We start from the raw sequence: 57671 nt of genomic DNA, 5'->3' as shown, positions 1-57671 counted from the left end.
TCTTCGCGTCGGTCGCGGCAGCCCACCTCGACCAGGCCCGCACTCTCGCAGCCACCGCCGGCATCGAGGTGCCCGCGACCGAGTCCTTCACCACCGTGATGCCCTCGGCGCTCCCGAAGAACCTCGCAGCGGCCGACCTCTCCACGCTCGTCCAGGCTGAGGACTCGGCGGGCTTCGCCTACGAGGCGATGGCCGCGCGGCTGACCGCGGACGACCGGGCGACCGCGCGCAGCCGTGCCGCTGTGCACCGTGCCCGGGCGCAGACCTGGGCCGAGCTCGCATCCCTCGACGCCACGGCCACAGACCCACGTGCTGTCGCCTACGACCTCCCCGATGCGGCCGACGGCAGCCCTGCCCTGACGAGCCGGGAGACCATGGCCGCGCTCGCCGCGACCATGGAGTCCTCGCTCGCCGACTCCTACGGGACCTTCGTGGGGCAGGTGGACGCCGAGGCACGGGCGTCGATGCTCGACCTCCTGGTGGACTCCCACACTGCCGCGAGGGCCTGGGGAGCACCTGCGGTCGCGTTCCCCGGGATGCCCGAGCTCGCAGGCTGAAGCGGCCGCAGGTCACCGGAGGGCACTCCGGTGCCACGCACGACAGGGAACGCGCTGCAAGGCCACGCACGAGAGCGAACGCACCTCAGTCCCGAGAGCGAAGGCACTTCGATCCACCCGCGAGAGCGGACGCACCGCGAGGACCACGCGCGAGAGGCCGGCCATGTCGTCACGACATGACCGGCCTCTCGTGTGCTCAGGCGTGTGGGAGCGGAGCCCTCCGACTGGTCAGAGCGCCTCGACCATCGCGATGATGCGCTCGGGCGCCTCGGCGACCGGCACGGAGACGGCCTCGCCGCCGACGCGCGGACGGACCTCGACGACACCGTCGGCCAGCCCGCGGCCCACGACCACGACGAGCGGGACACCCAAGAGCTCGGCGTCGGCGAACTTCACACCGGGCGACACCTTGGGACGATCGTCGTAGAGCACCTCGACACGCTGCGCGGACAGGGCCTGGGCGATGGTCTCGGCGGCCTCGAAGACCGCCGGGTCCTTGCCTGTCGCGACGACGTGCACGTGCGCCGGAGCCACGTGAGCGGGCCAGGCGAGGCCCTTCTCGTCGTGGTTCGCCTCGGCCAGCGCGGCGAGGGCGCGCGTGACGCCGATGCCGTAGGAGCCCATCGTCACGGTGACCTGCTTGCCGTTGACGTCGAGGACCTTGAGTCCGAGCGCGTCGGCGTACTTGCGGCCGAGCTGGAAGATGTGACCGATCTCGATGCCGCGGGCGAGCTCGAGCGGGCCCGAGCCGTCCGGTGCGGGGTCGCCAGCCTTGACCTCGGCGCACTCGATGGTGCCGTCGGCGACGAAGTCGCGCCCGGCGACGAGGTCGAAGACGTGCTTGCCCGGCTCGTTCGCCCCGGTGATCCAGCTCGAGCCCGTGACGACCCGCGGGTCGACGAGATAGCGGATCGCGGTGTCGTCGCCCGTGTGCGCGCGACCGAGGACCTGCGGGCCGATGTAGCCCTTGACGAGCACAGGGTTCTTGGCGAAGTCGCCGTCACCGGCGGGCTCGGCCTCGGCCGGGGCGAGCGCTGCCTCGAGACGCTTGAGGTCGACCTCGCGGTCGCCGGGGAGCCCGACGACGAGGAGCTCACGCGTCCCGTCCGGGTGGACGACAGAGAGCACCACGTTCTTCAGGGTGTCCGCGGCGGTCCACTCGCGACCGTCAGCACGCGGGTGCTCGGCGTTGGCGAGCGCGACGAGAGACTCGATGGTCGGGGTGTCAGGGGTCGCCTCGACGTGGGCCGCCGGGGCTCCGGTGGCGTCGATCTCGGCGGGGGCTGTCGTCGTGACGGCCTCGACGTTGGCTGCGTAGCCTCCGGGCGAGCGGACGAAGGTGTCTTCACCGATCGCTGTCGGGTGCAGGAACTCTTCGCTGCGCGAGCCGCCCATGGCGCCCGACGTGGCGGCGACGATGACGTACTCGAGACCCAGACGCGTGAAGATGCGCTCGTAGGCACCGCGCTGGGCGAGGTAGGACGCCTCGAGGCCCGCGTCGTCGATGTCGAAGGAGTACGCGTCCTTCATGACGAACTCGCGACCACGGATCAGACCCGCGCGGGGGCGAGCCTCGTCGCGGTACTTGGTCTGGACCTGGAACAGCGTGACCGGGAGGTCCTTGTACGAGGAGTACAGGTCCTTGACGAGGAGCGTGAACATCTCCTCGTGGGTGGGGGCCAGCAGGTAGTCGTTGTCGCGACGATCCTTGAGACGGAAGAGGTTGGGTCCGTACTCGGTCCAGCGGTTCGTCGCCTCGTAGGGCTCGCGCGGCAGCAGCGCCGGGAAGTGCACCTCCTGGGCGCCGACGGCCTGCATCTCCTCACGGACCACGGCCTCGACCTTCGCCAGGACGCGCAGCCCGAGCGGCAGCCAGGTGTAGATGCCTGGCGCGGCACGGCGGATGTAGCCAGCGCGCACGAGCAGGCGGTGGCTGGCGACCTCGGCGTCAGCCGGGTCCTCACGGAGGGTACGGACGAACAGGTTCGACAGGCGGAGCAGCATGCCACGAGCCTAGTGCGTGCACGCGACAGGTCTGAACATCTTTCTCGGCCCTGTGGACGGTGCCCAGTCCAGCCCGGCTGGTGACGGGCTAGAACAGCACGGTCGCGTAGGTGCCGACCTGCTCGAAGCCGACGCGGCGGTACGTGGCGAGGGCGCGCTCGTTGAAGCTGTTGACGTAGAGCGACACCAGCCGCGCAGAGTCGGCGAGCGTCGACTGGACCACGGCAGCCATCCCGGGCGCCGCCCGGCCGGTACCACGGTCGAGAGGGTCGACCCACACGCCCTGGATCTGCGCGACGTCACGGGTCAGCGCACCGATCTCGGCCTTGAAGACGATCCGGCCGTCAGGCTCTGCGGTCCGCGAGAGGAACGAGCGGCGCTCGGCGACGAGCATCGAGACGCGCTCTTCGTAGGCGCGTCCGGAATAGGTCATGGGCGAGTAGCCGACCTCTTCCTCGAACATCCGCACGCAGGCCGGCAGGAGGTCGGGGAGGTCTGCGGCGACGGACCTGCGGACGTCGGGGTCGGGCTCGACGAGCGGAGGGCCCTGGATCACCATGGACGGCTGCTCGGTGCGCACCGACCGGGCGGGACCCCAGTAGTCCTCGAGACGCCGCCACAGGCCGAGAGCCGCGACGGCTGGCCCGACGATCGAGGAGCATCGGCGGCCCTGGGCGCGGGCCTGCGCGGCGAAGGCGTCCAGCACCTCGGCGCTCGGTTCGGGGACCACCGGGACGAGGTTCGCCCCGGACCAGCAGGCCGCCGTGATCGGGCCCTCGGCCGGGAACCCCCACGCCTTGCCCCCTGTCCGGGCGAGCCCGCTGACCAGCGCGGTCTCGACCCGGGTCGCCGCCAGGACGGAGGCGACAGGGTCGACGGCGCAGAGCGCCGCGAGCTCGGGGAGGTCGACGTCGCCGAGCTCACGGACGAGCGGGAGACCCGGAGCAGGTCGGTGAGTCCTCACAGCTGTCAACGCGACCTCCTCCGGGCCGGGCCGCGCGCGGCGCGCGTCCCCGGGCTTCGTGCTGGGTGTCAGCCGACCGAGACCACCGGGGCGCCGCCCTCGGCGGGACGCTCCATGGTCTCGGCGATCCGCATGGCCTCTTCGATGAGGGTCTCGACGATCAGCGCCTCGGGGACGGTCTTGACGACCTCTCCCTTGACGAAGATCTGGCCCTTGCCGTTGCCCGAGGCGACACCGAGGTCGGCCTCGCGGGCCTCGCCGGGTCCGTTGACGACGCAGCCCATGACCGCGACGCGGAGCGGGACCTCCATGCCCTCGAGGCCGGCGGTCACCTTCTCGGCCAGCGTGTAGACGTCGACCTGCGCGCGACCGCACGACGGGCACGAGACGATCTCGAGCTTGCGGGGGCGCAGGTTGAGGGACTGGAGGATCTGGATCCCGACCTTGACCTCTTCGACAGGCGGTGCGGAGAGAGAGACACGGATCGTGTCGCCGATCCCCTGCGAGAGCAGCGCGCCGAAGGCCGTCGCGGACTTGATGGTGCCTTGGAACGCCGGGCCGGCCTCGGTGACGCCGAGGTGCAGCGGCCAGTCGCCAGCCTGCGAGAGCAGCTCGTAGGCACGCACCATCACGACGGGGTCGTTGTGCTTGACCGAGATCTTGAAGTCGTGGAAGTCGTGCTCCTCGAAGAGCGACGCCTCCCACATGGCCGACTCGACGAGCGCCTCGGGCGTCGCCTTGCCGTACTTGGCCATGATGCGGGGGTCGAGCGACCCGGCGTTGACGCCGATGCGGATCGAGACGCCCGCGTCGCGCGCCGCGTTCGCGATCTGCTTGACCTGGTCGTCGAACTTGCGGATGTTGCCCGGGTTCACGCGGACAGCCGCGCACCCGGCGTCGATGGCCGCGTAGACGTACTTCGGCTGGAAGTGGATGTCGGCGATCACGGGGATCTGCGACTTCTTCGCGATCGCCGGGAGGGCGAGCGCATCGTCCTGGCTCGGCACGGCGACACGGACGATGTCGCAGCCCGACGCTGTCAGCTCGGCGATCTGCTGGAGGGTCGCGTTGATGTCTGTCGTCGGCGTGGTGCACATGGACTGGACGCTCACCGGGGCGTCGCCCCCTACGTCAACCTTGCCCACCTTGATCTTGCGGGTGGGTCGTCGCGGAGCGAGGACGGGCGGAGGCGCTTCTGGCATACCAAGGCTGATCGGGAGGCTCACCTCCCCAGTATCCCCCGTCGCGCCCGTCCAGGACACCCGGGCGACGGATGTTCGTCCGATATCACACGGTCGTACGAACACCTCACATGAGCTGGACGGGCCTGACGATGTCGACGTACGCGATGATCGCGCCCATCGCCGCCATGACGACGAAGACGCCGTAGGCGAGGGGCATCATGCGGGCGGTGTCTGCAGGCGCGGGACGAGGCCTCCCGCGCACCTTGGCCACCTGTCGTCGGGCGCCCTCGTAGAGCGCGCCGACGACGTGACCGCCGTCGAGGGGCAGCAGCGGGACGAGGTTGAAGGCGAAGAGCGCGATGTTGAGCCCGGCGACCATCATCAGCAGGTCGGCCGTGCGCAGCGCCGTGTCGTAGCCGTCGATCTGGGCCGAGGCGATCTCGCCCGCAAAACGCCCCACGCCGACAGGGCCGACGACCGAGGTCGGGTCGCGTTCCTCGAGACCGAGAGCCACCTGGGCGATGTCGACCATCCGCGCCGGCAGCGTGACGATCACCTGGGCGGTCTGCACGAGCCTGTCGGCCAGCATCCCCGGGACCACGGTGACCGACTCGGGCTGCAGGCCCTGCGTCGGGCCGATCCCCAGGAACCCGACGCTGCGCGTCTGCGGCTCGCCGTCGCTGCCGAGCACCGGGGCTCCCGACTCGTCGAGCACGGGACGGTCCGCGACCACGGGGGTCACGACGGACTCGACACGCTGGCCGTCACGCTCGACCACGACGTCGGTCGGGGTGCCTCCTGCGGCGCTGATGAGCGCGGCGAGCTCGTCCCAGTCTGTCGTGGCCTGCCCGCCGAACTCGACGATCGTGTCGCCCGGGAGCAGGCCTGCTGCGGCAGCGGGGGCGAGCTCGGAGCCTTCTGTGCACTCTGCGTCGCTCGGGGCACCGACGGGCAGCACGCACTGCGAGACCGAGGCGAGGGTGGTGGTCGGCCCGAAGGTGCCGAAGCCGACGACCACGGCTGTGAAGAGCACGGCGGCGATCACGAGGTTCATGAAGGGACCGCCGAGCATGACGACCAGCTTCTTGGGAGCCGAGAGGTTGTAGAAGGCGCGGTGCTCCTCCCCCGGCACGATCTCCTCGGTGCTCGCGTCGCGGGCGGACTGGATCAGCTCGGCGATGCGTCCGGTCTTGCGCTCGGCCCGCGGGTCTCCCGGCGGGTACATGCCGACGAGCCTGACGTAGCCGCCCAGCGGGATGGCCTTGAGGCCGTACTCGGTCTCACCCCGGGTCCGTGACCACAGCGTCGGACCGAAGCCGACCATGTACTGGCTGACCCTGACGCCGAACTTCTTGGCCGGGACCATGTGACCGACCTCGTGCAGGGCGATCGAGACGAGCAGCCCGCCGAGGATGACGAGCACGCCCACGAGGTAGGACATCTGGACTCCTGACGGATCGGCTCTGTGCTGTACGTGCGGCGCGGTCACGCAGTGCTGCGTGCGTGCGGCGCTCGTGGAAGGGTACCGCGCGCACCGTCGCGGTCTCGGTGCGGCATGCGTGGTCCGGCCGCCATGATCACCCGGTCACCTGGGAGCGGCCTGCACGTCGAGAGCCAGGCCGAGACCCGGTGCCGCCCGGGCGTGCGCGCAGGCCACCGGTTCCCGTCCACTCAAGGACAGGGGCTCAGTACCCAGACATCTGCGACCACCTGCCGGCGGGCCCGCACGGAGCTCTCGGTCGCTCAGCGTTCCGCGAGGACCTCGCGTGCGCGGCCGCGTGCCCACGCCTCGGCCGACAGGACGTCGTCGAGGGAGAGCTCACCCCCGTCGGCCTGGTGCTCGCCGACGACACGCTCGACGGTCTCGACGATCTCGAGGAAGCCGATGCGACCGCCGAGGAAGGCCGCGACGCACTCCTCGTTCGCAGCGTTGAACACCGCGGGGTGCGTCGCTCCAGCGGCAGCCACCTGGCGGGCGAGCCGGACAGCACCGAAGAGCGTCTCGTCGAGCGGCTCGAAGGTCCACGCGACAGGGCTCGACCAGTCGCAGGGTGTCGCGACGTCGTCGAGGCGTTCGGGCCAGCTGAGGCCCAGGGCGATCGGGAGACGCATGTCGGGCGGGGAGGCCTGCGCGATGGTCGATCCGTCGCGGAACTCGACCATCGAGTGCACGACAGACTGCGGGTGGACGACCACGGTGATGTCCTCGACGGCGACGTCGAAGAGCAGGTGGGCCTCGATGAGCTCGAGCCCCTTGTTCATGAGTGTCGCCGAGTTAATCGTGACGACGGGTCCCATCGACCACGTCGGGTGCGCGAGCGCCTGGTCGACCGAGACCGCCTTGACGTCGTCCCGGTGCCACCCGCGGAAGGGTCCGCCGGAGGCCGTGAGGATCAGCCTGCGGACCTCGTGGTGGGAGCCGGAGCGCAGGCTCTGGGCCATCGCCGAGTGCTCGGAGTCCACAGGGACGATCTGGTCGGGACGCACCCGTGCGGCACGGACCAGCGGACCACCCACGACGAGGGACTCCTTGTTCGCCAGCGCCAGGGTCGAGCCGGAGCTCAGCGCGGCGAGCGTCGGACCGAGGCCCACCGAGCCGGTGATGCCGTTGAGCACGACGTCGGCTCCCGAGCCGGCCACGGTCGAGGCCGCGTCGGGGCCGGAGAGGATCTCGACCTGCGAGGCACCGCCGGGCCGACCGGCGGACAGCCGGTCCAGGTGCTCGCGGAGCGCAGGCACCGCTCCCTCGTCGGAGACGGCGACGACCTCGACACCGAGGTCGAGAGCCTGCTGGGCGAGCAGCTCCGGCTGTCCTCCCCCAGCTGTCAGCGCCGTGACGCGGTACCTGTCGCGGTGCCGTGAGATGACGTCGACGGCCTGCGTGCCGATCGAGCCTGTCGACCCGAGGAGGGCGACTGTGCGCACGTCACTCGACACCGAGCAGCACCTCGACAGCGCGAGAGAAGAAGGCGTCGACGGGGGCCTCGGCGTAACCGCGCTTGCCGGTGCGGCGGCGGAACCTGGCGCGGCGGATCTCGTCGGCCGTGATCGGCTCCGTCTTGTCGAAGTACTCGACGAGGCGGTCGCAGAGCTCGTCGACGTCGTCGCGGTCGTAGGCGGGCTCGCCCCGGCGGGCAGGATCGAAGCGCTCGCCGTCCGGGCGCCCGAGACGGCCGTAGAGCGACCTGGCGCTCTCGGCGAGGTCCTCCATCCAGCCGGCTGACCCGCGGGTCACCAGGACCTCCTGGCGCGCCCGGGCGACGAAGGCGCTCTCGAGCCTGTCGAGGGCGGCGTCGACCTCGTCGGTGTCGTAGCCGCCGCGTGCCAGGTCAAAACCAGCCGACCGGATCTCGCGGCTGGTGAGGTCCTCGTCGCTCTCGCCCTCGTAGACGGCACGGGCGTGGTCGAAGAACTCGTCGACGTCCTCCTGCTCGTAGCCGAGCTTGAACCGAGAGACCGTCGAGAACATCTTCGTCATGCTGACTCCTCCGCTGCGAGCTGCCCACAGGCGCCGTCGATGTCACTTCCCCGGGTGTCACGGATGGTGGTCGGGATGCCGTGACCGCGCAGGCGCGCGACGAACTCGTCCTCGACGTGCTGCTCGCTCGCGGTCCAGATCGAGCCCGGGGTCGGGTTGAGCGGGATCGGGTTGACGTGCACCCAGCCCTGGCCGCGGGCCGTGAGCTTCTCGCCGAGCAGGTCGGCGCGCCAGGCGTGGTCGTTCATGTCCTTGATGAGCGCGTACTCGATGCTCACGCGGCGACCTGTCGCGTCGAAGTAGCCGCGTGCGGCGTCGAGGACCTCGTCGACGGACCAGCGGGTGTTGATCGGGACGAGGTCGCTGCGGAGCTCGTCGTCCGGGGCGTGCAGCGACAGCGCGAGCGTGACCGGGATGCCCTCCTTGGCGAGCTTGTTCATCGCCGGGACCAGGCCCACAGTCGAGACGGTGATGTTGCGCGCGGACATGCCGAGACCGTCAGGGGCAGGAGCCACAGCCTGGCGGACTGTGCCGATGACAGCCTTGTAGTTCGCGAGCGGCTCACCCATCCCCATGAACACGAGGTTGTTCAGGCGGGTCGGGCCACCGGGGATCTCGCCGTCGGCGAGCGACTTGGCGGCCTGGCGGATCTGCTCGACGATCTCGGCTGTCGAGAGGTTGCGGGTCAGTCCGAGCTGGCCTGTCGCGCAGAACGGGCAGGCCATGCCGCAGCCCGCCTGGCTCGATACGCACAGCGTGGTGCGGCTCGTGTACCGCATGAGTACCGACTCGACCTTGACCTGGTCGTAGAGGTGCCACAGGGTCTTGACGGTCGTGCCGCCGTCGGCCTCCATCGTGCGGACCTTGGTGAGCAGCGGCGGGAACAGCGCGTCGGTGAGGACGTCACGGCTCCCGGCCGGCAGGTCGGTCATGTCCTGGGGGTCGGCCGTGAGGTGCGAGAAGTAGTGCGTCGCGAGCTGCTTGGCGCGGAACGGCTTCTCGCCGAGCTCGGTCACGGCGGCGACGCGCTCCTCGGGCGAGAGGTCGGCGAAGTGGCGCGGGGGCTTCCCGCGGCGGGGCGGGGCGGCCATCTGGAGCGTCAGCGGGGTCTTGAGGCCAGCCTGCTGGGCTGCGCTCAGTCCGGTCGGGCGCTCGGTGGTTGAGCGTTGAACAGCCATGGTCACAGATCCAGTCGGTTGGTGATGAGTGGTGCGGTCGCGCAGGTGGTGCTGCAGTGCAGGTCGTGCGTGTGCGGGTCGTGCGGTCGTGCGGGTGCTGCTGCCGTGCCGGTGGTGCGGAGCCACGGCGCGAGCGCCACGTCCAGTCTGCCGTGGTTCCGGCAGGCCGTCACCTGTCGTCAGGCGGCGAGCTCAGGCCCTACGGAGAGCAGCAGGTAGACGAAGGGTGCCGTGAGGAGCATCGAGTCGAGCCTGTCGAGCACTCCCCCGTGCCCTGGGAGCAGCGAACCCATGTCCTTCAATTCTAGGTCGCGCTTGATCATCGACTCGGCGAGGTCTCCGAGCGTCGCGGTCAGAGGTGTCAGCAGACCGAGCGCCAGACCGATGACGGGGTTGTGGTCGAGCAGCAGCACCGCACCCACGAGACCGACCGCCATCGCGAGGACGAAGGACCCCGCGAGCCCTTCCCAGCTCTTCTTGGGACTGACCGACGGCGCCAACGGGTGCTTGCCGAAGAGCACACCCGCCACGAAGCCGCCCACGTCGTTCGCGACCGCGAGCAAGATGAACACGAGCACCTGCCAGTGCCCGTCGTCCGCTGCGAGCATGAGCATGACGAAGCCGCCCATGAGCGGGAGGTAGGTCGCTGCGAAGATCCCCGCAGCCGCGTCCCGCACGGCTCCGGTCCCCCCGCCGTCGACCACGCGCCACACGACCAGGCCCGCCGCCGTGAGGACGAACGAGACCATGAGGGCCTCGGACCCCGCCCTGTAGGTCGAGACGAGCATCCCCGCAGACCCGACCCACAGCGGGAGCAGCGGGATGTGGATCCCGCGTCGTCCGAAGGCGTGGGAGAGCTCCCAGAGCGCTGCGCCGATCGCGACCAGCGCGAAGACGATGAAGACCTCTTTGCGGATGAACAGCGACCCGAAGACGACGAGGAGCAGGCCGACGCCGACTCCGATCGCGACCGGGAGGTTGCGACCTGTGCGCGGTGCGCGCACGACGGCGTCGGAGAGTGGAGAGTCGACCATCAGACTTCGAGCAGCTCAGCTTCCTTGGAGGCGAGGAGCGCGTCGACGATGTCGACGTGACGCTTGGTGATCGCCTCGAGCTCCTTCTCCGCGCGCACGCCCTCGTCCTCGCCCGCGTCGCCGTCCTTGACGAGCTTGTCGAGCGTGTCCTTGGCCTTGCGACGGACAGCGCGCACCGAGACGCGGGCATCTTCTGCCTGGGTCTTGGCAAGCTTGACGTACTCCTTGCGACGCTCGGCCGTCAGGACCGGGAGGACGATCCGGATGACGTTGCCGTCGTTGCTCGGGTTGACGCCGAGGTCGGAGTCGCGGAGCGCGCGCTCGATGGCCGGCAGCGCCGTCTTGTCGAAGGGCACCACGAGGATGGTGCGCGCCTCAGGGGTGTTGAACGAGGCGAGCTGCTGGAGCGGAGTCTGGGCGCCGTAGTACTCGACGGTGATCCGCGAGAACATCGCGGAGTTCGCGCGCCCCGTCCGGATGCTCGCGAAGCCGTTCTTGGCGACCTCGATCGCCTTGTCCATCTTGTCCTCAGCCTCGAGGAGGGTGTCGTCGATCACCGGTACTCCTTCATCACGATCTCGGCGCCACGCTCACCGCATGGCAGGGCTCTGTGCACAGGTCGGCAGGCTCTCAGCCTGCGGTGACCAGCGTGCCGATCTTCTCACCCAGCAGCGCGCGGGTGACGTTTCCGGGCTCGTCCATGCCGAACACCCGCATGTGCACGTCGTTGTCGCGGCACAGGCTCAGGGCCGTGGCGTCCATGACGGCGAGGTCGTTGACGAGCGCGTCGGTGTAGGTCAGGGAGTCGAGCTTGACCGCGTCGGGGTCCTTGCGCGGGTCGGCGGAGTAGACGCCGTCGACGCCGTTCTTGCCCATGAGGACCTCGTGGCAGTGCGTCTCGAGGGCCCGCTGGGCTGCGACGGTGTCGGTCGAGAAGTAGGGCATGCCTGCGCCGGCGCCGAAAATCACGACGCGGCCCTTCTCGAGGTGGCGGATGGCGCGCAGCGGGATGTACGGCTCGGCGACCTGACCCATCGCGATGGCGGTCTGCACGCGCGTGCTCACCCCAGCCTGCTCGAGGAAGTCCTGGAGGGCGAGGCAGTTCATGACGGTGCCGAGCATGCCCATGTAGTCGGCCCGCGAGCGGTCGAGACCCTGCTGCGAGAGCTCGGCGCCGCGGAAGAAGTTCCCGCCGCCGACCACGATCGCGACCTGGACGCCCTCGGCGACAGCGTCGGCGATCTCTGCGGCGACCCTGCGGACGACCGCGGACGCGAGCCCGATCTGGCCACCGCCGAAGGCTTCGCCCGAGAGCTTGAGGAGGACCCTGCGAGCTCCGCCGGTGCCCGTCCTGGGGTCGTGGCTGCCGTGGTAGTCCGTCGAGGCGTTCGTCACTTCTGTTCCCATCGTCAGGTCACTTCTCCCACCGTGTGCGCGATGCCCGGCCCGCGAGGTCGCGGGCCGGGCATCGGCGTCGTTCAGTCGATCAGGAGCCGACGCGGAAGCGCACGAACGCCGTCGCGGTGCCGCCGACCTCTTCGAGGGTCTTCGCGACCGACTTCTTCGGGTCCTTGGCAAGGGGCTGGTCCAGGAGGACGACGTCCTTGAAGAACCCGCCGAGGCGGCCTTCGATGATCTTCGGCAGGGCAGCCTCGGGCTTGCCCTCGTTGCGCGAGGTCTCCTCGGCGATACGACGCTCGTTGGCGACGGTCTCGGCGGGGACGTCCTCACGGCTGAGGAAGCTCGGGGCGATCGCGGCGATGTGCTGCGCGATGTCCTTGCCCACGACAGCCCCGGCCTCGTCGGTGCCGACGAGGACACCGATCGACGGGGGGAGGTCCTTGCTCGTGCGGTGCAGGTAGCTGGTCACCTTGGGAGCAGAGACGCGAGCGACGCGGCGCAGCACGATCTTCTCTCCGAGGGTCGCAGCGGTCGACGCGACGAGCTCGGCGACGGTCTCGCCGTCGACGTCGGCGGCCAGGGCGGCCTCGACGTCGGTGGCACCCGACGCGGCGACGGCCGCGAGGACGCGGTCGGCCAGCGCGATGAACGCGTCGGACTTCGCGACGAAGTCGGTCTCGGAGTTGAGCTCGACGACGGTGCCGACCTCTCCACCGTCGGTGGGCTCGACGACCAGGGCGACGAGGCCCTCGGACGTGGCGTTGCCCTCACGCTTCGAGACGCCCTTGAGCCCCTTGATGCGGATGATCTCGAGAGCCTTCTCGGCGTTGCCGTCAGCCTCGTCGAGCGCCTTCTTGACGTCGAGCATGCCTGCACCTGTGCGCTCACGGAGCGCCTTGATGTCAGCGGCGGTGTAGTTCGCCATAAGTTGTGTCCTTCGGGTCTAGGAGCTGGATCAGGGTGCGGGAGGACGGCCGGGACGAGCCCGGCCGTCCACCCGGGACGCTGTCTACTACTTGGACTCTGCCTCGGCGGCCGGGGCCTCGACCTCGGCAGCAGCCTCGGCGGCGGGCGCCTCAGCAGCAGGTGCCTCGGCGGCGGGCGCCTCAGCAGCGGGAGCCTCGGCGGCCGGGGTCTCGGCTGAAGCGTCGGCCGCGGGGGCCTCGGCGGCCGGAGCCTCGGTCGCGGCAGCGTCCTTGGACGCACCCTCGAGGAGCTCGCGCTCCCAGGCGGCGAGAGGCTCGGCCTCGGTCGCCTCGGCGCCACCGGACTTGCCGGCGTGACGGGCGATGAGGCCCTCGGCGACGGCGTCAGCGATGACTCGCGTCAGCAGCGCGACGGCGCGGATGGCGTCGTCGTTGCCCGGGATCTTGTAGTCCACGACGTCGGGGTCGCAGTTGGTGTCGAGGATCGCGACGATCGGGATGTGCAGCTTGCGCGCCTCGTCGACAGCGAGGTGCTCCTTGTTGGTGTCCACGATCCACACGGCGGAGGGGATCTTCGCCATGTCGCGGATGCCGCCGAGGGTGCGGGCGAGCTTGTCGCGCTCGCGGCGCATGATGAGCAGCTCCTTCTTGGTGAAGGCGCTCCCTGCGACGTCGTCGAAGTCGACCTGCTCGAGCTCCTTGAGACGCTGCAGACGCTTGTTGACGGTCTGGAAGTTGGTGAGCATGCCACCGAGCCAGCGGTGGTTCACGTAGGGCATGCCGACACGAGCAGCCTGCTCGGCGACGGGCTCCTGCGCCTGCTTCTTGGTGCCGACGAAGAGGATCGACCCACCGTGGGCGACCGTCTCCTTGACGAACTCGTAGGCGCGGTCGATGTACGACAGCGACTGCTGGAGGTCGACGATGTAGATGCCGTTGCGCTCCGTGAAGATGAAACGCTTCATCTTCGGGTTCCAACGACGGGTCTGGTGTCCGAAGTGGACACCGCTCTCGAGGAGCTGGCGCATGGTCACGACGGCCATGGCACTTCCTTTCGGCACGACCGGGATCATCCCAGCATCGTGCACAGTCTTCTGCGGCACGAGGCCGCGTTCCGGTTGTCGGCGAGCACCCCGGTGGGTGACGCCCCTAGCACCTCAGACCTGGGCACCGGGTTCTCCCCGGACCGCGCCCACGTCTGGCGACCGGCGGGGCCGGTCGGTCAGGTGCGTGAAGTCGATCTCCGGCTCGTCCGGCTCTGCGCGGTCCGTCGTACCTCGGTGCGAGTCCTCTCAGACCAGCGTCCCGGGCCACGACGGCTACCTGCAGGCAGCACGAACACGGCGGTCGCACCGTGAAGTCTACCGGACATCCACCCTGTGGAGGGCCACGGTCGTCCACCGCTCCCCCGGCAGGCACAGCCCGCCGGCCGGCGGGTCGGGCACCCTCGACGCATGACACGAACCCGGACCACCGCACCGGGACGCTCGAGACGGGCACGGATCGCCAGGACCGTCGCGCTCGTCCTGGTCCTCGTCTGCGCCAGCGCCAGCGTCCAGACCCCGTCGACGCCCGCAGCGGCCGTAGCGGCCTCAGCAACGTCAGGCACGTCAGGCACGTCAGGCACGTCAGGCACGTCAGGCACGTCATCGTCTGGCACGACCCCGGCTGACAGCGAGCCCACGTCGTCCGGCATAGTCCTGCCGGTCGGGACCATGCCCCCAGGCCCGGTCGACCGGGCCGCTCTCGTGTCGTCAGGTCTCCTCGTCTCCGACGTCGAACTGCCCGACGCACCGTGGGAGGCCGGGCACCGCGGCGTCGACCTCGCTGCCGCCTCTGGGGCGACTGTCGTGGCCCCAGCCGCCGGTGTGGTCACCTTCGCGGGGGTCGTGGTCAGCAGGCCTCTGGTGGTCGTGACACACCCAGACGGTCTGCGCTCCACGCTCGAGCCGGTCGACCCGAGCCTCGCTGTCGGCACCTCGGTCGCCACGGGAGAGCCCGTGGGGACCGTCGGCGAGGGGGCGTCATCGCACTGCGCACCTGCGTCGTGCCTGCACTGGGGCGTGCGACGCGGAGACGTCTACCTCGACCCGCTGGTCCTGCTGGGGATCGTCGAGCCGGTGGTCCTGCTCCCTGTCAGGGGCTCAGGCCCCTTCGCTGCGGGACAGCTTCTCCCGCAGCCTGCCCATCGCGGCGGTGTGCATCTGCGAGATGCGCGACTCGGTCACACCGAGGACCTTGCCGATCTCGGCGAGGGTCATGCCCTCGTAGTAGTAGAGGACGAGCATGATCTTCTCGCGCTCGCCGAGCTGGTCCATCGCCTGGGAGAGCAGGAACTTCGTCTCCTTGGACTCGAAGGACCGGGCCGGGTCTGTGGCGCGCGAACCCTGGGCGACGTCCAGGTGCCCGACGGGCTCGAGCTGCTCGCTGGCCCCGAACACCTCGTCGAGCGCGACGAGGTTCACCGTCGAGACGAGGTGGCGGATCGACCGGAGCTCGCTCGCCGGGATCTGCATGTGCTCGGCGATCTCGGTGTCGGTCGGCGCCCTGTGCAGCGTCCCCTCGAGCTCCGCGTGGGCGCGGTCGACAGCGCGCGCCTTGGAGCGGACAGAACGCGGGACCCAGTCGGAGGCACGGAGCTCGTCGAGGATCGCGCCCCGGATGCGAGACGTGGCGTAGGTCTCGAACTTGATCTCGCGGTCGAGCTCGAACTTCTCGATCGCGTCGATCAGCCCGAACATCCCGTAGGAGACGAGATCTGCGTGCTCCACGGTGCTCGGGAGCTTCATCCCGACGCGGGACGCGACCGAGGTCACGAGCGGGGCGTAGTGGAGGATCAGCTGCTCACGGAGCATCGCGTCGGCGCAGCCCTTGTACCGCTGCCAGACCCCGGCGATCTCGCGAGCGGCTGCCGACGCGGCAGCGGTCGCGGCATCGACGGCGACGCTGGACGCGACGACCACCGTCCGGCGGGCATCCCTGTCGAGACGCTCGTGGAGCATGCCGGACCGCGCGGGTCGTGAGGACGTGTCATGGCTGGGTTCAGCAGCACGAGCGAGGACGGACACCTGAGCGGCGGTGTCGACGGCGTCGGAGACGGCCGTGGTGGAGCTGTCGCGCGAGGTCGGCTCCGCGAGCAGCGTCGCCCCCTGGGGCGAGACGTGCTCGTCGAGCGTGACAGGGCTCGGTGCGGTCATGAGGTTCTCTGCTTCGATCATGCGCGAGGGTGCGCCAGCTGGTAGGACGACCTGAGACGTTCGGCCGAGACGTGCGTGTAGCGCTGCGTGGTCGAGAGGGTCGAGTGACCGAGGACCTCTTGGACGGTCCTGAGGTCAGAACCACCGTGCAGCAGATGAGTGGCGGCGCTGTGGCGCAGGTCGTGAGGCGCGACGTCGTCGACGGCCGCAAGAGCCGCGAGCCTGTGGACAGCCTCACGGATCTGCCGCTGGCCCCAGCGCTGGCCCCGCTGACCGAGGAAGACCGCCGTGGCACCGCTCCCACCAGCGAGGGTGGGGCGCCCGTCCTCCAGCCACGACCGCAGAGCATCTGCTGCAGGGACACCGAAGGGTACGACGCGCTCGCGGTCGCCCTTTCCGATCACCCGGAGCGAGCGCGCATCGAGGTCGACGTCCTGGAGGTCGAGAGAGACGAGCTCTCCGACACGGGCCCCGGTGGCGTAGAGCAGCTCGACGCAGGCCCAGGCCCGAAGATCGGCAGGGCTGCCGTCGACGGCGAGCTCACGGGCGGTCTCCATGAGCGTGGCGGCTCCGGTGACTGCGAGGACGGTCGGCAACGACCGGGCGACCTTCGGGCTGCCCAGACGCACGGAGGGGTCTGTACCGACGCGGCCGGTGCGCTCGGCCCAGGCGTAGAACGACCTGACGGCAGCACCACGACGAGCCACCGTCGACCGTGACAGGCTCCGCCCAGCCATCTGCGCCAGCCAGCCACGCAGCGTCGCGAGGTCGACGCCTGCGAGGCCTTCGGCCCCTGACTCCTGCGCGAAGGTCGAGAGCTGTGCGACGTCCGAGAGATAGGCCCGGACCGTGTGGTCGGACAGGCCCCGCTGAGACGTCAGGTGTGCGGCGAAGTCCTCGAGGACGCTGTCGTCGTCGAGGCTCGGTGCTCCGCCGGCGCTCTGCTGCATGGGCAATACGGTGGACTGTCCGGGCGTCGCGTTCAAGGACCCACACGGATGGAGTTTGAGACGGCTGTCACCATTCCTTGGAAAACCGAGGAAATCAGACGCCGGTCGTGGTGCGGCCGGAGGAACTTCACCCTGCCCGCATCCCTTACCATGCGGTCGGTCCACTCGCGCCGGTCGACACCTCAGGCTCTGAGGGCGTCGCTGCACTCCCCTGACCAGGGCGAGGACCGCGCCGGGCCAGGCACCGAAGAGTCAGCTCGCCTCACACCCCCTGACCAGTTCGAGGACCACCCTCGGGCCGAGCGCCAGGGCGGCGGCGCTCCTCCTCGTCGGGGCGCCTCCGAGCCGTGATCCGACTGGCGGGATGCTGCGTCCGCGTCGTCACGGCGACCAGGCGACCAGGCATCCAGACGCCCAGGCGTCCAGGCGTCCACGTCTACGCCCACGCCCACGGCGGTCACAGCAGACCGCCCGGTCGCTCCTGGTCGCCGCGCAGTCACCGGCCACGGCCCGCGCGCCTCCAGCCGGCCTCGCTCCGGGCAGCCTGCCCTCTGAGCTCGAGGACCCCCAGGGCGGACATGACCTCGTGGGGTGCCAGCCCCGAGGACCGCGCCAGCGCCTCGACCGTCGCGGGCCTGCGGACAGGGAGGGCGTCGAGCGTCGCGATGGCACCGTCGTCGAGACCGTCGTCGGGACGAGCACCGCTCTCGTCCCGGCGTGCCTCCTGCTCCGCGAGCTCGGCCACCCCGTCACCCGCCGCACCTGTGAGCTCGAGGACCTCTGCGACGTCCGTCACGCACACGGCGACACCCTCCCGCATCAGGCGGTGGGACCCAGCCGAGGCAGCGGAGGTGACGGGTCCGGGGACGGCTCCGACGGGTCGACCGAGCCCGGCGGCGAGCCGAGCCGTCACCAGCGACCCTGACCGCCACGCCGCCTCGACGACGACGGTCGAGCGCCCGGCCGCTGCGATCAGCCGGTTACGCCTGAGGAACCTCACCCGGCTCGGGACCGCGCCGGGCGGCACCTCGCTCAGCAGCAGACCGCCTCTGTCGACGACTGCGCGCAGGAGGGCTGTGTTCCCCGCTGGGTAGAGGCGGTCGACACCGCCTGCCAGGACGGCGACGGTCACCCCGCCCACGGCGAGCGTCGCCCTGTGCACGGCTGCGTCGATCCCGTACGCACCTCCGGAGACCGTGCCGCGGCGAGCGTCGACAAGACCCGCAGCCATCTCTGCCGCGATCCGCTCGCCGTAGTCGGTGCTGGCCCGCGCGCCGACGATCGAGACCGCCCCCGCGAGCGCCTCGTCGACCCTGACCGTTCCCCGTACCCAGAGGCAGAAGGGCGTCTCGTCACCCAGGTCGTCGATCTGCGTGGGCCACTCGCGGTCGCCCGGGACGACCAGACGTCCACCGAGCCGTCCGAGGTTCGTGAGGTCGATCTCCGGGTCGACCCGACCCGCGCGCAGCGCCCACCGCCCGGCTGCCGACATCAGCCGTCGCTGCACGGTCGGGTCGTCGACGCCGAGGACCTCGCACAGACCGACGACCGCGCGTCGCACCGATGCTGGGGACCCGGTCACGTCGTCCCGCGACGGCTGACCAGTCGCTCCACCCTGCTGATGACGAGTGCCGGTCGGAGCTGGTGCTGCTGACCCTGCCGGTCCCGCGAGGGCGGCACCCACTCTCACGGTCGGGCCGACCTCGCCCCGTCCGGCCGGCGTCACCGGGGCCGCGGACGGGGGTGGCTGGCCCTGGGCCACAGTCGCCCTGGTCAGCGAGGCCCGAGTGGTCGAGACCTCTCCAGCGGGCGACCAGGTCGACCCGCCGACTGCCACGCTCTCCACCCACCGGAGGGCGTCGACGGGCCCCACCGCACGCACCAGCGCCCCGGCGGTGCTGTCCGCCGGCTCGGCGATCCGGCTCCAGGCCGCCCGCGCCAGCCGCTCCTCGTCGTCGGCAGTCCCCACGCCCGCGCTGCTCCCCGCGCTCACAGCCCGTGCCCCCGCGTCCGGAGCATCAGGGCACGTCCGATGTCGTCAGGCTCGGGGCTCAGACGGCCGGCGAGGTCAGCCAGCGTCCACGCGACCCGCAGCACCCTGTCGGCGCCCCGCAGGCTCAGCGTCCCCCTGTCGAGCGCCGCGTCGAGATCCCGGAGGAGCACGCGCCCGTTCCCGATCTTGTCTCGCAACCAGGTCCCCGGCACCTCGCTGTTCGTGGTCCACCCCGCGGGGCGCAGCCGCTCACGAGCAGCCTCACGCGCCTGGAGCACCCGCCGCGCCACGACGTCCGTCCCCTCGCGGACCGTCTCGTCCATGGCATCGAGCCGGGTCACGGGGTGCACCTCCACCTGCAGGTCGACCCTGTCGAGCAAGGGGCCGGACAGCCTCGCGAAGTACCGCCGCCGGGCCATCGGCGTGCAGGAGCACTCGAGCCCCTTCCCGATGGACAGCCCGCACGGGCAGGGGTTCGCGGCGAGGACGAGCTGGAACCTGGCGGGATACCGTGCGCTCCCAGCCGCCCGCTGGATCACGAGCTCACCGTGCTCGAGAGGCTGCCGGAGCGTCTGCAGGACCCGTGGGGAGAACTCAGGTGCCTCGTCCATGAACAAGATGCCGCGGTGCGCCCTCGAGGCTGCACCTGGTCTGGGTGTGCCGCTGCCACCGCCCACCACGGCTGCCGGCGTCGCGGTGTGGTGGGGGTCTTCGAAGGGCGGCCTGTCCAGCAGGCCTCGGGACGCGTCGAAGGTCCCCGCCACAGAGTGCACAGAGGTCACCTCGATCGCCTCCGACTCCGTGAGCGCCGGGAGCAGGCCCGGCAGCCGCTGAGCCAGCATCGTCTTGCCGGTGCCCGGCGGTCCGACCATGAGGAGGTGGTGCCCACCGGCGGCGGCGACCTCGAGCGCGGCACGGGCGGACGTCTGCCCCACCACGTCGCTCAGGTCGCCGAGGTCGGTCCTGACCTGAGCCGTGACGAGACCTCCCGGCCGGACCCCGACGTCGGGCGGGACGACGACGTCCGCCCCGTAGCGTGCGACGACCTCTGCGAGCCTGTGCGCACCGTAGACCTCCATGCCCGGCACCAGACCTGCCTCGGCGGCGTTCGCCGCTGGGACGACCACCCGGGTGACACCCGCCGCCGCTGCCGCCGCGACTGCGGGCAGGACCCCACGGACCGGGTGGACCCGTCCGTCGAGCCCGAGCTCACCGAGGTGGACGGTCCGGGCCAGGCCCTCGTGGCGGACGAGACCCGCCCCCGCGAGCATCGCCACGGCGATCGCGAGGTCGTAGCCCGACCCGGACTTCGGCAGCGAGGCAGGTGACAGGTTGACCGTCACCTTCCGCTGGGGCAGCACAAGACCCGTCGAGGCGACGGCGGCGCGCACGCGGTCACGCGACTCGGCCAAGGAGGTGTCGGGCAGGCCGACGAGCGTGAAGCCTGGCACCGACGCTGCGAGATGGGCCTCGACCTCGACGAGATGCCCCGTCATCCCGACGAGGCAGACTGCGAGCGTCACCCCGAGCCCCATCAGACGACCCCGACCAGGTGCTCGAGCCGTGCGGGCTCGTCACGCACCAGCAGGACCGCGACGACGTCGATCCGCACCGAGAGCGGCCGCTCGGCGAGGGTCTCGACGACCCGTCCGGCCAGCCACTCCCCCGCCAGACGCCGCAGCCGGGCGAGCTTGACTGGCGTCACCGCCTCGGCTGGATGGCCATACCCGAGACCTGTCCGGGTCTTCACCTCGACGACCACCAGCTCACGCCCCTCGAGGGCCACGATGTCGATCTCGCCACGGGTGCCTCGCCAGTTGCGCTCGACGACCACCCATCCCGCAGCGACGAGCATCTGCGCCGCGAGATCTTCGCCGTACCGGCCCACTGCAGCCCGGTCTGTCCTGTCCACGTCCATGTCGTACCTCCGAGACAGACCATGCGCCGGAGACCGTCACCTACGCGACGAGACACTGTCGACCTGTGGACGACGGGTCACGATCACCATCTGTGGACGGGCGGCGGAGGAGGACGCAGAAGTGGAGCACTGTCATAAGCCTACAGAAAGCCCTATAGTCACTTTTGACTCAAAGATGAGATGGCTGGCACTCGCGCTGGGCCCAGAGCCCTGGCTCGAGCTGGCCGCGCGCAGTGGCTCTGAGGCTCTAGACGCGCGCGCCGAGACACGGAGGGCACGATGACCACCCGAGAGACACTCCTCCTCACCCCACCTGCAGCACCAGGGTCAGGCCGTGACCGCTCGCTCGGCAGACGTCTGGAGATCCTGAGCCGCATGCCGTGGCTCGCGAAGGCAGCACCTGGAGACGTCCGGGCCGTCGAACCGTTCGTCCGATCGCGCCGATACCGGCCCGGAGAGCTCGTCTACAGTGTCGGCATCCCGGCAGACCACCTCTTCTGCGTGGTCTCGGGTGCCGTGAGATTGGTCCGCACCTCGGCCCACGGGCGGGACGTGGTCACAGACATCCTCGGCCCCGGAGACAGCTTCGGAGGACCGGGTCTGCTGGGTCACCTCCTGTACCCAGACAGTGCCCAGGCGATGGCCAGGACACAGGTCTTGACTATCCCTGCCGACAGGCTCGTCGAGATGATGGACCGGCGGCCCGGGCTCGCACGGGCCGCCCTCGAGGAAGCCCTCCACCGCGTGGAGCAGACGCGTCAGACGATCCGCCGGCTGTCCGCAGACAACCCCCAGCAGCGCGTCGCCGCGGTCCTGATGCTGCTGGCCGACAAGTTCGGGACCGAGCAGGACGGTGCGCTCGTCCTCGCCCCCTCCCTCACCCGGGTCGAGATGGCGGCATCGACAGGGCTGAGCGCGGAGACCGTGAGCCGGGTGATGAGCCTGCTCCGCGACGACGGGATCATCGGCACGGGCCGCCACTGGACGTCCGTCCTCGACAGGGGCCGGCTCGCTGGGATCGCGGAGGGGTGAGAGCCGGTCACGCGGCACCGCAGGACGAAGCCCAGCACTCGACGCAGGAACACCGACGACAGGAGACGACAGACATGCGCATCGTGATCGGAGCCCCAGCCAACGGGGCAGCACTGCGAGACACCCTGAAGGCCTACCTCGGAGCAGACCACCGGGTCGGCGAGGTCGTCGACGTGTCCCGGGCGGACTCCACCTATCCAGCCGTGTCCTTCTCCGCAGGGAAGGCGATCGCCGAGGGGCGCGCCGACCGCGGGATCCTGGTCTGCGGGACCGGGATAGGGACCGCGATCGCCGCGAGCAAGGTACCGGGTGTCCGCGCAGCGACAGCTCACGAACTGACGACGGTACGCGGATCCGTCGAGAACTACGACGCCCAGGTGCTGTGCATGGGGCAGGACGTCATCGCCGCAGCCGCAGCCGTCTCGCTCGTCGACCTCTGGCTCGACCTGAGGCACGACCCAGCGAGCAGCTACGCCACGAGACTCGTCGAGATCACGGACTTCGAGGCGTCGACGACGCAGTCCTGACCAGCGCAGCAGGGACGACCAGGATCTCCGGCCTCGCGAACCTGGTCGTCCCCGCCTCCTCCGACCACCATCGAGCAGTACGTGATCTGGATCATGTACCGCAGGCAGACGCCTCGATACGTTCATCTGGTTGACGAGCATTCTTGGCCGGTCTGCCTCGAGGACGAGACAGACGGGGCAGCGGGACGATCCCCGGCTGAGGGGTCCGTGACGGCACAGGCGCCGGACGGCATCCTCGGCCACCTCAGAGCACGCAGCGCCACGACGCGGTCGACATCCTGAAGATCACCGGCTCCATCGCGAGCGCGGGGGTCTCACGAGCATCGCTGGACGTCGGCCCAGGCGCATCATCTGCCGAGTCGCCGAGCAGCCCTGAGCAACGGAGAGAGCAATGGACGACCCGAACTTTCCCCTGTGGCTGCAAGCCACTCACCTGATCAACTTCGTGCTGATCGGCATCCTGCTGCGCAGCGGGTGGGAGATGCTCACCTCGCTGCCCAGGCTGTGGTGGCGCAACGACAGCAAGCCCGGCACCGAGTGGCTGAAGTTCACCCGCCGTGAGCTGCCTCAAGAAGAAGGCGTGTACACCTCGCTGATGGACGAGCGGAGCGCGAGCCCGGTCTTCACGCTCCCCGGTCGCAAGAACATCGGACTGGCACGCCACTTCCACGGGCTCGGCGTGATGCTGTGGATGCTCAACGGGATCGTCTACGTCGCCCTGCTCTTCGGCACAGGCCTCTGGCGACGGATCGTCCCGACCGAATGGTCGGTCTTCCCCGAGGCCTGGGCCTCCCTGAAGATCTACGCGGGGCTCGGCACGCCGGACATCGAGCACTTCCAGCCCTACGACGCGCTCCAGATGCTCGCGTACACGGGCGTCCTCTTCGTGCTGGCTCCTCTGCTCATCGTCACGGGGCTGGCGATGGCACCAGCGGTCAGGTCGAGGTTCCCGCGGTTCGTGAAGCTCCTCGGCGGGCACCAGGGCGCACGGTCGCTGCACTTCATCGCGATGGTCCTCATGACGCTGTTCATCGTCATGCACGTCGGCCTGGTCTTCCTCGTCCACGCCGAGTACAACCTGCCGCACATGATCTTCGGGGTCACAGACACCGCCAGGTACGCCCAGGCCTTCACGATCGCGATCCTCACGATCGTGGTGGTCTTCGCCTTCTGGATCGGGCTGAGCTACGCATCGCTCCTCGATCGCCCGCGCACCCAGAAGATCCTCGTCGCACTGACCGAGCCGGCACGCAGGTTCGGGCTCGGATGGATGCGGCCACGGATGCAGGACCAGACCGTGTACACCGAGAAGGACCTGTCCGAGTTCCACTGGACGAACGGACTGCCACCCACGCAGGACGAGTCGCCCGAGTGGTTGGCGCTCCGGGACGGCGGATGGTCGGACTGGCGCCTCGAGATCGGCAGCACCCTCGACGGCAGCTCCGTCACGGTGTCGCTCGACGACCTCAAGGCACTGCCGAAGACGGAGTACATCGCGGTCCACACGTGCATGCAGGGCTGGTCGGCGACCTCCCGATGGACGGGGGTGCGACTGGCGGAGGTCCTCGACCTCCTCGGCCCACGCCCTGAGGGTGCGAGGTACGTGATGATCACCTCGCACGGGCTCGCCCAGGAGATGTGGGACCACCGACCGCGGGAGCCGTTCTACACGGTCCTCGACCTCAAGATGGTCGCGGAGGCCGACACGATCCTCGCCTACGAGCGCAACGACCGTCCCCTGGACATCCACCTCGGCGCACCGCTTCGACTGCGGGTCGAGTCGAACCACGGCTACAAGATGGTCAAGTGGGTCAGGTCCGTCGAGTGGATCCGCGACTACGCCGACTACGGTGACGGCCGCGGAGGCACTCGTGAAGATGGCGCCATGCAGGCCTTCAACGGCGTGATCTGAACCAGGAGGCGACGAGGTGATGAGCACGATCTTCCCCGTCGCGGGGATGACGACCCACCGCGACGTGCTCAGGGTCCGTGCCGCGATGTACGCGGTCGCCGGCGTCGGGGGCTTCTCCGCTGAGCTCACAGGCACCGGGGCTCGCATCATCCTCAAGCACACGGACGACGTCGTGCTCGACGCTGACGTCGTCGACCGAGCGCTGCGCACGGCGGGCAAGTACTCGGTCGCCGGTCCGGCATGACCTGTGGACCGAGACGGTCTCGCCCCCGCCGAGCGGGTGCGAGACCGTCTGGGCGCTGCGCGCCTGGAGGGACGTCAGAGGTCAGGCCGCACCCCAGCCGTCGCCCCACCCCTGCTCGCACTGGGACTCGGGGAGCGCCTCAGCACGAGACGTCCTCGACGCACTGCCGCGCACACGTCACGCGGACTCTCCTGCGCCTGGTGGGACGCGAGCGGGGAAGCTCGCGACGAGCTCGGTGTCCGCACCGACCACACCGAGGGCGGCCGCGCCGCCCGGGTTCCCCAACGGTCCGCTCCTCCCGTCGAGGGTGACAGCGAAGAAGTCCGCGTTGTCAGCCAGGAAGGGCTCCAGGTCCGGCGGCAGGTCGTCTTCGTAGAAGATCGCCTCGACCGGGCAGACGGGCTCGCAGGCCCCGCAGTCGATGCACTCTGACGGGTTGATGTAGAGGGACCGTTCACCCTCGTAGATGCAGTCGACGGGACATTCTTCGACACACGCCCTGTCCAGGACATCGATGCAGGGTTCGCCGATCACATACGTCATCTGTCTCAGCTCTCTCGTCGTCTCTCGATGGACCTCGATCACGGTGATCGAGGGTGGGCCGCTCCCGGTGCCGCCGCCGCAGACCTCGCGGGTAGGCGTTCTTGGCACTCGAGGCACGGACCTCGGAAATACGCTCAGATCTGCGCTCTGCTCTCCTCTCTGGTTCAGTCCGGGTCCTCTTTCTCCTGCCGTGCCCGGCAGGACGTGGACCGGCAGGACGGTCGTCTCGTCACCCGGCGACCTCGAGGATCCCGTGCGCTCCGCGCTCGGCGTCGACCATGCGGTGCGAGACGAAGGGGTAGTGCCCAGCCACGGCTGGGACCAGCTCGACGAACCCGCCCTGCGCGGGTCGCAGTCCTAGGGTCTGCGCTCTGCCGGTCGCCCCGCCGGAGCTGTCAGCCCCCAGGGCGCGCACGTCGAAGACCATGCCCATCTGCCGGTGACCGGCGACGGAGCACCATCCCGACAGGTCGTCTCCGACGACCCCGACCTCGATGCGCGCGGACTCCTGCGGCGCGAGCCGCCCCGAGCTCGCCCCCGTCTCGAGGACGAGGTCGTGGACGCTGTCGTCGGTGTTGGTCACGACGAGGACCAGCTCGTCACCGGCCCGGACGTCGACCGCCGACGGCTCGAACCGCATGTCGCGGAGCTCGACCGCGACCTCGACCACAGCGCCGGTGGGTGGCACACCAGCGCCAGCCGCTCCGGTGCCGAGCCGCTCAGGGTCTGCCGCGATCCCCACCACGACGACGAGCGTCAGGACGGCACCAGCTGCGAGGACCTGCCCGCGCTGCCCCCGGAGCCTCGAGGGGACACGCACAGCACCGCCCAGGCCGGGAAGACTGCTCGTCGTCACGACCGAGGCGGTCGGCTGCGGCCGCGCCCGTCGGGCGAGCACCGCGACACGGACGAGGAGGACAGGTGTCCAGACCAGCGCGGCCACGACGACTGCCGATGCTGAGAACACGAGCAGACGCGGACCGGGGAGCAGGCTCAGGGCGAGGCCGCCGTTGACCAGGACGAGCCTCATGGTCCCCCAGCTGTCGGCGACGGCGTTGGTGACCCTGACCACAGCGGGACCTCCACCCAAGATCATGGGGACGAGATAGCTCGACGCGCCGAGGAGCACCTGGACCGCGAAACCCACGACGACGGGGGCGAGCAGTTCCCCCACCCGCACCTCGACCTCGGGCCATCCTGCTGCGAAGACCAGCACGACCAGCCACGCGAGGACAGAACCGCACCACCACAGCGACGCTGCGGCCACCGACCGGGTCGCGAAGGAGCCGGGCCTGCGCCGCCTGGCCTCGTCGACCAGCGGCACGGCGCTGCGGACGAGCCCCGCGAGATAGGCACCGAGACCGACCGCTGCGAGCCACCGCAGACCGAGCACGGCGCCTGTCACCACCAGGACGAGACCGAGCACCAGGGCGACGAACCCCTGGCGGGCCGGGCGCGCGCCGCCGGGCTGCATCCGCACCCTGAGCATCGTCGGCCAGAGGGTCACGAGGGTCCCCACGACCGTCAGGCCGACCCATCCGAGCAGCATCGACCCCACGTGGGCGATGTAGAGGAGGGAGTGGGCCTCCCCTGACGCCCGGCCCAGCAGGACACCGAGGGCGATCCCGACCGGCAGGCTCGCGACGGCGACGACGAAGAACGAGGTCGTCCACCCCAGCATCGATGTCAGCGCGCGACGGCTCTGGTCCCACAGGACGACGCCGTGCCAGACGGCGACGAGCCCCACGAGCACAGCGCCTGCCACGACCACGGCCAGGCTGCCCACGACCGTACCGACGACCGTCGTCGTCGCACCGACGGTGTGCGTGACGAGACGGATCGCCTGGTCGCGGTGCCCACCGCGCAGCGCCCGTCGCCTCACCGCCTCGGCGAAGTGCGCGCTCCAGATGAGGATGGCTGTGCTGACGGCCCCCAGGAGCAGCGCGTGCACGACGAGCCACCGAGCCTCCGGGACACCGCTGTGCTCGACGGCGACCAGCGCAGCGGCGACCAGCCATCCGAGGACGAGGGCATTCACCCGGAGGTGCCAGCGAGATCTCACAGAGGCGTCCGCGGGTCAGCCGTGACCGGAGGGACGAGGCTCAGGTGCCAGGCCGAGAGGCCAGGCTCGAGGTGGCTCGAGACGGACCCGGCGGGCCAGCAGACCTCGGCCGGCCGGAGCGTCCGAGAGGGGTCGCGCTCGGCCTCGTCCACGGCGATCAGGACCTCGTCCACGGGACACCTCCAGCTGGGGGCCGCGACTGCCCGTCCGAGATCCCCCGGTGACTGGCGGCGTCAGGCATATATTCTTACACTGATCTCCGTGGATATTCATAGGACCGCGAAGACTCTTCCTCACGACGGGCTGGGCCCAGCACCCGTGCCTGAGGCACCGATGTCGACATCAGGGATGTCGACGTCTCGACGAGCACTGCTGGCCGCGCTCAGGTCGCAGCCGCAGCCCGCCACCCTCGTCGCCCTGGGAGCTGCCACAGGCCTGCACGTCAACACGGTCCGGGAGCACCTCGCGGCCCTCGTCGACGCCGGTCTGGCCGTCCGCGGCAGCGGCGTGCCGGACGGCCGTGGGAGACCAGCCGCGACCTACGCCGCGACGGGCGCGGAGCATGCTCTGGTGCGCTCGGAGTACACAGGTCTCGCTGCAGCGCTGGCCTCGACGATCCGGCGCACGAGCAGCACACCGGACCGCGATGCCGCGGTCGCGGGCGCCGAGTGGGGTCGCGACCTCGTGAGCAGCTCGCCGCCCGCACCCGAGCACTACGCGGACCCGCGCAAGCACGTGGTCACGCTGCTCGCACAGCTCGGCTTCGCGCCGCAACCCGGCGGGCAGCCGTCGACCACCCTGCTCACCCGCTGCCCGCTGCTGACCACAGCCCAGGCCTACCCCGACGTGGTCTGCGCCGTGCACCTCGGCATCGTGCAGGGGGTGCTCGACGCTGACAGAGCCGACGACGTGAGCGCCGAGCTCTTCCCGTTCTCCGACCCCGGGGCGTGCAGGCTCGAGCTCAGCAGGGGCGACGGAGCCCACGGGTGACGTCGGACGCTCCGACCACCGCAGGCCCACCCCCGCCACCAGAGCAGGCCTGCGGGCCGAGGCACCACCCCCGCCGCGACCCGCCCGGCGACGCAGCCGCGTCATCGCGCGCGGCGAGGCAGCAGCGTCATCGCGCCCGGCGACGCCGCAGCGTCATCGCGCGCGGCGAGGCAGCAGCGTCATCGCGCCCGAAGAGGCCGCAAGATCATCGCGCCCGGAGAGGCTGATCAGACGGTTCGACACCCGTGACTGTCGTCAGCAGGAAGACGGAGTCTTCTTCGGCCAGCACTGCGTGCCGCAGGTGGGTCAGCACCGCGATCTCCCCAGCCGCCATGGCCTCAGTCTGCCCGCCCGTGACGCGCACGCGACCGAGGAGCACCTGCAGGCTCGCAGCGTTCGGCGAGTTGTGCTCCGCGAGCTCGGTCCCCGCCGCGAGGGCGATGAGCGTCTGCCGCAACGGCCCGTCGTGCAGCAAGAGCTCGGCACTGCGGCCATGGTCGGCAGCACGTGCCGCCTCGAGGTGGGACTGGGCAAGACGTCCGAGATGAGCCATGGTTCCCTCTGGGTGCAGATCGCAGGCGAACCTGCCCGGCACAGTCGCCGCCGCAGGGTGCGCTGGCGAGCTCCAGGCCGACGGTCCGCGCCCCGCGTCAGGACGGGCGGCACGACCGGCGTGAGCATCACGCACGAAAGAAGCATACCGGACACCTCGCCCTTCACGGACGTGATCGCGCACGGATGTCGCAGGGTTCCGACGACATCGCCAGTCCAGACGACTCCGTCGGTCCCGAGGCCGCCGCCGGACCCGACGACGCCCCGGCATCCGTCCGCTACAGGTCGAGCTCTGCCTGGGCCAGCTCTTCGACGTTGACGTCCTTGAACGTCACCACGCGCACAGACTTCACGAACCGCTTCGAGCGGTACACGTCCCACACCCAGGCGTCGTTGAGCCTCAGCTCGAAGTACACCTCTCCGGCAGCGGACCGCACCTGCAGGTCGACGCTGTTGGCGAGGTAGAACCGCCGTTCGGTCTCCACGACGTAGGCGAAGAGCCGCACCACGTCGCGGTACTCGCGGTACAGCGCGAGCTCCATGTCGGTCTCGTAGTTCTCCAGGTCCTCAGCACTCACTGGACCATCATGGACCATCCGGGGCGGCGCCCGCCGCCGCAGCCACCCCTGGGAGACGCCAGCTGACCCTGTGGAACGGGCTCGGGCCGTGCTCCGACAGTGCTGCGACGTGCTGGGCGGAGCCGTAGCCCTTGTTCCCGATCCAGCCGTAGTGCGGGTGCTCCTTCGCCAGCCGGACCATCGCCGCGTCGCGCTCGCACTTGGCGACGACGCTCGCCGCGGCGACCGACGCGCACGAGAGGTCGGCCTTGACCCGCGTGTGGACTGTCGGAGGCAGATACCCCGCAGGTGCGGCGACCTCCTCCCCCTCGAGCATCGTCAAGAGGTCCGGCTCGGGCTCGGTCAACCAGTCGTGCGAGCCGTCGAGCAGCACGACGTCGACGGGACCCGAGATCTCGGAGACCGCGACGAGGGCACGCTGACCGGCGAGGCGCAGCGCACGGATGATGCCCATCGTGTCGATCTCCGCGGCGCTCGCGGAACCGACAGCCGTGGCGACGGCCCACTCGTCGATGAGCGGCAGGTACTCGGTACGAGCCCGGGCTGTCAGCACCTTGGAGTCGGTGAGGCCGACAGGGCAGGGCCCTGTCACCCGGTCCACCACGCACACACCCACGCTCACAGGACCAGCGAGAGCTCCGCGGCCGACCTCGTCCATCCCGGCGAGCCGCGCCGTCCCGGAGGCGAGCAGCGTCGACTCGACCGCGAGGTCGGCGAAGACCGGTGGGACTGCGGTGCGCGTGCTCACGGTGCCGGGACGTCCTCGAAGGTCTCTCCGGGGTTGCGCAGCCAGCCGAGGTGGTCGAAGGGCCAGACCTTGACGAAGGCCGTGCCGACGACGTTGTCGACGGGGACGAACCCGCCGCCGGGGCTGCCGGCGTTGTAGCGGGAGTCGCTCGAGTGGGCACGGTTGTCACCCATGACCCACAGGAAGCCCTCGGGGACCGTCTGGTCGAACTCGAGCAGCGACGGCGCGGAGCCCGGCTTGATGTACGGCTCGTCGATCGACTGCCCGTTGACCGCGACACGACCCTCGGAGTCGCAGCAGGTGACGTGGTCGCCCTCGACCCCGATCACACGCTTGACGAGGTGCTCGCCCGAGTCCTGCGGGAGCAGCCCGACGAAGGTCAGCACGTCCGTGACGCCCTGCTGGAAGGCGTTGCGCTGCGGCTGAGGCGTCCCGGCGAGCCAGGTACCCGGGTCCTTGAAGACCACGACGTCGCCACGGTGGACGTCGAAGACCCCGGGGACCATCTTGGACACGAGGATGCGGTCGCCCTCGACGAGCGTGTCCTCCATCGACGAGCTGGGGATGAAGAAGGCCTGGACGAAGAACGACTTGATGACCCACGAGAGCACGAGAGCGCTCACGACGATGATCGCGACCTCGCGCAGGAACGAACCCTTGCGCTTCTCGGCGGTCGCTGCACCCGCGTCGGTCGAGCCGTCAGGGTGCGCTGCGTCAGGAGTCACTCGCATACTGTCCCACTTCCTGGAGGTGATCATCGAATGCTCTCGGTCCGCGAGTCGCGGCGTGGGCCCACGCCACCCTCGGCGGGCACGCACGAGGGCGGCCACCTCGGTGGCCGCCCTCGTGTGAGAACCGTGCTGCTCCTGCGGCTCGTCAGACGAGCCGCACGAGGATCACTTGGAGACGAAGTCGCGCTTCTCCTTGATCTTCGCCTTCTTGCCGCGAAGCTTGCGGAGGTAGTACAGCTTGGCGCGACGCACGTCACCGCGGGTGATGACCTCGACCGACTCGATCGACGGTGCGTTGGCGGGGAACGTACGCTCCACCCCGACACCGAAGCTGATCTTGCGGACCGTGAAGGTCTCGCGGACGCCGCCGCCGACGCGGGCGATGACAACACCCTGGAACGCCTGGACACGCGAGCGCGTGCCCTCGACGACCTTGACGTTGACCTTGACCGTGTCGCCGGAGCGGAAGGCCGGGATGTCGGTACGCAGCGATGCTGCGTCGACGCTGTCGAGCGTGTTCATGTTCTCTCCCCGTCCTGCCACAGGTCAGGTACGTCTCGTGGGTCCGGCTGCGCGAGGCTGCCGTGCCCATGGTGATGAGTGGATGTGGTGCCTCACCGGTCGCAGGATCGGCATCCCGTGAGGGCTGCCGTGCGACGATCGATCAGAGCAGTGAAACAGCTGTGTTGGACGCCCCTGTGGCAGTGTCCGGTCCAGCGTGCACCAAGGGTTGATTCTGCCACAGCCCGACAGGTGAGCACTACCCGCCCGTCGAGCGACCCGATCACGCCCCGCCTGTCAGGCCTGGTGGAACCGGCCGTCCTCGCCGGGGAGCCAGCCGTGCCCGGTCAGCAGCGCGCGGTCGGCCTTGTCGAGCATGCTCGGGTCGAGCGCCTCGATCATGTCCGGACGCCGCGCGATCGTGCGCTCGATGGCCCTGTTCCGGCGCCAGCGGGCGATCTTCGCGTGGTGACCGCTGAGCAGCACCTCAGGGACGTCGAGGCCCTGCCAGCTCGGCGGCTTGGTGTAGACGGGGTACTCCAGGAGCCCGGCCTCGCCGTGCGACTCCTCGACGAGGGACTCGGGGTTGCCGATCACGCCGGGCAGGAGACGCGCGACGGCCTCGATCATGACGAGCGAGGCGACCTCGCCGCCGTTGAGGACGTAGTCCCCGATCGACAGCTCGCGGACGGTCCCGCCGGCCGCCCGGTGGTGCTCGGCGACGCGGGCGTCGATCCCCTCGTAGCGCCCGCAGGCGAAGACGAGCGCGGGCTCGAGGGCCAGCTGCTCGGCGACGCGCTGCGTGAAGGTCTCCCCCGACGGCGTGGGGACGACGAGGGTGGCGTCGGGCGTGAGGACGTCGGCCAGGGCCGCGCCCCACACGTCCGGGCGCATGACCATCCCGGCACCGCCGCCGAAGGGCGTGTCGTCGACGGTGCGGTGGCGGTCTGTCGCCCAGGACCGCAGGTCGTGGACCGTGAGGTCGAGCAGACCTGACTGCGCGGCCTTGCCGACGAGCGAGAGCTCGAGCGGGGCGAGATAGTCCGGGAAGATCGAGACGACGTCGATGCGCAACTCAGCGACCCCCCTCGGACGCGTCGGTGCTGTCGGCACCGTCAGTGCCCTCGGTGCTGGGCTCCTGAGCATCTTCAGCCTCGGCGGCGTCTGCGGCTGCTGCCGACCCCTCCTCGGGGATCGCCACCTCGAGGTTCGCGGCGTCGCGGGCGAGCAGCCCGCCGGGCGGGTCGAGCACGACGCGTCCACCGGCCACGTCGACGACCGGGACCATGACGCGGACGAAGGGCACGAGCGTGCGGGTGCCGTCGGTCTCGCGCAGGACGAGCATGTCGTGGGCCGGGAGGTGGTCGAGGCCGACGACCTCCCCGACGACGGTCCCGTCCAGGAGCTCGGCGCGCAGTCCGGCCAGCTCGTGCGGGTACCAGGCGTCTTCTTCGTCCGAGGAGTCGACGTCGACGACGAGCTCGATGCCGCGCGCCTGCTCGGCCGCCGTGCGTCCCGAGATCTCCGCGAAGGCGACGTGCCAGCGGCCGTTCTGCACACGGGAGGACACCACCGTGAGCGGCCCCGCCGAGGCGGGGATCGTGCGGAGCACCTGACCGTCGGCCAGGCGGAGCTCGGGGTCGTCGGTGCGCAGGTCGAGCGCGACCTCTCCGCGCAGACCGTGAGCCCGGCCGATCGTGGCGACTGTCAGTTCCATTCCCACTCCTCCATCGCGCCCCGGGATCGGGGCTCCAGACGCACCGAGGCCCGGCTCACCAGTGGTGGCCGGGCCTCGGTCTACAGACTTGTCTGACTGCCTGGGGCAGTCAGCGACGATCTACGTCGACGACGTCTACGCGCACTGAGGAGTCCCCAGCGAGCGCGCCGATGACGGTTCGCAGCGCACGAGCGGTGCGACCCCCACGGCCGATCACCCGTCCGAGGTCGTCGGGATGGACCCGGACCTCGAGGAGCTCGCCACGGCGCAAGGCCTTGGCGTTCACCTGCACGTCATCGGGGTTGTCCACGATTCCGCGCACCAGGTGCTCGAGAGCGTCGGCGAGCATCAGGCCTGCTCCTCCGCGGAGGCGTCAGCCTCAGGGGCAGCGTCAGCCGATGCGGCGGCGGCTGCAGCAGCCTTCGCCTCGGACGCCTTCGCCTTGGACTTCTCGGCGTCGGCCGCAGCAGTGGCGACAGCCTCTGCGACGGACTCTGCCGACGGCTTCTCCTTGGTGCGGAGGGTGCCCTCTGCGCCCGGGAGGCCCTTGAACTTCTGCCAGTCACCGGTGATCTTGAGGAGCGCGGCGACCTGCTCGGTCGGCTGTGCGCCGACTCCGAGCCAGTACTGTGCGCGGTCCGACGTGATCTCGATGAGCGACGGCTCCTCGGTCGGGTGGTACTTGCCGATCTCCTCGATCACACGACCGTCGCGCTTGGTGCGCGAGTCGGCGACGACGATGCGGTAGTACGGAGCCCGGATCTTGCCGAGGCGCTTGAGACGAATCTTGGTGGCCACTGTGGTGGTCTCTCCTGGTTCTGAAGGTGGTGGACTGCTCACCGCTCCGGCGGGGTGCGGTGTGATGAGCTGGTCCGAGACACGACACTGTCCGGAGAGAGGGGCCGGGCATGCCGAGTACGCGGCTGATTATGCCAGACCGGCAAGAGTGCCCGCCACCTCCTGGGAGGGCGGGTTCACGGTCGGCTGCGTCACCCTCCCGGCCGATCGCTCACCCGGCTCGTGCAGCACACTCCCCGGGCGCGACGAGAGCGCCTCGCACCACGACCGCCAGGGGCGCCGCGAGCACCGTGACGTCGCGCCGCGGGTCCGAGGGATAGACGACGAGGTCGGCCGACCGTGCGTCGAGCAGGCCCGGCATCCCCAGGTACTCGCGGGTCCGCCAGCTCGCCGCGGCGAGGACCTCCGGGGTGGGCACGCCGGCCAGGACGAGCTCCGCGCACTCCTGCGCGATCAGCCCGTGCCCGAGGGTCCCGCCGGCGTCGGTCCCGACGAGCAGCCTGACGCCGGCCTCGTGGAGGGCGGCGACGTGCTCGTAACGCCGGGCGTGCATCCGCCGCATGCGCGCCGCGTAGACCGGGAACTTCGTGGCTCCTTGAGCAGCGATCTCCTCGAAGCGCGCGACCTGGAGCAGCGTGGGCGTCACCGCGACACCGCGACGGACGACCTCGGCGACCTGGTCGTCGGTCAGCCCGGTCCCGTGCTCGAGGCAGTCGACCCCGGCGGCCAGCAGGTCGTCGAGCGCTTCGGTCGAGAAGGTGTGGGCCGTGATCCGGGCTCCACGGGAGTGTGCGACGGCGACGGCCTCGGCGAGCAGGTCGGCGGGCCACAGCGGGGTGAGGTCGCCGACCTCGCGGTCGATCCAGTCGGCCACGATCTTGACCCAGCCGTCCCCGCGGTCGGCCTCCTGGGCGACAGCGTCCGGGAGGCCCGCGACGTCGTCGAGCTCGCGTCCGTAGCCGCGCAGGTACCTCTTGGGACGGGCGAGGTGGTGCCCAGCCCGGATCAACCTCGGCAGGTCGTCCCGCTCGTCGATCCACCGGGTGTCAGCAGGCGACCCGGCGTCGCGCACGAGCAGGACCCCGGAGTCGCGGTCGGCGACAGCCTGGGCCTCGGCCTCGTCGCGGCCGACCGCGCCGTCGGGGCCGAGGCCGACGTGGCAGTGCACGTCGACCAGACCGGGGACGGCGACCCCGTCGATCCGGACGGTCTCCCGGCCCTGGGCAGACGGGCCTGCAGGCCGCTCGAGCGTCAGCCGCCCGTCGACCACCCACGCGTCGCCGGTCTCGTGCTCGTCACCGAGCACGACGGTCCCGTGCAGGTGGATCGTCGGGAGGTCGACCGTCCGGCTGCTCATCGCAGAGGTCTGCTCAGCGGCCGAGGAACTTCTCGAGGCCCGGGGGCAGCTCGAGGGGGGCCTCGTCCTTCGCAGCCCCACCCATGCCGAAGGCCGAACCTGTGGGCGTCGAGGGCCCGGCGGTCAGTCCCTGCTGCTCGGCGACGCGCTTGGCAGGGTTGCCCGAGCGGCCCTTCTTGTTCTTCTTCGCCGGTGCCTGACGACCACGCTGCTTCTTGCCGCCCATGCCAGGCATGTTCCCCATGCCGGGCATCCCCGGCATGCCGCCGCCGCGGCTCATCTGCTTCATCATCTTCTGCGCGCCGGCGAAGCGCTCGAGCAGCTGGTTGACGTCGGTCGTGGTGACGCCCGAGCCCTTGGCGATGCGCGCGCGGCGCGATCCGTTGATGATCTTCGGGTTCTCGCGCTCCCCCGGGGTCATGGACCGCACGATCGCCTCGACGCGGTCGACCTCGCGCTCGTCGAAGTTGTCGAGGGCCTCGCGCATCTGCCCCATGCCCGGGAGCATGCCGAGCATCTTCTTCATCGAGCCCATGTTGCGCATCTGCTGCATCTGGACGAGGAAGTCGGCGAGCGTGAAGTCCTTGCCCGACGCGAGCTTGTCGGCCATGTCCTGCGCCTGGTCGGCGTCGAAGGCCTTCTCGGCCTGCTCGATGAGGGTGAGGACGTCACCCATGTCGAGGATGCGCGAGGCCATGCGGTCGGGGTGGAACACCTCGAAGTCGGTGAGCTTCTCACCTGTCGAGGCGAAGAGGATCGGCTGGCCGGTGACGCGGGCCACCGAGAGGGCCGCGCCACCGCGGGCGTCACCGTCGAGCTTGGACAGCACGACACCCGTGAAGCTCACGCCCTCGGCGAAGGCCTGGGCCGTCGCGACGGCGTCCTGGCCGATCATCGCGTCGATGACGAAGAGGATCTCGTCCGGGTTCGTCGCGTCGCGGATGTCAGCGGCCTGCTGCATGAGGTCCGCGTCGACACCCAGGCGACCGGCGGTGTCGATGATGACGACGTCGTGCTGGCGGGACCGTGCGGTCTCGACACCGGCGCGCGCGACGGTGACGGGGTCACCCGTCGAGACGCCGGACTGGCCCTCGGCGCCCTGGTTGCCCGGGTCGGGAGCATAGACCGGGACCCCGGCCCGCTCGCCGACGACCTTGAGCTGGGTCACGGCGTTGGGGCGCTGGAGGTCGGCTGCGACGAGCAGCGGCGTGTGGCCCTGCTCGCGGAGGTTGAGCGCGAGCTTTCCGGCGAGGGTCGTCTTACCGGCACCCTGGAGGCCGGCGAGCATGATGACCGTCGGCGGGTTCTTCGCGAGGTTGAGGCCGCGGCTCTCGCCGCCGAGGATCGCGACGAGCTCCTCGTTGACGATCTTGACGACCTGCTGGGCCGGGTTGAGCGCCCCGGAGACCTCGGCGGACAGGGCGCGCTCGCGCACGGTCCCGGTGAACTCACGGACGACCGAGACCGCGACGTCGGCGTCGAGCAGGGCACGGCGGATCTCCCGGACCGTGGCGTCGATGTCGGCCTCGGACAGTCGTCCCTTGGTCCGCAGGTTCTTGAACGTCGACGTCAGTCGATCTGACAGGGTGGCGAACACCGTTGCAATCCTCACCGTTCGCTGGAAGTGGCTGAAGGGTCAGACTACCGGGTGATCCTCCTGCGCGGCTGCACCCGGGCTCCCGGTACCCGCAGGGCGGTCCCCCGTCTGGGCGCCACCGTCGGGCACGCCGAGCGCGACCGCAGCCCGCCTGTAGAGGTCGTCGACCAGGCGGGCACGCCACGTCGTCCAGCCGTTGGGGCCCAAAGACGAGGAGTCTGCCTCGGTGAGGGCGCGCAGCACCTCGAGGAGGTCGGAGCGGTGGTCGACAGCCTCGAGCAGCTCGTCGAGGGTGGCCGGGTCGTCGGGGTCGCTGCTCACGGCGAGCCTGGAGAGGGTCAGGTGGTGGGCGACCATCCGCTGGACGTCGGCCACGACGGCGTCGTCGAAGCCCATGCGACCGACCACGTCGGGGATCAGCCGCGCCCCGGTGACCGAGTGGTCCTGCGCGCCGGCCCGCTTGCCGATGTCGTGCAGCAGCGCCGAGAGCAGCAGGACCTCAGGCAGCGCGACGGTCTTGCGCCAGCCGCGGGCCCGCGCGGCCACCTCGATGAGGTGGCGGTCGACGGTGTGCCTGTGCACGGCGGCGCGCTGGGGTCGGTTCCGCACGCCGACCCACTCCGGGATCCAGGACGTGACCACCCCGGCCCTGTCGAGCGCCTCCCAGACCGGCACCTGCGCGGCTCCCGACCCGAGCAGGGTGAGCAGGGAGGCGCGGGCCTGCCGCGGCCACGGCCGTGGCAGCGGAGGGCACTGGGCCAGGCTCGACGCCGAGACGGGCGACAGCGCCAGGCCTGTGCGCGCGGCTGTCGCGGCTGCGCGCAGCGCGAGCAGCGGATCGGCTGCCGGGGCGGCGTCGACGGCGAGGACCAGCTCGCCGTCGTGCTCGACGAGCCCGTCCCCGACAGACCGCAGCCGCGGCGCGGCGCGACGGCCACGGATGAGGAAGGGCCTCGAGACGAGCGGGCGCTGGAGCGCCTGTCGCGCCCGCCGGAGCGTGGTGTCGAGGCCGTAGGAGATCTCGCGGCCGGCGTCGGCGAGGCTCGCGAGGAAGTCGTCGGGGTCGGAGTACCCGCACAGCACGGCGACCTCGTCGAGGTCGGCGAGCCCGAGCCGGTTCGTGTGGCGCCGGGTGGTCAGCTGGAGGGCGTCGCGGGCGTCGAGCAGGTGCGAGTACGCACGGTCGACGGCGCCGTGGGGCCTGTCGGTGAGCCACGTGGCTGCGAGGGCTGTGAGGATCACGGCGTCGCGGATGCCGCCGCGAGCCTCTTTGAGGTCGGGCTCGATGAGGTAGGCGAGCTCACCGTGGCGGGTCGCGCGGGTCTTGGTCGACGCGACGAGCTCGGGGAGCCTGCGCCGGGCGGCCGCGCGCCAGTCTTCCAGGACGGCGGACGAGGCTCTGTGGGCCACGACCGAGTCGCCGGCGATAGGACGCACGTCCAGCATGCCCATGGCCGCGGGGAGGTCTTTCGAGGCGATCTGGCGGCACTGGGCGAGGGTGCGGACCGAGTGGTCGAGCTCGAGGCTCGCGTCCCAGATCGGGTACCACAGGGCCTCGGCGAGCTCTTGGACGGTCTGCGCGGAGTGCGAGCGTCCGTCGTGGACGAGGACGAGGTCGAGGTCGGAGACCGGACCGAGGTCACCCCGCCCGAGGCTGCCGACCGCGGCGAGCGCGATGCCCGCCGTGTCGATCTCGGCTGTCGCGGTGTCCCAGAGCTCGGCGAGGCGGGTGCTCGTGAGCTCGACGAGCGCGGCGCGCCGGGCGCGGCCCTGCTCGGCGGGGACCGGCCGCAGGGCGGCGGTCATCGCCTCGGTCGCCGCTGTCCCTCGAGCCGGCGCTGTCGCCGGGCCCGCGGGCCCGCTGAGGGACATCGCGAGGTCGATCATCTCGGACCTGAGGTCCCGCACCCCGGCGGGGTGCGGGACCTCAGGTGAGCCGTGCTGGCTGGGCTGGTCCGACATGGTGCTCCTCGTCCAGCCGAGCCGAGCGGGGCCGTGGCCCCGCTGCGCTGCTGCGTGTGCGTGATGGTGCGGGAGATGCTCCGACGCCGCTGCGGACGGCGGACGTGCCTGCCGTGCGCCGCCCTGAGCCTGCGGCCAGGCCTGTGGTCAGGGCGGCGCAGCGGCCGTGGGTCACAGCGCTGTCGCGCCGTGCTCCCCGGTGCGGACCCGGGCGACGTCGTCGACCGGGACGGTCCAGACCTTGCCGTCACCGATCTTGCCGGTCTGCGCGGCCTGGACGATCACCCCGGTGACGACAGGGGCGTCGTCGTCCTCGACGAGGACCTCGATGCGGACCTTGGGGACCAGGTCGACCGTGTACTCGGCGCCGCGGTAGACCTCGGTGTGGCCCTTCTGGCGGCCGTAGCCACTGGCCTCGCTGACGGTCATGCCGCGCACGCCTGCTGCCTCGAGTGCCGACTTCACGTCGTCGAGACGGTGGGGCTGGATGATTCCTGTGACGAGCTTCATGACCTGACCTCCTTGATGACCCGGCCGCCGCCGAGGGTCTCGTATGCCGACTCTCCGTGGACCGCGAGGTCGATGCCGCCGACCTCCTGGTCTTCGGTGATGCGCCAGCCGAGCGTCGCCTTGATGGCGAGGCCGACGACGAGGGTGACGACACCGGAGAAGATCACCGCGAAGAGTGCGACGACGACCTGGATGACGAGCAGCTTGCCACCGTCACCGTAGAACAGGCCGCCCTCGGTCGCGAGGAATCCGATGCCGATGGTGCCCACGAGCCCACCGACGAGGTGGACGCCGACGACGTCGAGCGAGTCGTCGTAGCCGAAGCGGTACTTGAGGCCGACGGCCAGGGCGCAGAGCGCACCGGCGACAGCACCGAGGATGATCGCACCGACCGGGCTGAGCGCACCGGCGGCCGGGGTGATCGCGACCAGACCGGCGACGACACCCGAGGCCGCACCGAGCGAGGTGGCGTGCCCGTCACGGATCTTCTCGGTGAGGAGCCAGCCGAGGATGGCTGCGGCCGCTGCCGAGGTCGTGTTGACCCAGGCGAGGCCCGCGGTCTCGTTGGCACCGAAGGCGGAACCGGCGTTGAAGCCGAACCAGCCGAACCAGAGGAGCGCCGCACCCAGCATGACGAAGGGGAGGTTGTGGGGGCGCATCGGCTCTTTGCCGAAGCCCTTGCGTGCCCCGATGAGGAGCACGAGCACGAGGCCCGCGACACCGGCGTTGATGTGCACCACGGTCCCACCGGCGAAGTCGATCGGGGCGACCGTGGCCGCGCCGTCGGTCACGCCGAAGATCTTCGCGGCGAGGCCGTCCTCAGAGCCGCTGAGGAATCCGCCGCCCCACACCATGTGGGCGAGCGGGAAGTAGGCGAGGGTCACCCAGATGCCCGTGAAGACGAGCCAGCTGCCGTACTTCACGCGGTCGGCGATCGCACCGCTGATGAGCGCCGTGGTGATGATCGCGAAGGTCACCTGGAAGGCGACGTCGACCACCTGCGGGTAGTTGCCGAGCGTGCTGGAGACAGCCGCTCCGGACTCGTCGAAGATCGTGCCCGAGAGGCCGAACTGGTCGAAGGGGTTGCCGATGATGCCACCGATGTCGCTGCCGTAGGACATCGACCATCCCCACAGGACGTAGACGACGCCGATGATGCCCATCGCGCCGAACGACATCATCATCATGTTGAGCACTGACTTGGCTCGCACCATGCCGCCGTAGAAGAAGGCCAGCCCTGGCGTCATGAGGAGCACGAGAGATGCTGAGACCAGCATCCACGCGGTAGCTCCGGTATCCCATTCCATCGGATCATCTCCCATCCCGGCCCGGCGGCCGGTCAACGACAACTGTCGAGGTCCGCCGTTTCAGGGAACCCGCCGGTGCGTTACGGAGAGGTGACAGGAACGCCCCGCACGTAAACATCGTGTTTCGTGCGGGGCGTCCGGGACGATCTGTCCGTGTCCGAGGAGTGGATCGGGGCGTCTCAGCCCTGGAGGAGGCCGTCGACGAACTCTTCGGGGTCGAAGGGCGCGAGGTCGTCCGGGCCCTCGCCGAGACCGACCAGCTTGACCGGGACACCGAGCTCGCGCTGCACGGCCACGACGATCCCGCCCTTGGCGGTCCCGTCGAGCTTCGTCAGGACGATGCCTGTCACACCGGCGACCTCGGCGAAGACGCGCGCCTGGTTGAGGCCGTTCTGGCCCGTGGTCGCGTCGAGCACGAGGAGCACCTCGGTGAGCGGGGCCTCCTTGGTGATGACCCGTGAGATCTTGCCGAGCTCGTCCATCAGCCCGGCCTTGTTCTGCAGACGTCCGGCGGTGTCGACGAGCACGACGTCCACGCCGCGCTCCTTGCCGGTCTTCACGGCGTCGAAGGCGACGGCCGCGGGGTCGGCCCCGTCCTTGAAGGACCTGACGGTCTCGACACCGACACGCTCGCCCCAGGTGGTCAGCTGGTCGGCCGCCGCGGCGCGGAAGGTGTCGGCAGCCCCGAGGATCACCTCGTTGCCGTCGGCGACGAGGACGCGGGTGAGCTTGCCGACTGTCGTCGTCTTGCCGGTGCCGTTGACACCGACGACGAGGACCACCGCGGGCACCTTGACGCCGTCGGTCGTGGTGGCGCTCGTGCTCAGGCTGCGGTCGAGCGTCGGGTCGACCAGCTCGACGAGAGCGCTGCGCAGCATCGCGCGGACGCTCGCGGGGTCTTTGACACCCTGCACGCGGACCTGGGTCCGCAGTTTGTCGATGAGCTCGGTCGCAGGCCCTGCGCCGACGTCGGCGAGGAGGAGGGTCTCCTCGAGCTCGTCCCAGTCGTCCTCGGTGAGGTTGTCGCGCGAGAGCACCGCGAGCAGCCGTGCACCGAGCGGAGAGCCGGAACGGGCGAGGCGCTCGCGCAGCCTGACGAGGCGTCCGGCGGGCGGCTCGGGGACGTCGACGACGACCTCGGGCACGGCGACGTCAGGGTCGACCCCGACCTCGGTCTCCGTCGGCGGGAGGTCGAGCACGTCCGTCGCGCCGGCTGGGCGCGTCGCGGCGTCGTCGTCGGTCCGGTCGTCGTCGGTCCGGGCGTCCTCGATCTCGGCGCGGCGCTCGGCCGGCGGCAGGGTCTTCGAGCGTCGGGACGTCGAGACGCCCACGAAGCCGAGGCCCGCGAGGAGGAGGACGGCGAGAGATATCCAGAGTGGCAGCAGATCGTTCACCCGAGCAGTCTCTCAGGTGGTGGCGCCGGTCGGCACCAGGAGGACGCGACCGGTACCCCGGGGGGGCACCGGCTCACGTGCTCGGTCAGCGCCTCTCGGCCCCCGACCGCACCTGTGCTCCTGATCGCACCTGTGCTCCTGAACGCAGCTGTGCACCCGGCCGCAGCTGCTGGATGATCTCCTGGATCTCGTCGGCGTCGACGTACGCGCGCTGCTCGGTCCGGGTCGCCTCGAAGAACTCGTCGACTGTCGTCGTCGACCCGCTGCTGCCCGTGAGGTCGTCACGCGAGGACGCGCTGTCGCCGTCGCGGTCCAGCAGGGATCGAGCGCCTGCGCGCGCGTCGGAGACCAGGCGGGTCAGGACAGCCCAGGGGCTGCGGTCGGCAGGTGCTGTGCGCTCCCGGGCGTCGGACTCGTCAGCCGCGATGGTGCCGGCGACGACGAGGACCACGGCGGCGATGACGATCGCGACCAGGAGCCAGAGGTACACATTCATCATGAGACAGTCGTACCACCAGGAGCGGGCGCAGGTCGGACCTCAGGGTGTGATGTCGGGCGAGTCGGGCGACCCTCACCCAACCTCTACACAGAGCACGCTCCGCGCACTCTCCCTGAGCCCCCGCAACCGCTCTGCGGAGCCGGAGAACACCTGCCTCGGACGGCCGCCCTACTGCTCGACGACCTCGCGGATGCGCTGGCTGATGACCGTGGTGACGCCGTCCCCGCGCATGGTCACGCCGTAGAGGGCGTCGGCGATCTCCATGGTGCGCTTCTGGTGCGTGATGACGATGAGCTGGCTGTCGCGCTGCAGCTCGACGAAGATCTCGAGGAGCCGGCCGAGGTTGGTGTCGTCGAGGGCGGCCTCGACCTCGTCCATCACGTAGAAGGGGCTCGGACGGGCCTTGAAGATCGACACGAGGAGCGCGACAGCGGTGAGCGACCGCTCCCCGCCCGACAGCAGCGAGAGCCGTTTGACCTTCTTGCCGGCGGGGCGGGCCTCGACCTCGATGCCCGTGGTGAGCATGTTCGCGGGGTCGGTGAGCACCAGCCGACCCTCGCCGCCTGGGAACAGCCGCGGGAAGACCTCGTCGAACTGCGCGCTCGTGTCGTGGAAGGCCTCGGTGAACACGCGCTCGACGCGCTCGTCGATCTCCTTGACGATCTCGAGGAGGTCGGCGCGGGACCGCTTGAGGTCGGCGAGCTGCTCCGTGAGGAAGGTGTGGCGCTCCTCGAGCGCTGCGAACTCTTCGAGCGCGAGGGGGTTGACCCGTCCGAGCTGGGCCATCGCCCGCTCGGCCGACCGCAGACGCTTCTCCTGCTCGGCACGGACGTAGGGCCGTCCGACGGGCACGTCGCCCTCGTCCGAGGCGCGGGCCTGGGTCCGGGTGGCGGGCGCGGGCCGACCGTCGGTGTCGTCGGTGGCGGCGGGCTCGTCGTCGGCCGTGCTGCGCCCGTCGGCCGCGCCGACCTCGTCGCGCGCGTCCTGCTGCGCGTCGAGCACCGCGCGCTGCTGCATCGCGGTCTCGGCGTCGACCACGAGCCTGTGCGGACCGAACTCCTCGACGAGGACGTCAGGGTCGGTCCCGAGCTCGTCGACGGCGCGCTGCCGCAGCGCCTCGACCCTCAGCTGCTGCTGGGCGCGCGCGACCTCGTCGCGGTGCGCGACGTCGGTGATGGACCTCAGCTCTTCGGCGAGGCCTTCGGTGCGCTGACGGCAAGCGACGACCTCGGCGTCCCGGGTCCGCCGCTCTGCCTCGGCCTCGTCGCGCCTCTCGGTCGCGAGCGCGACCGACACCGCGCAGTGCCCGAGGCCGCGGGTGGCACCGTCCCGCACGGCCTCGGCGACCACGACCTGACGTCGACGTGCAGCCTCCCGGCGCTCTGCCTGAGCCCTCGCCTCGCGCTCGGCACGGGCAGCACGCTCGAGGGACTGCGCACGGCCGGACAAGGCTCTGGCCCGCTCTTCGCTCGTGCGCAGACCCAGGCGTGCCTCGGTCTCGGCCGCGCGGGCGGCTGTCGCGGCTGCCGCGGCCTCGTCCCGTGCCTGGGTGGCGGCGGCGATGGCGTCTTCTGCCTCCTGCGGGTCGAGCTCGGCGGCCTCGAGGCGCTCGACGAGCTCGACGAGCTGCATCTCGTCCTCTTCGAGGGTGCGGGCCGCGGCGTCGATACGCTCACGGGTGCGGTGGGCCTCGGCGGCTGCCGAGCGGGCTGCAGCTCCGAGCTGTCCGAGACGCTCGGCCGCTGCCGAGTGCGCAGCGTCGGAGGCGTGCAGACGGTCTAGTGCCAGGTCGGCGCGTTCCTGGGCCGCACGGACCTCGTCCTCGACGACGGCACGGAGCTCGGTGGCCTCGGCCGCACGCCGGGACGCGTCCGCCTCGGCGGCCCGCGCCTCGTCGAGCGCCGCCTGGAGGTGCAGGAGGCTCGGGGCGGCGGCTGACCCGCCCCAGGCCCTGTCGGCCGCGAGCAGGTCGCCGGCGCGGGTCACGACGGTCCACGAGGGGTCGACCTCGAGGACCCGACGGGCCTGGACGAGGTCGTCGACCACGACGACACCGTCGAGGGCTGAGAAGAGGCCGGGACCGACGGCGCTCGACACCGAGACCACCGACGAGGCCAGCACGGCACCGTCGGGGACGGCGCGGGGGTGGCTCGTGGCGCCGGTCGTGTCCTGAGTGGTCGGAGCAGCCTCTCCCCCACCCAGCACGAGGCTCGCGCGTCCGGCATCTTCTGTGCGCAGGTAGCGGATCACCTCGACGGCGGCGTCGGTCGAGTCGACGGCGACGGCGTCTGCGAGCTGTCCGAGTGCCGCCACGACGGCGTCGGCGTACCCGGGCTCGATCGTCAGCAGCGCGGCGACCGAGCCGACGACGCCCTCGAGAGCATCTGCGGCCAGGACGGCACCGGCGCCGTCCTTGCGGGTCAGGCTGAGGTCGAGGGTCTCGCTGCGGGCGGCCCACGTGGACCTGTCCTGCTCGGCCTGCGCCGCCTCGGCCTCGAGGGCACGCAGACGTGCCAGGGCAGCGTCGAGGGCCTCGACGGCTTCTTCGTGCTCGGCGTCGAGGCCTTCTTGGCCGTGCTCGACGTCGGTCACCTCGGCCTCGAGGGCCTCGAGCTCGCTGGTCGCGCCGGTCTCCCGGGTGGACACCTCGGCGAGGGAGTCCTCGAGGCGGGCGATCTCGGCACGGGTCGCGTCCACCCGTGACTGCTTGGCGGCGACCTGCCCGGCGAGCCGCGCGAGTCCCTCGCGGCGGTCTGCCGCGCCGCGGACCAGGGCAGCGAGCTCACGCTCACGGGCCGCCGCGTCCGCCTCGGCCTCCGCGCGCTCCTCGGCGCTGCTAGCGAGCGCGTCCTGGTGGTCTTCGACCTCCGCGGCTAGCTCGTCCTCGGTCTCGCGGGCCCGCTCGGCCTGCGCGTCGAGCTCGTCGGGGTCCTGGCCCTGCCGGTGCGCGACAGGGACGGAGAGCAGCCTGACCCGTTCGGCCGCGAGGGTCCGGGTGCCCTCGAGCCTGTCGCGCACCGATCCGAGGGCGTACCAGGTCGCGCTCGCCTCCGCGGCGGCCGGGCCTGCAGCGGCGAGACCAGCCTCTGCGGTGCGCAGCGCGGTCCGGGCCGCCTCGAGCGCGCTCTCGGCCTCCGCCTGCCTCAGCCGCAGGGCGCTCTCGTCAGCCATCTCCTGCTCGAGGGACGCCGTGAGCTGGGCGAGGTCGTCGGCCAGCAGGCGCGACTTCGCGTCGCGCAGGTCGGCCTGGACCGTCGCTGCCCGGCGGGCTGCCTCGGCCTGACGGCCGAGCGGGCCCAGCTGCCGGCGGATCTCCGCCGTGAGGTCCGTCAGGCGCAGCAGGTTCCCCTGCATCGCGTCGAGCTTGCGGAGCGCCTTCTCCTTGCGCTTGCGGTGCTTGAGCACCCCGGCGGCCTCTTCGATGAAGCCGCGGCGCTCTTCGGGCGTCGCACGGAGCACGGCGTCGAGCTGCCCCTGCCCGACGATCACGTGCATCTCCCGGCCGAGGCCGGAGTCGGAGAGCAGCTCTTGGATGTCGAGCAGGCGGCACGAGGATCCGTTGATCGCGTACTCGGAGCCACCGTTGCGGAACAGGGTCCGGCTGATCGTCACCTCGGCATACTCGATGGGCAGGGCGCCGTCGGTGTTGTCGATCGTCAGGGACACCTCGGCCCGGCCGAGCGGCGGACGGCCCGAGGTCCCGGCGAAGATGACGTCTTCCATCTTGCCGCCGCGCAGGGTCTTGGCACCCTGCTCCCCCATCACCCAGGCGAGGGCGTCGACGACGTTCGACTTGCCCGAGCCGTTCGGGCCGACGACGCAGGTCACGCCGGGCTCGAGGTTCAGCGTCGTCGCCGAGGCGAACGACTTGAACCCGCGCAGGGTGAGGGTCTTCAGGTGCACGCCCCTGAGACTAGTACGGGCCCGCCCACACGATGGTGGGCGGGCCCGTCAGGGAGCGGCTCGGGTCAGAGGGCCGGGAACCACAGCGCGATCTCGCGTGCGGCCGACTCCTCGGAGTCCGAGCCGTGCACGAGGTTCTGGGTCACCTTGAGACCCCAGTCGCGGCCGAGGTCGCCGCGGACCGTGCCGGGCGCGGCAGCGGTCGGGTCCGTGGCCCCGGCGAGCGACCTGAAACCGGGGATCACACCGTGCCCCTCGGCCACGACGGCGAGCACCGGGCCGGAGAGCATGAACTCGACGAGGGGCTCGAAGAACGGCTTGCCCTCGTGCTCGGCGTAGTGCTCGGCGAGCAGCTCACGCGTGGGGTGGACGAGCTGGACGGCTGCGAAGGTGTAGCCCTTCGCCTCGATGCGTCGCAGGATCTCCCCCGACAGCCCGCGACGGACACCGTCGGGCTTGACGAGGACGAGCGTGCGGGAGACAGCAGGTGCGTTCGTGGTCATGCGCACACCCTATCGTCGGAGGTCGCACAGGCTAGGTCGAGGACTCTCAGCCCGCCGACGCCTGACCTGCCCAGGGCTCTGCCGTCCGACCAGATCGCCGGTCACCGTCTGTGCCGCTCGAGTGCATGCCTCTCAGACGTTCGGCGCCTCGTCAGGGTGCGCGGCGTCGTACTCGGCGCGCTCGCGGTCGATCTTCGCCCCGAGCCAGAGCGAGACGACCCAGAGGGCGATGAAGACGACCGCCACCGGGATCATCAGCGGGATGACGATGCTGATCGCGAGGACGGGCAGCTGCACGAGCGACCCGGCGATGTAGCCGCCCGGTGCCGCGACGGTGCGCGACAAGATCACCAGGACGAGGGCGAGGACCCCGCCGACGATCCACACGGTGCTGGCCGGGACGTCGATGAGCCGCGAGGCCGTCAGTGTCGCGAAGAGCACGACGAAGGCCTCGAGGACGAGCATCGTCGAGGTGAACTGCGGCTTGGCAGCCTTCTTCGGGACGATCCTGGGGACGCTGGGCTGCTGCGCAGCCCCCTCCCCTCCGGGGGTGCCGGAGGGGTCGGGGGCTGCGGAGGACGGAGTTGAGCTCACGTCGTCAGGATACCGACGGTCGGGCCTGTGCCGTGTCGTCGGTGGTGCGCTCACCCGAGGCTGCGGAGCTGTCGACCGGGTGGCCGTCCGCGTCGAGGAGCACGGGCTCGCGCTCGTCGTCCGACGCCGGGGTCACGTCGTCGGTGCTGGGGTCGACTGCAGGGACCGGGGCTCCGCCTGCTGCCACGGCCTCGCCGCGGGCGACCATGCCGGCCTCGTTCGACAGCTTGACCTCCTTGAGGAACAGCGTGAGCAGGAAGCCGATGACCAGCAGCGGCACGAGGTACCAGAAGGCCGGGGCGAGCGAGTCGGCGAAGGCGTCGATGACGCCCTGCTTGAGCGGCTCGGGCAGGACGGCGACACCCGCAGGGGTGACACCCGTCGGGTCGAGCTGAGCAGCCTGCTCGGGCGGGACCGACGCGGCGACCTCGACGAGGTTGTCGCCCAGGCGTCCTGTGAAGATGGTCGAGAAGACCGCGACGCCGACGGCGGCACCGATCTCGCGGAAGAAGTTGTTCGAGCTCGTGGCCGTCCCGATCTCCTTCGGGTCGACCGCGTTCTGGACCGCGAGGACGATCGTCTGCATGACCAGGCCGAGGCCGGCCCCGAGCACGAAGAGCATGAGGCCGAAGACGACCATCGACGTGCTGCCCGAGATCTGGGTGAGCATGACCAGGCCGATCGTGGCGATCGCCATGCCCGCGACGGGGTACTTCTTGTACCGGCCGGTCTTGGTGATGAGGATTCCCGAGGTGATCGCCGTGAGCATGAGCCCGGCCATCATCGGCAGCATGAGGAAGCCGGACCCGGTGACCGAGACCCCTGCGGACATCTGCAGGAAGGTCGGGAGGAAGCTCAGCGCGGCGAACATGCCCATGCCGATGACCAGGCCGACGCTCGTGGCGATGGTGAAGGTCGGGTTCTTGAAGAGGTGCAGCGGGATGAGCGGCTCTTCGGCGCGGTGCTCGACGATGATGAAGAGCGCCGTCGAGGCTGCGAAGGTGAAGGACAGGGCGAGCAGGCCGCCGTGCGACCAGTCGTAGCTGTCCTGGCCGCTCCAGCTCTGCCAGCTGGTGACGAGCACGAGGCTCGAGGTCGCGAGCACCATGAAGAGGATACCGAGCACGTCGATCTTCTTGGTCGAGCGGTGCGTCGGGAGCTTGAGCGTGCGCCACGCGACGATCATCGCGGCGAGACCGATCGGGATGTTGATCCAGAAGCACCAGCGCCAGTTGGCGTGGTCGGTGAAGAGACCGCCGAGCAGCGGGCCGATGACTGCGGAGATGCCGAAGAGTGCGCCCATCGGTCCCATGTACTTGCCACGCTCGCGCGCGGGGACGATGTCGGCGATGATCGCCTGCGACAGGATCATCAGCCCACCACCGCCGAGGCCCTGGATGCCGCGCCAGGCGACGAGCTCGCCGAAGCTCTGGGCGAAGCCGGCACCGGCCGAGGCGGCGGTGAAGAGCCCGATCGCGATGATGAAGGGCCAGCGACGACCCCAGAGGTCGCCGAACTTGCCGTAGAGCGGCATGACGATCGCGATCGCGAGGATGTAGGCGGTCATGAGCCAGCCCTGGTGCTCGACGCCGTTGAGCTCGCCGACGATGGTCGGCATCGCGGTGCCGAGGATCGACTGGTCGAGGGACGACATGAACATCGAGGCGAGCAGCGCGCCGAAGATGGTCCAGACTGTGCGCTGGTCGAGGACGACCAGCGGCTTGTCCCCTGCGGGGGCGGGTGGTGCGGAGGCCATGAGGAACCTGGTTTCTGGGCGGGGTGAGACGTCTAGGAGTCTGACGGGGCGAGCAGCGTGCGGAGCTCGGCGGTGACGTGGGGAAGGTGGCTGGAGGGCTCGCCGACGCTGCCGTCGAGCTCCCAGCGGGTGAGGGTGGACCTGACGAGGAGGATCAGCAGCGAGCTGATCATCTTCTCGGTCGCCCCGGGGTGCGTGGCACCCGTGCGGCGGGCTGCGAGGACGGCGAGCTCGGTCGTGCGCTCCTCGAACCAGGCGATCTGGCGGACGAGGAGCGCTGGCTCGCGCTGGGAGAGCTCCATGACGAGAGCCATCCTGTCGAGGTCGACCGGAGAGCTGTCGAGCATGTCCCCGACGACGGCGGCGCAGTCGTCGAGGAGGTTCCCGGTGGGCCCGCCGGCGGCGAAGACCTCGGCGGACTCCGAGGAGAGCGGAGTCTCCTGGATGCCGAGGACGGCGTCGACCTTCGAGGCGAAATAGTTGAAGAAGGTCCGGGGCGAGACCCCGACCTGCTCGCAGATCATCTCGACGGTGACGGCGTCCAGCCCGAGACGCCCGACGAGCTCGTGGGAGGCGGCGACCAGCGCCTCGCGGCGCGCCGCCTTCTTGCGCTCGCGCAGGCCCGGGGCCGGCGTGGGGTCGGTCGAAGAGGTGAGCACGCGAACACGTTACACAGGCTGCACTTTTGCAGTCAATGCAAAAAAGACGCCGGCCTGGTGGCATCGGTCACGTGGTCAGACCTCGCCGAACCCACCCTCGATGGCCGTCGCGACCACGTCGATCGCCTGCTCGGCAGCCGGTCCTGTCGCGCTGAGCACGAGGCCCTGCCCGCCCGTCGCGCCCAGCTTCATGATCTCCAGGACGCTCGCTCCGTTGGCACCGTTGATGGTGACGGCTGCGTCGAGGCCCGCGATCAGCCGCGCCAGGACCGCTGCGGGTCGGGCGTGCAGACCGAGGGGGTTGCGGACCACGACGGTCCGCTGGGCGACGTCGCCCGCGTCGTCGACGGGCGAGTGGGGCGCCTTGGGCTCTCGGACCGCGAAGGTGCCGCCCGCGTGCTCGGCCGAGTCGAGGACCTCGGCGACGGTGCCGGAGCCGTGCGCCGTGACAGCAGCGGCGACGGCGCCCTCGACGAAGGGCGCGTCCGCGAGGACGACCTTCTCGGGGCCTTCGTCGAGGACCTCGAGGACCGACTCGACGGTGAGTATCGCCGAGCCGAGGTCGGCGAGCACGACCACTCCCCCTGCTGCCGACAGTCCTGCCGTGACGGCCTCGAGGACCCTGTCGTAGCTCGTCCCGAGCTCGCCGGAGTCCGTGCCGCCGGCGGCGAAGATCCGGACACCCGGTGCCATCTGCGCGGCGAGCTCGGCTACGCCGTCGGCGAGCTGGCGCGAGTGCGAGACGAGGACCAGTGCGACCCGGGCGCTCATGCGACGCCCCCGGTCGTGGTGCTGGAGTCCGTGCCGGCGCCTCCAGCGGCCGTGACCGCAGCCTGCAGGATCAGCGCCGACGACGCCGCACCGGGGTCTTCGTGCCCGATGCTCCGCTCGCCGAGGTACGACGCCCTGCCCTTGGTCGCCACGAGGTCTGTCGTCTGGGTCGCGCCGGCCGACGCCGCCCTGGCCGCGGCCTCGAGCACCTCGACGGGGCTCGCGCCGGCGTCTGCGGCGGCGACGGCCGCGTCGACCGCCGGACCCCAGGCGTCGACCATCGTCTTCTCGCCCGGCGCTGCCTTGCCACGGGCCGTGATGCCCTCGAGGGCGCCCTCGAGGAGCGCGACGACGGCGTGCGCGTCGAGGGTCGCCAGACCGCTGACCTTCGCGGCCCGCAAGAACGCCGTGCCGTAGAGCGGACCGGAGGCCCCACCGACCGACGACATGAGGGTCGTCGCGACGGTCTTGAGCACGTCGGAGACGAGCTCGGGTGCCACGTCGATCGAGTCGAGCTTTGCGACGACGGCCTGGAAGCCTCGCTTGAGGTTCTCCCCGTGGTCGCCGTCACCGATCTGCCGGTCCAGCTCGACCAGCTCGTCACGCGCTGCCGTGATGGCCGCTGCGCTCTCTCGTGCCCATCGCTGTGCCCACGCCACGTCCAACGTCATGCTTCCCTCAAGCTCTCTCTCGACTGCTCCGGTGCACCCCTCGGGGCGCACCGTGTCCTGCTGACCATGCTGGATCTCTGCTCTGCCCTGACCTGGACACCCAACGCCGCACCGGGTGCGGCCCGGTCGCTCGTACCCGTCGCCTGTGCTCACCAGTGCAGCGCAGCGGTCCGCACAGGGGCGTCCCACAGCTGGGTGAGCTCGTCGTCGAGCCGGAGCACCGTCACCGACGCGCCCTGCATCTCGAGCGACGTGACATAGCTGCCGACGAGAGACCGCGCGACCGTGACACCTCGTCCTTCGAGGAGCCGGCGAGCCTGACGATAGACCACGTAGAGCTCCGACTGCGGCGTACCGCCCATTCCGTTAACGAACAGCAACACGGACTCCCCCGACCCCAGGCCGAGGTCGTCGACGACGGGGTCGAGCAGCATCTGCGCGATCTCGTCGGCCGACGCGGCGGGGATGCGGTGACGGCCGGGCTCCCCGTGGATGCCGATGCCGATCTCGACCTCGTCGTCCGCGAGGTCGAAGCTGGGCCGCCCCACGTGCGGGACCGTCGGCGCGGCGAGGGCGACACCCATCGAGCGGACCTGGGAGCACACACGCTCGGCGATCGCCGTCACGGTGTCGAGGTCGTCACCGCGAGCAGCACTCGCCCCGGCGATCTTCTCGACGGCGAGGGTGCCCGCCACGCCGCGGCGGCCGGCTGTGTAGAGCGAGTCTTCGACGGCGACGTCGTCGGTCACGACGACAGTGCGCACGCTCGTGCCCTCGTCCTCGGCGAGCTCGACGGCAGTCTCGAAGTTGAGGACGTCGCCCGTGTAGTTCTTGACGATCGCGAGGACCCCGCGCCCGCCGTCGGCGGCCGCGAGGGCAGGCTGGATCTGGTCGGGCGTCGGGGAGGTGAAGACGGCCCCGGGGACCGCGGCCGTCAGCATGCCCTCGCCGACGAAGCCCGCGTGCAGCGGCTCGTGGCCGGCACCGCCGCCCGAGACGAGACCGACCTGCCCCTGGACGGCACCTCCCTTGCGGAGGACGAAGAGGGGGTCGGTGCGGATCTCCACGATGTCGTCGTGGGCCCACCCGAATCCTTCGACAGACTCTGCGACGACGTTCTCCGGGTCGTTGATGAGCTTCTTCACGGCACTGCTCCTCGTCGCGCAAGTGGTGGACCTGTCAACAGCATTCAAGCACCGTCCGGTCACGAGCGCGCCGTCCGGGACGCAACCTCACCTGATGCTCACCCTGAGACGAGCCGAGCACCCACCCCGGTCGGGGCAGGTGCTCGGCTCGTCGGGTGGGTCCTGGACCAGACCAGGACCCGGGCCAGCCAGCCTCAGGTGAGCCCGAGGAGCGTCCGGGCCTCGGCCGCGAGGATCACCGACCCTGTGACGAGGACGCCCGTCCCCGTCCCGACCCCGATGAGGTCTTCGCTCTCGGCGCGGCCCGCGGCCACGTCGATCGCCTCGTCGAGGCGCCCTGCGGACCTGACACGGTCCTCACCGAAGATGTCGACCGCGATCTCCTCGAGGTCGTCGACGTCGTGCGAGCGCATCGAGCTCGACTGGGTGACCACGACCTCGGCGAGCACGGGCTCGAGGAGAGAGAGGATCGTCTCGGCGTCCTTGTCGGCCAAGATCCCGACGACACCGACGAGCCGCGTGAAGTCGAAGGACTCTTCGATGGCGTCGACGAGAGCGCGCGCTCCGGCCGCGTTGTGCGCGGCGTCGACGAGGATCGTCGGGCTGCGCCGCACGACCTCGAGGCGTCCGGGCGAGTCGACGCCCTGGAAGGCTGCGCCGACGACGTCGCCGTCGAGAGCCCCGCCGCCCGAGACGAGAGCCTCGGTCGCGGTGAGCGCGAGCAGCGCGTTGTGCGCCTGGTGCGCCCCGTAGACCGGCATGAAGATCTCGGTGTAGAGACCCGCCGGGGTGCGCAGGCTCATGAGCTGGCCGCCGACGGCCGCGAAGCGCTCGGCCACCTCGATGTCGGTCCCCTCGCGGACGATGTGCGCACCGCGGGCCGAGGCGATCTCGACGATGACGTCCTCGGCGAGAGGGTCCTGCTGGGCGAGCACGAGGGTCGCACCGTCCTTGACGATCCCGGCCTTCTGCGCGGCGATCTCCTCGACGGTCTCCCCGAGCCACTGCTGGTGGTCGAGGGCGACCGGCGCGATGATCGCGATCTCCGCGTCGACGACGTTGGTCGAGTCCCACAGCCCGCCGAGACCGACCTCGATGATCGCGACGTCGACAGGGGCGTCCGCGAAGGCCGCGAAGGCCATCACCGTGAGCACCTCGAAGAACGACAGCTTCGGGCCGCCCGCCGCCTGCGACGAGGTGTCGACCATCTCGACGTAGGGCTGGACGTCTTTCCACACCTCGATGAAGCGCTCCGCGCTCAGCGGCTCGCCGTCGATCGCGATGCGCTCGGTCACCGAGGTGAGGTGCGGGCTGGTGAAGCGCCCCGTGCGCAGGCCGTGCTCACGGACCAGCCTCTCGGTCATGCGCGACGTCGAGGTCTTGCCGTTGGTGCCGGTGATGTGGATGGTCCGGAACGCCTTCTGCGGGTCGCCGAGGAGCTCGCACACCTGCGCGACGCGGTCGAGCGTCGGGTCGATGTCGTGCTCCGGGGCGCGCGAGATGATGCTGTGGTAGACCGCGTCGAGCTCGGCCTGGACCTCGGCCGAGACCTCGGGTCCGGTCGGGCGGCGTCGGCCGTTCTGGCGGGTGCTCATGCGGGGGTGTCTCCTGTCGACGGCACTGCGGGTGCTGCGTGTCCTGCTGCCGGGGCGACCGTGACGCGGCGCTCCTGGTCGGGCGACGTCTCGACGGTGATCTCGACCGCGAGGGTCTCCTTGGCGATCAGCTCGCGGTGCGCGGCGACGGCGTCGAGCCGGTCCGCGGGGACCTCGAGCGTCAGCACGATCCTGTCGCCGACGGTGAGGTCGGCGGCCTTGCGGGCGTCCTGGACGTCGCGGACCACGTCGCGGGCGTAGCCCTCGGCGAGGAGCGCGTCGTCGAGCGCGAGGTCGAGCACCACGAAACCACCGCTCGGCAAGACCGCTGCGGCGACCGTCGACGGGGCGTCGGAGTCGGTGCCGACGACCGTGACGAGCTCGTACTCGCCCTCGACGAGCGGGACGTCGCCGTCAGGCGTCGTCACCACGACCTCGTCGCCGTCGAGGCGCCAGGCGCCGGACTTCGCAGCCTTGATGGCCGCCTGGACACCCTTGCCGAGGCGCGGGCCGGCCGCACGGGCGTTGACGTTCAGGCGCTGGGAGATGCCGAAGCTCTCGGCCGCCCCCTCGTCGAGCGGGCGCAGGTCGACAGCCTTGACGTTGAGCTCCCCGGCGAGCAGCTCGCTGTAGGGCGCGAGCGCCGACGGGTCGTCGACGACGACGGTGAGCGTGGCGAGCGGCTGGCGCACGCGCAGCTGGTTCGCCTTGCGCAGGCCGAGGCTGAGCGAGACGACCGAGCGGACGCGGTCCATCGACGCGACGAGCGCGTCGTCGACCGCGAGCACCTGACCGTGCTCGGTGCGCGCACCTGACGGGTCGACCAGGGTCGGCCAGTCGGTGAGGTGCACCGAGCGACCGCCCGTGAGCCCGCGCCACACCTCTTCGGTGAGCAGCGGGGCGAGCGGCGCCATGACACGGGACAGCGTCTCGAGGGCGGTCCACAGGGTGTTGAACGCGTCGGCGTCCTCTCCCCAGAACCTGTCGCGCTGCGTGCGGACGTACCAGTTGGTGAGCACGTCGAGGTACTGGCGCACGGACTCGCAGGCACCCGAGACGTCGAAGGCGTCGAGCTGGGCCTGGACGTCGGTCACGAGGTTGCCGGTCAGCGCGAGCAGGTACCGGTCCATGTCGACCAGACCCGAGACCTCCTCGGGCTCGACGCGGCGCGCCGTGAGGCCCTCACCGCCGTTCGCGGCGCCCGCGTACAGCGTGAAGAAGTAGTACGTGCTCCACACCGGCAGCAGCACCTGACGGACCGAGTCGCGGATGCCCTCCTCCGTGACGACCAGGTTGCCGCCGCGCAGGATCGGCGAGCTCATGAGGAACCAGCGCATGGCGTCGGAGCCGTCGCGGTCGAGGACCTCGGAGACGTCAGGGTAGTTGCGCAGCGACTTGCTCATCTTGCGGCCGTCGGAGCCCAGCACGATGCCGTGCGAGACGGCGTTGCGGAAGGCCGGGCGGTCGAAGAGTGCGGTTGCGAGCACGTGGAGCGTGTAGAACCAGCCGCGGGTCTGCCCGATGTACTCGACGATGAAGTCGCCCGGGTAGTGGTGCTCGAACCACTCGGTGTTCTCGAAGGGATAGTGCACCTGGGCGAAGGGCATCGAGCCGGAGTCGAACCACACGTCGAGGACGTCGGGGATGCGTCGCATGGTCGAGGCGCCCGTGGGGTCGTCAGGGTTGGGCCGGGTGAGCTCGTCGATGTACGGGCGGTGCAGGTCGGTGACGGGCACGCCGAAGTCCGCCTCGAGCTCGGCGAGCGAGCCGTAGACGTCGGTGCGCGGGTACGCGGGGTCGTCCGAGACCCACACGGGGATGGGCGTGCCCCAGTAGCGGTTGCGGGAGATGGACCAGTCGCGGGCGTTCGCGAGCCACTTGCCGAACTGCCCGTCCTTGATGTGCTCAGGCGTCCAGGTGATGTCCTGGTTGAGCTCGACCATGCGGTCGCGGAACTCCGTGACGCGCACGAACCAGCTCGAGACGGCCTTGTAGATCAGCGGGTTCCTGCAGCGCCAGCAGTGCGGGTAGGAGTGCTGGTACGTCTCGTGGCGCAGCACGACGGCGCGGCTGGCGGCGTCGGTCCGGGCGAGCGGCCCGGTGCCGTCCTTGAGGTCTTTGATGACGTGGGGGTTCGCGTCGAAGACCTGCTGGCCCGCGTACTCGGGGACCTGCGTGGTGAAGCGGCCGCGCCCGTCGACCGGGACGACGGTCTGGATGCCCGCGTCGAGGCAGACCGCCATGTCGTCCTCGCCGAAGGCGGGGGCGAGGTGGACGAGGCCCGTACCGTCGTCGACCGTGACGAAGTCCGCCGCGAGGATCTGGTGCGCGTGCGGGTTCTCCGCGTCGTCGGCGAAGTAGTCGAAGGCCGGGACGTAGCGCGTGCCGGCGAGCTCGGAGCCCTTGACGGTCCGCAGGACGTGGGCCGAGTGGTCGTCGCCGAGGTCGAGCTCCTTGGCGTAGGCGCCCAGGCGGGCGGCACCGAGGACGACCTCGTCGCCCGCGAGGACCGAGCCCTCGCCCGGGCGCACGACGACGTAGTCGACGTCGGGACCGACGGCGACGGCGAGGTTGGACGGCAGGGTCCACGGCGTGGTCGTCCAGATGACCAGGCGCTGGGCTGTCGGCGCACCGTCGGCGTCGAGCAGGCGCAGGGCGACCGTGAGGGCCGGGTCCTGACGCGACTGGTAGACGTCGTCGTCCATGCGGAGCTCGTGGTTGGACAGCGGGGTCTCGTCGCGCCAGCAGTACGGCAGCACGCGGTAGCCCTCGTAGGCGAGGCCCTTGGTGTGCAGCTGCTTGAAGGCCCAGATGACGGACTCCATGAAGGTGACGTCGAGGGTCTTGTAGTCGTGCTCGAAGTCGACCCAGCGCGCCTGGCGGGTGACGTACTGCTTCCACTCCTCCGAGTACTTCATGACCGAGGTGCGGCACGCCTCGTTGAAGACGTCGATGCCCATGGCCTCGATCTGGCTCTTGTCGGTGATCCCGAGGATCCGCTCCGCCTCGAGCTCGGCCGGCAGGCCGTGGGTGTCCCAGCCGAAGCGACGCTCGACACGCTCGCCGCGCATGGTGCGGTAGCGCGGGACGACGTCCTTGGCGTAGCCGGTGAGCAGGTGGCCGTAGTGCGGCAGACCGTTGGCGAAGGGCGGGCCGTCGTAGAAGACGAACTCGTTGTCACCGTCGGCGCCTGCGGGCCGGGCGTCGATCGAGGCCTGGAAGGTGCCGTCCTGCTTCCAGTACGCGAGCACCTGCTCCTCGAGCGCGGGGAGGTTCGGGGAGGCCGGCACCCCCGACTGCTCGGGGCGGTGCTGCGGGTAGGACGACGGACTAGGCGCGGTGGCGGCTGCGTCTTCAGTGGCGTTGGTGTCCGGGTGGCTCGACATGGCGGGGCTCCTGGGTGGTCCGGGTGTTCACGTGCCGTGCGAGGACGACGTGCGCCTGCGCGCCTGCCGCGGTACCACCCCGCTTGCCGTCCGCGAGGGACGACCGCTCTGCCGGCGCCCCGTGAGGGGCGACCACCGTGCTGGCTGTGACGGGCCGTCCCCGTCCGGTTCTACTGGGGTCTCGCTCTCTGACCTCGGGACCGAGCAGGGCTCGGGCACGAGACGAGGCCGCGAGGCCTGTTCTTCCGGAGGCTCGCCGGTGATGGCCGGGTCGATGCCTGTCCGGTCAGTGTACCTGGGCCAGGCGGCGGGCTGAAGGGGCGCGGTGCGGGTGGGCCGGCAC

At 70.7% G+C, this 57671-nt stretch carries 52 protein-coding genes and 1 pseudogene (1 of these 53 running past the window's edge); 7 read left to right on the top strand and 46 right to left on the bottom strand.

Annotated features, from left to right (window positions below):
• Positions 1-557, top strand: the final stretch of a protein-coding gene (locus HZZ10_RS06735) for a ferritin-like domain-containing protein (protein ID WP_179912925.1). Its footprint begins 706 nt before the window's first position; the window shows 557 of its 1263 coding nt (coding positions 707-1263); its start codon lies beyond the left edge, outside the window; it ends in the stop codon at positions 555-557.
• Positions 558-785: 228 nt separating this feature from the next.
• Here the strand turns inward: HZZ10_RS06735 and HZZ10_RS06730 are convergent, their stop codons facing one another.
• From HZZ10_RS06730 to rpsB, 12 genes are all read right to left on the bottom strand, one after another.
• Positions 786-2561 (bottom strand): proline--tRNA ligase, encoded by a 1776-nt coding sequence (locus tag HZZ10_RS06730; RefSeq protein ID WP_179912924.1) that lies wholly within the window; start codon positions 2559-2561, stop codon positions 786-788.
• A gap of 88 nt (positions 2562-2649) precedes the next feature.
• Entirely contained in the window at positions 2650-3525 is an 876-nt protein-coding gene (locus tag HZZ10_RS06725) for a GNAT family N-acetyltransferase (protein ID WP_308507515.1), read from the bottom strand.
• Positions 3526-3593: 68 nt separating this feature from the next.
• Positions 3594-4727 (bottom strand): flavodoxin-dependent (E)-4-hydroxy-3-methylbut-2-enyl-diphosphate synthase, encoded by a 1134-nt coding sequence (gene ispG / locus HZZ10_RS06720; protein ID WP_179912922.1) that lies wholly within the window; start codon positions 4725-4727, stop codon positions 3594-3596.
• Positions 4728-4833: 106 nt separating this feature from the next.
• Positions 4834-6150, bottom strand: coding sequence for a M50 family metallopeptidase (locus HZZ10_RS06715; RefSeq protein ID WP_179912921.1), 1317 nt, complete (start codon positions 6148-6150; stop codon positions 4834-4836).
• Between the two features lie 302 nt (positions 6151-6452).
• Positions 6453-7646, bottom strand: coding sequence for a 1-deoxy-D-xylulose-5-phosphate reductoisomerase (gene dxr / locus HZZ10_RS06710; protein ID WP_056130026.1), 1194 nt, complete (start codon positions 7644-7646; stop codon positions 6453-6455).
• Positions 7636-8187 carry a DivIVA domain-containing protein gene (locus tag HZZ10_RS06705; RefSeq protein WP_179912920.1) on the bottom strand — a complete coding sequence of 184 codons (552 nt, stop codon included), beginning with the start codon at positions 8185-8187 and terminating at the stop codon, positions 7636-7638. Before HZZ10_RS06705 ends, dxr begins: the two co-directional genes overlap by 11 nt.
• Positions 8184-9278 carry a dual-specificity RNA methyltransferase RlmN gene (gene rlmN / locus HZZ10_RS06700; RefSeq protein WP_056130870.1) on the bottom strand — a complete coding sequence of 365 codons (1095 nt, stop codon included), beginning with the start codon at positions 9276-9278 and terminating at the stop codon, positions 8184-8186. Before rlmN ends, HZZ10_RS06705 begins: the two co-directional genes overlap by 4 nt.
• A gap of 266 nt (positions 9279-9544) precedes the next feature.
• Positions 9545-10399, bottom strand: coding sequence for a phosphatidate cytidylyltransferase (locus HZZ10_RS06695; RefSeq protein ID WP_056130020.1), 855 nt, complete (start codon positions 10397-10399; stop codon positions 9545-9547).
• Positions 10399-10956, bottom strand: coding sequence for a ribosome recycling factor (gene frr / locus HZZ10_RS06690; protein ID WP_056130017.1), 558 nt, complete (start codon positions 10954-10956; stop codon positions 10399-10401). Before frr ends, HZZ10_RS06695 begins: the two co-directional genes overlap by 1 nt.
• Positions 10957-11029: 73 nt before the next feature.
• On the bottom strand, positions 11030-11806 hold the full coding sequence (pyrH, locus tag HZZ10_RS06685) for a UMP kinase (protein ID WP_156382683.1): 777 nt from the start codon (positions 11804-11806) through the stop codon (positions 11030-11032).
• A 79-nt stretch (positions 11807-11885) separates the two neighbouring features.
• A complete protein-coding gene (tsf, locus tag HZZ10_RS06680; RefSeq protein ID WP_056130011.1) occupies positions 11886-12725 on the bottom strand; it encodes a translation elongation factor Ts in 840 nt (279 codons plus the stop codon).
• An 87-nt stretch (positions 12726-12812) separates the two neighbouring features.
• Complete coding sequence (rpsB, locus tag HZZ10_RS06675; RefSeq protein WP_179912919.1) at positions 12813-13769, bottom strand: 30S ribosomal protein S2; 957 nt, start codon at positions 13767-13769, stop codon at positions 12813-12815.
• Between the two features lie 411 nt (positions 13770-14180).
• On the opposite strand from rpsB, the pseudogene HZZ10_RS19815 reads away from it, so the two are divergent.
• Positions 14181-14807 (top strand): annotated as a pseudogene (locus HZZ10_RS19815) (M23 family metallopeptidase); the annotation flags it as partial.
• Positions 14808-14870: 63 nt separating this feature from the next.
• Here the strand turns inward: HZZ10_RS19815 and HZZ10_RS06665 are convergent.
• From HZZ10_RS06665 to HZZ10_RS06645, 5 genes are all read right to left on the bottom strand, one after another.
• A complete protein-coding gene (locus tag HZZ10_RS06665; RefSeq protein ID WP_228087201.1) occupies positions 14871-15944 on the bottom strand; it encodes a FliA/WhiG family RNA polymerase sigma factor in 1074 nt (357 codons plus the stop codon).
• Positions 15941-16873: a tyrosine recombinase XerC gene (locus HZZ10_RS06660; protein WP_056130002.1), complete on the bottom strand. Its 933-nt coding sequence runs from the start codon at positions 16871-16873 to the stop codon at positions 15941-15943. The genes HZZ10_RS06665 and HZZ10_RS06660 overlap by 4 nt, the downstream gene beginning before the upstream one ends.
• Before the next feature lie 496 nt (positions 16874-17369).
• Positions 17370-18434, bottom strand: coding sequence for a DNA-processing protein DprA (dprA, locus tag HZZ10_RS06655; RefSeq protein WP_308507512.1), 1065 nt, complete (start codon positions 18432-18434; stop codon positions 17370-17372).
• A gap of 428 nt (positions 18435-18862) precedes the next feature.
• A complete protein-coding gene (locus HZZ10_RS06650; protein WP_179912918.1) occupies positions 18863-20401 on the bottom strand; it encodes a YifB family Mg chelatase-like AAA ATPase in 1539 nt (512 codons plus the stop codon).
• Positions 20401-20784, bottom strand: a complete 384-nt coding sequence (locus HZZ10_RS06645; protein ID WP_179912917.1) for a YraN family protein — start codon at positions 20782-20784, stop codon at positions 20401-20403. The genes HZZ10_RS06650 and HZZ10_RS06645 overlap by 1 nt, the downstream gene beginning before the upstream one ends.
• Positions 20785-21063: 279 nt before the next feature.
• Here HZZ10_RS06645 and HZZ10_RS06640 point away from each other — a divergent pair, with 279 nt between their 5' ends.
• The 4 genes from HZZ10_RS06640 to HZZ10_RS06625 all read left to right on the top strand — a co-directional run bounded on the left by HZZ10_RS06640 (position 21064) and on the right by HZZ10_RS06625 (position 24499).
• Positions 21064-21816 carry a Crp/Fnr family transcriptional regulator gene (locus HZZ10_RS06640; RefSeq protein WP_179912916.1) on the top strand — a complete coding sequence of 251 codons (753 nt, stop codon included), beginning with the start codon at positions 21064-21066 and terminating at the stop codon, positions 21814-21816.
• A gap of 74 nt (positions 21817-21890) precedes the next feature.
• A complete protein-coding gene (locus HZZ10_RS06635; protein ID WP_179912915.1) occupies positions 21891-22343 on the top strand; it encodes an RpiB/LacA/LacB family sugar-phosphate isomerase in 453 nt (150 codons plus the stop codon).
• 391 nt (positions 22344-22734) lie between these two features.
• On the top strand, positions 22735-24255 hold the full coding sequence (locus HZZ10_RS06630; protein WP_179912914.1) for a molybdopterin-dependent oxidoreductase: 1521 nt from the start codon (positions 22735-22737) through the stop codon (positions 24253-24255).
• 19 nt (positions 24256-24274) lie between these two features.
• Positions 24275-24499 (top strand): hypothetical protein, encoded by a 225-nt coding sequence (locus tag HZZ10_RS06625; protein WP_179912913.1) that lies wholly within the window; start codon positions 24275-24277, stop codon positions 24497-24499.
• Positions 24500-24676: 177 nt separating this feature from the next.
• Here the strand turns inward: HZZ10_RS06625 and fdxA are convergent, their stop codons facing one another.
• From fdxA to HZZ10_RS06610, 3 genes are all read right to left on the bottom strand, one after another.
• Entirely contained in the window at positions 24677-25042 is a 366-nt protein-coding gene (gene fdxA, locus HZZ10_RS06620) for a ferredoxin (protein ID WP_179912941.1), read from the bottom strand.
• A 229-nt stretch (positions 25043-25271) separates the two neighbouring features.
• On the bottom strand, positions 25272-27080 hold the full coding sequence (locus HZZ10_RS20020) for a cupredoxin domain-containing protein (RefSeq protein WP_179912912.1): 1809 nt from the start codon (positions 27078-27080) through the stop codon (positions 25272-25274).
• A 20-nt stretch (positions 27081-27100) separates the two neighbouring features.
• Positions 27101-27277 (bottom strand): hypothetical protein, encoded by a 177-nt coding sequence (locus HZZ10_RS06610; protein WP_179912911.1) that lies wholly within the window; start codon positions 27275-27277, stop codon positions 27101-27103.
• A 175-nt stretch (positions 27278-27452) separates the two neighbouring features.
• On the opposite strand from HZZ10_RS06610, the gene HZZ10_RS06605 reads away from it, so the two are divergent.
• Positions 27453-28094, top strand: a complete 642-nt coding sequence (locus HZZ10_RS06605) for a helix-turn-helix transcriptional regulator (RefSeq protein WP_179912910.1) — start codon at positions 27453-27455, stop codon at positions 28092-28094.
• A 205-nt stretch (positions 28095-28299) separates the two neighbouring features.
• Here HZZ10_RS06605 and HZZ10_RS06600 read toward each other — a convergent pair whose 3' ends face one another.
• The 26 genes from HZZ10_RS06600 to ileS form a co-directional block, all read right to left on the bottom strand.
• Positions 28300-28647: a cupin domain-containing protein gene (locus tag HZZ10_RS06600; protein ID WP_179912909.1), complete on the bottom strand. Its 348-nt coding sequence runs from the start codon at positions 28645-28647 to the stop codon at positions 28300-28302.
• 277 nt (positions 28648-28924) lie between these two features.
• Positions 28925-29224, bottom strand: a complete 300-nt coding sequence (locus tag HZZ10_RS06595) for a DUF2469 domain-containing protein (protein WP_056129958.1) — start codon at positions 29222-29224, stop codon at positions 28925-28927.
• A gap of 7 nt (positions 29225-29231) precedes the next feature.
• Entirely contained in the window at positions 29232-29972 is a 741-nt protein-coding gene (gene rnhB, locus HZZ10_RS06590) for a ribonuclease HII (protein ID WP_179912908.1), read from the bottom strand.
• Positions 29969-30703 carry a signal peptidase I gene (lepB, locus tag HZZ10_RS06585; RefSeq protein ID WP_056129952.1) on the bottom strand — a complete coding sequence of 245 codons (735 nt, stop codon included), beginning with the start codon at positions 30701-30703 and terminating at the stop codon, positions 29969-29971. Before lepB ends, rnhB begins: the two co-directional genes overlap by 4 nt.
• Before the next feature lie 165 nt (positions 30704-30868).
• Entirely contained in the window at positions 30869-31225 is a 357-nt protein-coding gene (rplS, locus tag HZZ10_RS06580) for a 50S ribosomal protein L19 (protein ID WP_056129949.1), read from the bottom strand.
• A 276-nt stretch (positions 31226-31501) separates the two neighbouring features.
• Positions 31502-32278 carry a tRNA (guanosine(37)-N1)-methyltransferase TrmD gene (gene trmD, locus HZZ10_RS06575; RefSeq protein ID WP_179912907.1) on the bottom strand — a complete coding sequence of 259 codons (777 nt, stop codon included), beginning with the start codon at positions 32276-32278 and terminating at the stop codon, positions 31502-31504.
• A gap of 1 nt (position 32279) precedes the next feature.
• Positions 32280-32921, bottom strand: a complete 642-nt coding sequence (rimM, locus tag HZZ10_RS06570; RefSeq protein ID WP_179912906.1) for a ribosome maturation factor RimM — start codon at positions 32919-32921, stop codon at positions 32280-32282.
• A 109-nt stretch (positions 32922-33030) separates the two neighbouring features.
• Positions 33031-33270: an RNA-binding protein gene (locus HZZ10_RS06565; RefSeq protein ID WP_056129943.1), complete on the bottom strand. Its 240-nt coding sequence runs from the start codon at positions 33268-33270 to the stop codon at positions 33031-33033.
• On the bottom strand, positions 33270-33719 hold the full coding sequence (gene rpsP, locus HZZ10_RS06560; protein ID WP_056129940.1) for a 30S ribosomal protein S16: 450 nt from the start codon (positions 33717-33719) through the stop codon (positions 33270-33272). The genes HZZ10_RS06565 and rpsP overlap by 1 nt, the downstream gene beginning before the upstream one ends.
• A 211-nt stretch (positions 33720-33930) precedes the next feature.
• Positions 33931-35076, bottom strand: a complete 1146-nt coding sequence (locus tag HZZ10_RS06555; RefSeq protein WP_179912905.1) for an amidohydrolase family protein — start codon at positions 35074-35076, stop codon at positions 33931-33933.
• A 13-nt stretch (positions 35077-35089) separates the two neighbouring features.
• Complete coding sequence (ffh, locus tag HZZ10_RS06550) at positions 35090-36673, bottom strand: signal recognition particle protein (protein WP_179912904.1); 1584 nt, start codon at positions 36671-36673, stop codon at positions 35090-35092.
• Between the two features lie 39 nt (positions 36674-36712).
• The gene (locus HZZ10_RS06545) at positions 36713-38635 is read right to left on the bottom strand and encodes a [protein-PII] uridylyltransferase (RefSeq protein WP_179912903.1); all 1923 of its coding nucleotides are present in this window, start codon (positions 38633-38635) and stop codon (positions 36713-36715) included.
• 171 nt (positions 38636-38806) lie between these two features.
• Positions 38807-39145: a P-II family nitrogen regulator gene (locus HZZ10_RS06540; RefSeq protein WP_012867362.1), complete on the bottom strand. Its 339-nt coding sequence runs from the start codon at positions 39143-39145 to the stop codon at positions 38807-38809.
• Positions 39142-40452, bottom strand: coding sequence for an ammonium transporter (locus tag HZZ10_RS06535; protein ID WP_179912902.1), 1311 nt, complete (start codon positions 40450-40452; stop codon positions 39142-39144). The genes HZZ10_RS06540 and HZZ10_RS06535 overlap by 4 nt, the downstream gene beginning before the upstream one ends.
• A 179-nt stretch (positions 40453-40631) precedes the next feature.
• Positions 40632-41846 (bottom strand): signal recognition particle-docking protein FtsY, encoded by a 1215-nt coding sequence (ftsY, locus tag HZZ10_RS06530; RefSeq protein WP_179912901.1) that lies wholly within the window; start codon positions 41844-41846, stop codon positions 40632-40634.
• Positions 41847-41931: 85 nt separating this feature from the next.
• Complete coding sequence (locus HZZ10_RS06525) at positions 41932-42342, bottom strand: hypothetical protein (protein ID WP_179912900.1); 411 nt, start codon at positions 42340-42342, stop codon at positions 41932-41934.
• Positions 42343-42513: 171 nt separating this feature from the next.
• Positions 42514-46248 (bottom strand): chromosome segregation protein SMC, encoded by a 3735-nt coding sequence (gene smc, locus HZZ10_RS06520; RefSeq protein WP_179912899.1) that lies wholly within the window; start codon positions 46246-46248, stop codon positions 42514-42516.
• A 65-nt stretch (positions 46249-46313) separates the two neighbouring features.
• Complete coding sequence (gene ndk / locus HZZ10_RS06515; protein WP_056129919.1) at positions 46314-46751, bottom strand: nucleoside-diphosphate kinase; 438 nt, start codon at positions 46749-46751, stop codon at positions 46314-46316.
• A gap of 132 nt (positions 46752-46883) precedes the next feature.
• A complete protein-coding gene (locus tag HZZ10_RS06510) occupies positions 46884-47345 on the bottom strand; it encodes a DUF4233 domain-containing protein (RefSeq protein WP_308507510.1) in 462 nt (153 codons plus the stop codon).
• Positions 47346-47349: 4 nt separating this feature from the next.
• A complete protein-coding gene (locus HZZ10_RS06505) occupies positions 47350-49101 on the bottom strand; it encodes an MDR family MFS transporter (protein ID WP_228087199.1) in 1752 nt (583 codons plus the stop codon).
• A gap of 32 nt (positions 49102-49133) precedes the next feature.
• Complete coding sequence (locus HZZ10_RS06500) at positions 49134-49760, bottom strand: TetR/AcrR family transcriptional regulator (RefSeq protein ID WP_179912898.1); 627 nt, start codon at positions 49758-49760, stop codon at positions 49134-49136.
• A 75-nt stretch (positions 49761-49835) separates the two neighbouring features.
• A complete protein-coding gene (gene dhaM / locus HZZ10_RS06495; RefSeq protein WP_179912897.1) occupies positions 49836-50531 on the bottom strand; it encodes a dihydroxyacetone kinase phosphoryl donor subunit DhaM in 696 nt (231 codons plus the stop codon).
• Positions 50528-51202: a dihydroxyacetone kinase subunit DhaL gene (gene dhaL / locus HZZ10_RS06490; RefSeq protein ID WP_179912896.1), complete on the bottom strand. Its 675-nt coding sequence runs from the start codon at positions 51200-51202 to the stop codon at positions 50528-50530. The genes dhaM and dhaL overlap by 4 nt, the downstream gene beginning before the upstream one ends.
• Before the next feature lie 149 nt (positions 51203-51351).
• A complete protein-coding gene (gene dhaK / locus HZZ10_RS06485; protein ID WP_056129907.1) occupies positions 51352-52347 on the bottom strand; it encodes a dihydroxyacetone kinase subunit DhaK in 996 nt (331 codons plus the stop codon).
• Positions 52348-52541: 194 nt separating this feature from the next.
• Positions 52542-53942, bottom strand: coding sequence for a bifunctional folylpolyglutamate synthase/dihydrofolate synthase (locus HZZ10_RS06480; RefSeq protein ID WP_179912895.1), 1401 nt, complete (start codon positions 53940-53942; stop codon positions 52542-52544).
• Positions 53939-57328, bottom strand: coding sequence for an isoleucine--tRNA ligase (gene ileS, locus HZZ10_RS06475; protein WP_218928503.1), 3390 nt, complete (start codon positions 57326-57328; stop codon positions 53939-53941). The genes HZZ10_RS06480 and ileS overlap by 4 nt, the downstream gene beginning before the upstream one ends.
• Positions 57329-57671: the final 343 nt, after the last annotated feature.

It is taken from the genome of Sanguibacter inulinus (assembly GCF_013415325.1).
Lineage (GTDB): Bacteria > Actinomycetota > Actinomycetes > Actinomycetales > Cellulomonadaceae > Sanguibacter > Sanguibacter inulinus.
Note: the sequence above shows the minus strand (reverse complement) of the source record. Positions and strands in the feature narration are given on the sequence as shown.

Bases quoted from the DNA above. Each gene is read 5' to 3' on its own strand.
- HZZ10_RS06730 (WP_179912924.1), bottom strand. From the start codon at position 2,561: ATGCTGCTCCGCCTGTCGAACCTGTTCGTCCGTACCCTCCGTGAGGAC.
- ispG (WP_179912922.1), bottom strand. From the start codon at position 4,727: ATGCCAGAAGCGCCTCCGCCCGTCCTCGCTCCGCGACGACCCACCCGC.
- HZZ10_RS06715 (WP_179912921.1), bottom strand. From the start codon at position 6,150: ATGTCCTACCTCGTGGGCGTGCTCGTCATCCTCGGCGGGCTGCTCGTC.
- HZZ10_RS06705 (WP_179912920.1), bottom strand. From the start codon at position 8,187: ATGACGAAGATGTTCTCGACGGTCTCTCGGTTCAAGCTCGGCTACGAG.
- rlmN (WP_056130870.1), bottom strand. From the start codon at position 9,278: ATGGCCGCCCCGCCCCGCCGCGGGAAGCCCCCGCGCCACTTCGCCGAC.
- HZZ10_RS06695 (WP_056130020.1), bottom strand. From the start codon at position 10,399: ATGGTCGACTCTCCACTCTCCGACGCCGTCGTGCGCGCACCGCGCACA.
- pyrH (WP_156382683.1), bottom strand. From the start codon at position 11,806: ATGGGAACAGAAGTGACGAACGCCTCGACGGACTACCACGGCAGCCAC.
- tsf (WP_056130011.1), bottom strand. From the start codon at position 12,725: ATGGCGAACTACACCGCCGCTGACATCAAGGCGCTCCGTGAGCGCACA.
- rpsB (WP_179912919.1), bottom strand. From the start codon at position 13,769: ATGGCCGTCGTGACCATGCGCCAGCTCCTCGAGAGCGGTGTCCACTTC.
- HZZ10_RS06665 (WP_228087201.1), bottom strand. From the start codon at position 15,944: ATGATCGAAGCAGAGAACCTCATGACCGCACCGAGCCCTGTCACGCTC.
- HZZ10_RS06660 (WP_056130002.1), bottom strand. From the start codon at position 16,873: ATGCAGCAGAGCGCCGGCGGAGCACCGAGCCTCGACGACGACAGCGTC.
- HZZ10_RS06650 (WP_179912918.1), bottom strand. From the start codon at position 20,401: ATGGGGCTCGGGGTGACGCTCGCAGTCTGCCTCGTCGGGATGACGGGG.
- HZZ10_RS06645 (WP_179912917.1), bottom strand. From the start codon at position 20,784: ATGGACGTGGACAGGACAGACCGGGCTGCAGTGGGCCGGTACGGCGAA.
- HZZ10_RS06640 (WP_179912916.1), top strand. From the start codon at position 21,064: ATGACCACCCGAGAGACACTCCTCCTCACCCCACCTGCAGCACCAGGG.
- HZZ10_RS06635 (WP_179912915.1), top strand. From the start codon at position 21,891: ATGCGCATCGTGATCGGAGCCCCAGCCAACGGGGCAGCACTGCGAGAC.
- HZZ10_RS06630 (WP_179912914.1), top strand. From the start codon at position 22,735: ATGGACGACCCGAACTTTCCCCTGTGGCTGCAAGCCACTCACCTGATC.
- HZZ10_RS06625 (WP_179912913.1), top strand. From the start codon at position 24,275: ATGAGCACGATCTTCCCCGTCGCGGGGATGACGACCCACCGCGACGTG.
- fdxA (WP_179912941.1), bottom strand. From the start codon at position 25,042: ATGACGTATGTGATCGGCGAACCCTGCATCGATGTCCTGGACAGGGCG.
- HZZ10_RS06605 (WP_179912910.1), top strand. From the start codon at position 27,453: ATGTCGACGTCTCGACGAGCACTGCTGGCCGCGCTCAGGTCGCAGCCG.
- HZZ10_RS06600 (WP_179912909.1), bottom strand. From the start codon at position 28,647: ATGGCTCATCTCGGACGTCTTGCCCAGTCCCACCTCGAGGCGGCACGT.
- lepB (WP_056129952.1), bottom strand. From the start codon at position 30,703: ATGCGAGTGACTCCTGACGCAGCGCACCCTGACGGCTCGACCGACGCG.
- rplS (WP_056129949.1), bottom strand. From the start codon at position 31,225: ATGAACACGCTCGACAGCGTCGACGCAGCATCGCTGCGTACCGACATC.
- rimM (WP_179912906.1), bottom strand. From the start codon at position 32,921: ATGGAACTGACAGTCGCCACGATCGGCCGGGCTCACGGTCTGCGCGGA.
- HZZ10_RS06565 (WP_056129943.1), bottom strand. From the start codon at position 33,270: ATGCTCGCCGACGCTCTCGAGCACCTGGTGCGCGGAATCGTGGACAAC.
- HZZ10_RS06555 (WP_179912905.1), bottom strand. From the start codon at position 35,076: ATGAGCAGCCGGACGGTCGACCTCCCGACGATCCACCTGCACGGGACC.
- HZZ10_RS06545 (WP_179912903.1), bottom strand. From the start codon at position 38,635: ATGTCGGACCAGCCCAGCCAGCACGGCTCACCTGAGGTCCCGCACCCC.
- HZZ10_RS06540 (WP_012867362.1), bottom strand. From the start codon at position 39,145: ATGAAGCTCGTCACAGGAATCATCCAGCCCCACCGTCTCGACGACGTG.
- HZZ10_RS06535 (WP_179912902.1), bottom strand. From the start codon at position 40,452: ATGGAATGGGATACCGGAGCTACCGCGTGGATGCTGGTCTCAGCATCT.
- HZZ10_RS06525 (WP_179912900.1), bottom strand. From the start codon at position 42,342: ATGAATGTGTACCTCTGGCTCCTGGTCGCGATCGTCATCGCCGCCGTG.
- ndk (WP_056129919.1), bottom strand. From the start codon at position 46,751: ATGACCACGAACGCACCTGCTGTCTCCCGCACGCTCGTCCTCGTCAAG.
- HZZ10_RS06505 (WP_228087199.1), bottom strand. From the start codon at position 49,101: ATGGCCTCCGCACCACCCGCCCCCGCAGGGGACAAGCCGCTGGTCGTC.
- dhaM (WP_179912897.1), bottom strand. From the start codon at position 50,531: ATGAGCGCCCGGGTCGCACTGGTCCTCGTCTCGCACTCGCGCCAGCTC.
- dhaL (WP_179912896.1), bottom strand. From the start codon at position 51,202: ATGACGTTGGACGTGGCGTGGGCACAGCGATGGGCACGAGAGAGCGCA.
- HZZ10_RS06480 (WP_179912895.1), bottom strand. From the start codon at position 53,942: ATGAGCACCCGCCAGAACGGCCGACGCCGCCCGACCGGACCCGAGGTC.
- ileS (WP_218928503.1), bottom strand. From the start codon at position 57,328: ATGTCGAGCCACCCGGACACCAACGCCACTGAAGACGCAGCCGCCACC.